Origin of the sequence: Paraburkholderia sp. BR13444, assembly GCF_040948755.1 — a bacterium.
In the GTDB taxonomy this organism is placed as follows: Bacteria; Pseudomonadota; Gammaproteobacteria; order Burkholderiales; family Burkholderiaceae; genus Paraburkholderia; species Paraburkholderia youngii.
The window spans coordinates 340011-395449 of the sequence record NZ_JBFPKM010000007.1; the positions used below are offsets into that span (position 1 = coordinate 340011).

Annotated in this window: 58 protein-coding genes and 1 tRNA gene (1 of these 59 only partly in view); 26 read left to right on the forward strand and 33 right to left on the reverse strand. The window is 64.6% G+C overall.

The features are described from left to right. Positions 1 to 92: 92 nt before the first annotated feature. Together AB3X95_RS21925 and AB3X95_RS21930 are read right to left on the reverse strand one after the other, a co-directional pair. Positions 93 to 170, reverse strand: a tRNA-Gln gene (locus AB3X95_RS21925). A gap of 73 nt (positions 171 to 243) precedes the next feature. After that, complete coding sequence (locus tag AB3X95_RS21930; RefSeq protein ID WP_176367236.1) at positions 244 to 1185, reverse strand: DUF5996 family protein; 942 nt, start codon at positions 1183 to 1185, stop codon at positions 244 to 246. A gap of 272 nt (positions 1186 to 1457) precedes the next feature. Between AB3X95_RS21930 and AB3X95_RS21935 the strand changes: the two genes are divergently transcribed. The 3 genes from AB3X95_RS21935 (at position 1458) to AB3X95_RS21945 (ending at position 4553) form a co-directional block, all read left to right on the forward strand. Next, positions 1458 to 2300 carry a PadR family transcriptional regulator gene (locus tag AB3X95_RS21935; RefSeq protein WP_368622529.1) on the forward strand — a complete coding sequence of 281 codons (843 nt, stop codon included), beginning with the start codon at positions 1458 to 1460 and terminating at the stop codon, positions 2298 to 2300. Positions 2301 to 2363: 63 nt separating this feature from the next. After that, positions 2364 to 3200, forward strand: coding sequence for a siderophore-interacting protein (locus AB3X95_RS21940; RefSeq protein WP_176123849.1), 837 nt, complete (start codon positions 2364 to 2366; stop codon positions 3198 to 3200). A 66-nt stretch (positions 3201 to 3266) separates the two neighbouring features. Beyond that, the gene (locus tag AB3X95_RS21945; RefSeq protein WP_368622530.1) at positions 3267 to 4553 is read left to right on the forward strand and encodes an MFS transporter; all 1287 of its coding nucleotides are present in this window, start codon (positions 3267 to 3269) and stop codon (positions 4551 to 4553) included. Positions 4554 to 4570: 17 nt separating this feature from the next. Here AB3X95_RS21945 and AB3X95_RS21950 read toward each other — a convergent pair whose 3' ends face one another. From AB3X95_RS21950 to AB3X95_RS21990, 9 genes are all read right to left on the reverse strand, one after another. Next, positions 4571 to 5665 carry an AI-2E family transporter gene (locus tag AB3X95_RS21950; RefSeq protein ID WP_176367196.1) on the reverse strand — a complete coding sequence of 365 codons (1095 nt, stop codon included), beginning with the start codon at positions 5663 to 5665 and terminating at the stop codon, positions 4571 to 4573. A 271-nt stretch (positions 5666 to 5936) separates the two neighbouring features. Then, positions 5937 to 6119, reverse strand: a complete 183-nt coding sequence (locus tag AB3X95_RS21955) for a CsbD family protein (RefSeq protein WP_176123904.1) — start codon at positions 6117 to 6119, stop codon at positions 5937 to 5939. A 179-nt stretch (positions 6120 to 6298) separates the two neighbouring features. Beyond that, positions 6299 to 6877: a hypothetical protein gene (locus AB3X95_RS21960; RefSeq protein ID WP_368622531.1), complete on the reverse strand. Its 579-nt coding sequence runs from the start codon at positions 6875 to 6877 to the stop codon at positions 6299 to 6301. Positions 6878 to 7287: 410 nt separating this feature from the next. Beyond that, entirely contained in the window at positions 7288 to 8460 is a 1173-nt protein-coding gene (locus tag AB3X95_RS21965) for an enoyl-CoA hydratase/isomerase family protein (RefSeq protein ID WP_368622532.1), read from the reverse strand. After that, a complete protein-coding gene (locus AB3X95_RS21970) occupies positions 8457 to 9257 on the reverse strand; it encodes an enoyl-CoA hydratase (RefSeq protein ID WP_368622533.1) in 801 nt (266 codons plus the stop codon). The genes AB3X95_RS21965 and AB3X95_RS21970 overlap by 4 nt, the downstream gene beginning before the upstream one ends. After that, positions 9254 to 10171 carry a 3-hydroxyisobutyrate dehydrogenase gene (gene mmsB / locus AB3X95_RS21975; RefSeq protein ID WP_176367193.1) on the reverse strand — a complete coding sequence of 306 codons (918 nt, stop codon included), beginning with the start codon at positions 10169 to 10171 and terminating at the stop codon, positions 9254 to 9256. The genes AB3X95_RS21970 and mmsB overlap by 4 nt, the downstream gene beginning before the upstream one ends. Positions 10172 to 10220: 49 nt before the next feature. Continuing rightward, the gene (locus AB3X95_RS21980) at positions 10221 to 11762 is read right to left on the reverse strand and encodes a CoA-acylating methylmalonate-semialdehyde dehydrogenase (protein WP_368622534.1); all 1542 of its coding nucleotides are present in this window, start codon (positions 11760 to 11762) and stop codon (positions 10221 to 10223) included. Positions 11763 to 11912: 150 nt separating this feature from the next. Continuing rightward, on the reverse strand, positions 11913 to 13604 hold the full coding sequence (locus tag AB3X95_RS21985) for an AMP-binding protein (RefSeq protein ID WP_368622535.1): 1692 nt from the start codon (positions 13602 to 13604) through the stop codon (positions 11913 to 11915). 99 nt (positions 13605 to 13703) lie between these two features. Then, entirely contained in the window at positions 13704 to 14837 is a 1134-nt protein-coding gene (locus AB3X95_RS21990) for an acyl-CoA dehydrogenase family protein (RefSeq protein ID WP_176367190.1), read from the reverse strand. Between the two features lie 220 nt (positions 14838 to 15057). Here AB3X95_RS21990 and AB3X95_RS21995 point away from each other — a divergent pair, with 220 nt between their 5' ends. The 7 genes from AB3X95_RS21995 to AB3X95_RS22025 all read left to right on the forward strand — a co-directional run bounded on the left by AB3X95_RS21995 (position 15058) and on the right by AB3X95_RS22025 (position 21874). Further along, the gene (locus AB3X95_RS21995; protein WP_368622536.1) at positions 15058 to 16104 is read left to right on the forward strand and encodes an AraC family transcriptional regulator ligand-binding domain-containing protein; all 1047 of its coding nucleotides are present in this window, start codon (positions 15058 to 15060) and stop codon (positions 16102 to 16104) included. A gap of 84 nt (positions 16105 to 16188) precedes the next feature. Then, a complete protein-coding gene (locus AB3X95_RS22000; protein ID WP_368622537.1) occupies positions 16189 to 17859 on the forward strand; it encodes a nodulation protein NfeD in 1671 nt (556 codons plus the stop codon). Further along, a complete protein-coding gene (locus AB3X95_RS22005) occupies positions 17856 to 18626 on the forward strand; it encodes a slipin family protein (RefSeq protein WP_176123913.1) in 771 nt (256 codons plus the stop codon). Before AB3X95_RS22000 ends, AB3X95_RS22005 begins: the two co-directional genes overlap by 4 nt. 226 nt (positions 18627 to 18852) lie before the next feature. Next, positions 18853 to 19119, forward strand: coding sequence for a DUF4148 domain-containing protein (locus AB3X95_RS22010; RefSeq protein ID WP_176123914.1), 267 nt, complete (start codon positions 18853 to 18855; stop codon positions 19117 to 19119). 138 nt (positions 19120 to 19257) lie between these two features. Then, on the forward strand, positions 19258 to 19752 hold the full coding sequence (locus AB3X95_RS22015) for a YaiI/YqxD family protein (RefSeq protein WP_368622538.1): 495 nt from the start codon (positions 19258 to 19260) through the stop codon (positions 19750 to 19752). A 163-nt stretch (positions 19753 to 19915) separates the two neighbouring features. After that, positions 19916 to 21217 (forward strand): NCS2 family permease, encoded by a 1302-nt coding sequence (locus AB3X95_RS22020; RefSeq protein WP_176106203.1) that lies wholly within the window; start codon positions 19916 to 19918, stop codon positions 21215 to 21217. Positions 21218 to 21340: 123 nt separating this feature from the next. Next, positions 21341 to 21874 (forward strand): cytochrome b, encoded by a 534-nt coding sequence (locus AB3X95_RS22025; RefSeq protein WP_368622539.1) that lies wholly within the window; start codon positions 21341 to 21343, stop codon positions 21872 to 21874. 25 nt (positions 21875 to 21899) lie between these two features. On the opposite strand, the gene AB3X95_RS22030 is transcribed toward AB3X95_RS22025, so the two are convergent. Further along, a complete protein-coding gene (locus AB3X95_RS22030; RefSeq protein ID WP_013092011.1) occupies positions 21900 to 22190 on the reverse strand; it encodes a DUF1488 domain-containing protein in 291 nt (96 codons plus the stop codon). Between the two features lie 304 nt (positions 22191 to 22494). On the opposite strand from AB3X95_RS22030, the gene AB3X95_RS22035 reads away from it, so the two are divergent. Then, a complete protein-coding gene (locus AB3X95_RS22035) occupies positions 22495 to 22803 on the forward strand; it encodes a 2Fe-2S iron-sulfur cluster-binding protein (protein ID WP_176367187.1) in 309 nt (102 codons plus the stop codon). Positions 22804 to 22863: 60 nt separating this feature from the next. Here AB3X95_RS22035 and AB3X95_RS22040 read toward each other — a convergent pair whose 3' ends face one another. From AB3X95_RS22040 to AB3X95_RS22050, 3 genes are read right to left on the reverse strand one after another with little or no spacing between them, the layout of a single operon-like run. Further along, positions 22864 to 23058: a YqaE/Pmp3 family membrane protein gene (locus AB3X95_RS22040; RefSeq protein WP_013092013.1), complete on the reverse strand. Its 195-nt coding sequence runs from the start codon at positions 23056 to 23058 to the stop codon at positions 22864 to 22866. Positions 23059 to 23094: 36 nt separating this feature from the next. Beyond that, complete coding sequence (locus tag AB3X95_RS22045; protein ID WP_176123917.1) at positions 23095 to 23322, reverse strand: DUF1653 domain-containing protein; 228 nt, start codon at positions 23320 to 23322, stop codon at positions 23095 to 23097. Between the two features lie 58 nt (positions 23323 to 23380). After that, on the reverse strand, positions 23381 to 24025 hold the full coding sequence (locus AB3X95_RS22050) for a transcriptional regulator (protein WP_176123918.1): 645 nt from the start codon (positions 24023 to 24025) through the stop codon (positions 23381 to 23383). Positions 24026 to 24269: 244 nt separating this feature from the next. Between AB3X95_RS22050 and AB3X95_RS22055 the strand changes: the two genes are divergently transcribed. The 3 genes from AB3X95_RS22055 to infA all read left to right on the forward strand — a co-directional run bounded on the left by AB3X95_RS22055 (position 24270) and on the right by infA (position 25688). Then, on the forward strand, positions 24270 to 24488 hold the full coding sequence (locus AB3X95_RS22055) for a hypothetical protein (RefSeq protein ID WP_176106207.1): 219 nt from the start codon (positions 24270 to 24272) through the stop codon (positions 24486 to 24488). A 504-nt stretch (positions 24489 to 24992) separates the two neighbouring features. Next, on the forward strand, positions 24993 to 25274 hold the full coding sequence (locus tag AB3X95_RS22060; protein ID WP_176123919.1) for a hypothetical protein: 282 nt from the start codon (positions 24993 to 24995) through the stop codon (positions 25272 to 25274). Positions 25275 to 25409: 135 nt separating this feature from the next. After that, entirely contained in the window at positions 25410 to 25688 is a 279-nt protein-coding gene (gene infA / locus AB3X95_RS22065; protein ID WP_008924062.1) for a translation initiation factor IF-1, read from the forward strand. Positions 25689 to 25893: 205 nt separating this feature from the next. On the opposite strand, the gene AB3X95_RS22070 is transcribed toward infA, so the two are convergent. Continuing rightward, complete coding sequence (locus AB3X95_RS22070) at positions 25894 to 26637, reverse strand: GntR family transcriptional regulator (protein WP_176123920.1); 744 nt, start codon at positions 26635 to 26637, stop codon at positions 25894 to 25896. Positions 26638 to 26841: 204 nt separating this feature from the next. Between AB3X95_RS22070 and AB3X95_RS22075 the strand changes: the two genes are divergently transcribed. The 3 genes from AB3X95_RS22075 (at position 26842) to AB3X95_RS22085 (ending at position 30102) form a co-directional block, all read left to right on the forward strand. Continuing rightward, positions 26842 to 28083, forward strand: coding sequence for a cyanate transporter (locus AB3X95_RS22075; RefSeq protein ID WP_368622540.1), 1242 nt, complete (start codon positions 26842 to 26844; stop codon positions 28081 to 28083). A gap of 284 nt (positions 28084 to 28367) precedes the next feature. Continuing rightward, entirely contained in the window at positions 28368 to 28943 is a 576-nt protein-coding gene (locus AB3X95_RS22080; RefSeq protein ID WP_176106212.1) for an ANTAR domain-containing response regulator, read from the forward strand. Between the two features lie 7 nt (positions 28944 to 28950). Beyond that, on the forward strand, positions 28951 to 30102 hold the full coding sequence (locus AB3X95_RS22085) for a CmpA/NrtA family ABC transporter substrate-binding protein (RefSeq protein ID WP_368622541.1): 1152 nt from the start codon (positions 28951 to 28953) through the stop codon (positions 30100 to 30102). A gap of 88 nt (positions 30103 to 30190) precedes the next feature. Here AB3X95_RS22085 and rhaS read toward each other — a convergent pair whose 3' ends face one another. From rhaS to rhaM, 6 genes are all read right to left on the reverse strand, one after another. Beyond that, complete coding sequence (gene rhaS / locus AB3X95_RS22090; RefSeq protein WP_176123923.1) at positions 30191 to 31201, reverse strand: rhamnose ABC transporter substrate-binding protein; 1011 nt, start codon at positions 31199 to 31201, stop codon at positions 30191 to 30193. A gap of 81 nt (positions 31202 to 31282) precedes the next feature. After that, the gene (locus AB3X95_RS22095; protein ID WP_176123924.1) at positions 31283 to 32308 is read right to left on the reverse strand and encodes an ABC transporter permease; all 1026 of its coding nucleotides are present in this window, start codon (positions 32306 to 32308) and stop codon (positions 31283 to 31285) included. Further along, positions 32301 to 33356 carry an ABC transporter permease gene (locus AB3X95_RS22100; protein ID WP_176123925.1) on the reverse strand — a complete coding sequence of 352 codons (1056 nt, stop codon included), beginning with the start codon at positions 33354 to 33356 and terminating at the stop codon, positions 32301 to 32303. The genes AB3X95_RS22095 and AB3X95_RS22100 overlap by 8 nt, the downstream gene beginning before the upstream one ends. Further along, positions 33353 to 34882, reverse strand: coding sequence for a sugar ABC transporter ATP-binding protein (locus AB3X95_RS22105; RefSeq protein WP_368596074.1), 1530 nt, complete (start codon positions 34880 to 34882; stop codon positions 33353 to 33355). Before AB3X95_RS22105 ends, AB3X95_RS22100 begins: the two co-directional genes overlap by 4 nt. 49 nt (positions 34883 to 34931) lie before the next feature. Next, positions 34932 to 35825, reverse strand: a complete 894-nt coding sequence (locus AB3X95_RS22110) for an amidohydrolase (protein WP_176367182.1) — start codon at positions 35823 to 35825, stop codon at positions 34932 to 34934. A gap of 8 nt (positions 35826 to 35833) precedes the next feature. Continuing rightward, positions 35834 to 36151: an L-rhamnose mutarotase gene (gene rhaM / locus AB3X95_RS22115; RefSeq protein WP_176106219.1), complete on the reverse strand. Its 318-nt coding sequence runs from the start codon at positions 36149 to 36151 to the stop codon at positions 35834 to 35836. Positions 36152 to 36272: 121 nt separating this feature from the next. On the opposite strand from rhaM, the gene AB3X95_RS22120 reads away from it, so the two are divergent. Then, complete coding sequence (locus AB3X95_RS22120) at positions 36273 to 37268, forward strand: LysR family transcriptional regulator (RefSeq protein ID WP_176367181.1); 996 nt, start codon at positions 36273 to 36275, stop codon at positions 37266 to 37268. A gap of 19 nt (positions 37269 to 37287) precedes the next feature. Here AB3X95_RS22120 and AB3X95_RS22125 read toward each other — a convergent pair whose 3' ends face one another. The 5 genes from AB3X95_RS22125 to AB3X95_RS22145 form a co-directional block, all read right to left on the reverse strand. Further along, on the reverse strand, positions 37288 to 38070 hold the full coding sequence (locus tag AB3X95_RS22125; RefSeq protein WP_368622542.1) for an SDR family NAD(P)-dependent oxidoreductase: 783 nt from the start codon (positions 38068 to 38070) through the stop codon (positions 37288 to 37290). Positions 38071 to 38127: 57 nt separating this feature from the next. After that, positions 38128 to 39306, reverse strand: coding sequence for an L-rhamnonate dehydratase (gene rhmD / locus AB3X95_RS22130; RefSeq protein WP_176123930.1), 1179 nt, complete (start codon positions 39304 to 39306; stop codon positions 38128 to 38130). Between the two features lie 78 nt (positions 39307 to 39384). After that, entirely contained in the window at positions 39385 to 40137 is a 753-nt protein-coding gene (locus tag AB3X95_RS22135; protein ID WP_176367179.1) for an SDR family NAD(P)-dependent oxidoreductase, read from the reverse strand. 162 nt (positions 40138 to 40299) lie between these two features. After that, positions 40300 to 40533 (reverse strand): hypothetical protein, encoded by a 234-nt coding sequence (locus AB3X95_RS22140; RefSeq protein WP_176123932.1) that lies wholly within the window; start codon positions 40531 to 40533, stop codon positions 40300 to 40302. Between the two features lie 146 nt (positions 40534 to 40679). Further along, positions 40680 to 41294 carry a copper-binding protein gene (locus tag AB3X95_RS22145; RefSeq protein WP_368622543.1) on the reverse strand — a complete coding sequence of 205 codons (615 nt, stop codon included), beginning with the start codon at positions 41292 to 41294 and terminating at the stop codon, positions 40680 to 40682. 784 nt (positions 41295 to 42078) lie between these two features. On the opposite strand from AB3X95_RS22145, the gene AB3X95_RS22150 reads away from it, so the two are divergent. Further along, positions 42079 to 42357, forward strand: coding sequence for a hypothetical protein (locus AB3X95_RS22150; protein WP_176123934.1), 279 nt, complete (start codon positions 42079 to 42081; stop codon positions 42355 to 42357). 101 nt (positions 42358 to 42458) lie between these two features. On the opposite strand, the gene AB3X95_RS22155 is transcribed toward AB3X95_RS22150, so the two are convergent. Next, a complete protein-coding gene (locus AB3X95_RS22155) occupies positions 42459 to 42767 on the reverse strand; it encodes a hypothetical protein (protein WP_184225011.1) in 309 nt (102 codons plus the stop codon). A 786-nt stretch (positions 42768 to 43553) separates the two neighbouring features. Here AB3X95_RS22155 and AB3X95_RS22160 point away from each other — a divergent pair. Next, positions 43554 to 43892, forward strand: a complete 339-nt coding sequence (locus AB3X95_RS22160; protein WP_176106227.1) for an H-NS family nucleoid-associated regulatory protein — start codon at positions 43554 to 43556, stop codon at positions 43890 to 43892. Here AB3X95_RS22160 and AB3X95_RS22165 read toward each other — a convergent pair. Both AB3X95_RS22165 and AB3X95_RS22170 read right to left on the reverse strand, forming a co-directional pair. After that, positions 43889 to 44527, reverse strand: coding sequence for an arsenate reductase ArsC (locus tag AB3X95_RS22165; RefSeq protein WP_176123936.1), 639 nt, complete (start codon positions 44525 to 44527; stop codon positions 43889 to 43891). The two genes, AB3X95_RS22160 and AB3X95_RS22165, sit on opposite strands and share 4 nt — an antisense overlap. A gap of 363 nt (positions 44528 to 44890) precedes the next feature. Further along, the gene (locus AB3X95_RS22170; RefSeq protein ID WP_368622544.1) at positions 44891 to 45604 is read right to left on the reverse strand and encodes a J domain-containing protein; all 714 of its coding nucleotides are present in this window, start codon (positions 45602 to 45604) and stop codon (positions 44891 to 44893) included. Between the two features lie 497 nt (positions 45605 to 46101). On the opposite strand from AB3X95_RS22170, the gene AB3X95_RS22175 reads away from it, so the two are divergent. The 6 genes from AB3X95_RS22175 to AB3X95_RS22200 all read left to right on the forward strand — a co-directional run bounded on the left by AB3X95_RS22175 (position 46102) and on the right by AB3X95_RS22200 (position 52301). Next, entirely contained in the window at positions 46102 to 46806 is a 705-nt protein-coding gene (locus tag AB3X95_RS22175) for an NADPH-dependent FMN reductase (RefSeq protein ID WP_368622545.1), read from the forward strand. 324 nt (positions 46807 to 47130) lie between these two features. Continuing rightward, positions 47131 to 47346, forward strand: a complete 216-nt coding sequence (locus AB3X95_RS22180; protein ID WP_176106231.1) for a transcriptional regulator — start codon at positions 47131 to 47133, stop codon at positions 47344 to 47346. 192 nt (positions 47347 to 47538) lie between these two features. Next, positions 47539 to 48993: an indoleacetamide hydrolase gene (gene iaaH / locus AB3X95_RS22185; protein ID WP_176381775.1), complete on the forward strand. Its 1455-nt coding sequence runs from the start codon at positions 47539 to 47541 to the stop codon at positions 48991 to 48993. A gap of 103 nt (positions 48994 to 49096) precedes the next feature. After that, positions 49097 to 49885 carry a CDP-diacylglycerol diphosphatase gene (locus AB3X95_RS22190; RefSeq protein WP_368622546.1) on the forward strand — a complete coding sequence of 263 codons (789 nt, stop codon included), beginning with the start codon at positions 49097 to 49099 and terminating at the stop codon, positions 49883 to 49885. 159 nt (positions 49886 to 50044) lie between these two features. After that, positions 50045 to 51133 carry a fatty acid desaturase gene (locus AB3X95_RS22195; RefSeq protein WP_368622547.1) on the forward strand — a complete coding sequence of 363 codons (1089 nt, stop codon included), beginning with the start codon at positions 50045 to 50047 and terminating at the stop codon, positions 51131 to 51133. Further along, the gene (locus tag AB3X95_RS22200) at positions 51078 to 52301 is read left to right on the forward strand and encodes a tyrosine-type recombinase/integrase (RefSeq protein WP_368622548.1); all 1224 of its coding nucleotides are present in this window, start codon (positions 51078 to 51080) and stop codon (positions 52299 to 52301) included. Before AB3X95_RS22195 ends, AB3X95_RS22200 begins: the two co-directional genes overlap by 56 nt. 852 nt (positions 52302 to 53153) lie before the next feature. Here AB3X95_RS22200 and AB3X95_RS22205 read toward each other — a convergent pair. From AB3X95_RS22205 to AB3X95_RS22215, 3 genes are all read right to left on the reverse strand, one after another. Then, positions 53154 to 54146, reverse strand: coding sequence for a 2-hydroxyacid dehydrogenase (locus AB3X95_RS22205; protein ID WP_368622549.1), 993 nt, complete (start codon positions 54144 to 54146; stop codon positions 53154 to 53156). A gap of 68 nt (positions 54147 to 54214) precedes the next feature. After that, positions 54215 to 55234, reverse strand: coding sequence for a bile acid:sodium symporter family protein (locus AB3X95_RS22210; RefSeq protein WP_368622550.1), 1020 nt, complete (start codon positions 55232 to 55234; stop codon positions 54215 to 54217). A 158-nt stretch (positions 55235 to 55392) separates the two neighbouring features. Continuing rightward, positions 55393 to 55439: the 3' end of a hypothetical protein gene (locus tag AB3X95_RS22215; RefSeq protein ID WP_368622551.1), read on the reverse strand. Its footprint extends 649 nt past the window's final position; the window shows 47 of its 696 coding nt (coding positions 650–696); its start codon lies beyond the right edge, outside the window — the gene reads right to left on this strand; it ends in the stop codon at positions 55393 to 55395.

Genomic DNA, 55439 nt, shown 5'->3' on the forward strand with positions numbered 1-55439 from the left:
TGGGATGGAGTCGTCGCACAGAGAGCGAAGTGCGCGATGTCAGCTAGAAAGAAACTGACACCTGGATAGATCCAGGGTTTGAGGGAGAGTGATGGCAGGGGAAGAAGGATTCGAACCTTCGAATGCCGGAATCAAAATCCGGTGCCTTAGGCCAGCTTGGCGACTCCCCTACGTAGGAGCGAGATCCTACCAGAGGATTCGCAAAGAGCAAAGGGTCTCGCAGATCTGGTGAGTTGGGTTCGCTCAATGGTGATCCACCGGTCGCGGCCTGAGCGGTTCGCCTCCACGACATTCGAGCGCCGCCCGGTCCCAGCCGCCGAGATCCGCGGCGGCTTGATAGGTGCTCTCGAGAAAAGCCAGCAGCGCTCGCTCGGGATCGTTCGACGTGCGGACGGTTTCGTACGGAAGGATGAATTCGCCGAGCTTGTCGTCGAAATAGGCGCCGGCCGGCAAGGGTGTTGCCTTGGCAAAGCCGTCAGGCGACGGGTAAGCGTAAGAGTAAAACGCCGGGAAAGGTGTCGCCGGTCCCCCCGGCCAAAATCCGGCCGACGATACTTCGTGGCTGTAGGCTTCGCGCGTCACTTCATCGGGTAGCGCCGGAACGCCGCCGGGGTGGAGCGGCGCGCGGCGTCCAGAAAAACGCGTCACGGCGAGATCGAAGCTGCCCCAGAAAAGATGGACCGGGCTAACCTTGCCGATATAGCCGGTACGAAACCGCTCCAGCACACAGCAGACCGTGACGAGCGCTTGAAAGAATCGGCTCACGGCATCCGCGTCGTAGGGGCGCGCTGCATGGTCGTCCTGGAACGGCACGGGGTTCGGGATCTCGTTGGGTCGGCCGTGAAACACGGGTTTGCCACCGAGTTGCGCAACCAGATCCAAAAAGTTGGCGTGGAATTGTGCAACCGACATCGGAACGAGCGCGAAGTGCGCCTTGCGTCCATCGGCCGCGCTGCCGACCACGCGATGCTCGAGAAAGTCGAACTCGATCTCCACGCCGCTCGCATCGGGGATAAGCGACGTCGTCAGGCCACGCGCGCTGACGTACAACGTAGCGTGCCACGAATGGTTCAGCCATGGAGTTCGGGCGAGCTTGTACTTGCCGGCGATTTGCGTGTAGAGGTGCAACGCGGCGCATGTGCCGCGCCAGGCGTCGTACGGAATATCAGTCCAGGTCGCGCTCATAGAGGCTCCATCACATATTCGTTCGTGTCATCGCCAAATGACGCGCGCCCCAGTCCTTCAGGGTGCGCTGGTCGCTGAATGACCTTACGCCGGACGCAAAGTCTTGTCACCTATCGCGCAATCCGATGGTTACCGGTTGCGCAGGCCTGCTCCCGCACTACTCGGTCCAGCCGAGCGCGTTCTGTGAGCGCACTGATAAAAAAGAGTTTGACAGACTATCTTAAGATATATATCTTACGATGCATCTTACGACATTCATGGGAGACTCCCAGATGCGTCATCCTCATCGTTTTTCCGGCCCGCTCGGCGCGCAGAACCGTTGTCACGCGGGCTTCGGCCATCCGTCGCTGCATGCGGGCGGCTCAGCAGGCCGCGACGCTGCTGACACCGCCACTTCCCCCGACCCTCGTCAACGCTTCCTGTTCCACGTTTTGCTTCACGGCTTCGGCCGTCATCACGCGCACCGCTTCGGCGGCCGTGGCTCGCGCTTCGGCGGTCATGGCGGCCCCGGCGGCCCCGGCGGCATGGGCGGATATGGCGGTTTCGGCGGCGACGGCGATGGCTTCCCGCGTGGCCGCAAATTCAGCTCCGACGATCTGCAACTGCTGCTGCTATCGCTGATCGACACGCAGCCGAGTCACGGCTACGAATTGATCAAGGCGCTCGAAACACGCTCGAACGGTTTCTATAGCCCGAGCCCCGGCATGGTCTACCCGGCACTGACCTATCTCGAAGAGCTCGGCTACGTCACCGTGCAGCTCGAAGGCAACCGCAAGCGCTATGAGCTGGCGGATGCGGGCCGCGAATATCTGGCCGCGAACCGCGAGCGCGTCGAACTAATGTTCGCGCGGCTCTCGCATATCGCCCGCAAGATGGATTCGGTGCGCCGCGCGTTGGCCGGCGAAGAGCCGGCCGACGTCAGCGAAGGCGGCTGGGTGCCGGAGCTGAACGAAGCGCGCCGCACGCTGAAGAACGCGCTGCTGCGCCGCGACAACGCGCCGGCCGACGAGCAGCGCCGCATCGCCGCGATCCTGATGCGCGCGGCCAACGAAATCGAAGGCGGCAGCAACGGCGACAAAGCTAAGACCGGCAACGACAGCGAGCCGACCGTCTGACAACGCGCACTCGTCCACGAGACAACCCGCGCGTCCTCCCAAACCGAACAGGAGCACCACCTCATGCAAGAACAACTCACTCGCCCTGACCTCGCCGTGCATCGCGTGCGGCATCCGCTGAAGTTTCGTCTGCTGCAAGTCAAGCAGGTGCGCGCGCTGACACCCCACCTGATTCGCGTGACCTTCACCGGCGACGATCTGCACGACTTCGTGTCAGCGTCGTTCGACGACCACATCAAGGTGTTCTTCCCCGAACCGGGCGCCGACAAACCGACGCTGCCGCAAGCCGGCCCCGACGGCCCGGTGTTCCCCGAAGGCAAGCGGCCGACTGCGCGCGATTTCACGCCACGCCGTTTCGATCGCGACGCCCGCGAGCTCGACATCGAGTTCGCGATGCACGACGCGGGGCCCGCGGCGACATGGGCCGCGCAGGCGCAGGTGGGCCAGTATCTGGGCGTCGGCGGCCCGCGCGGCTCAATGGTGATTCCGACCGGCTTCGACTGGCATCTGCTGATCGGCGACGACACCGCGCTGCCCGCGATCGCACGACGTCTCGAAGAGTTGCCGGCGGGCACGCGCGTCGCCGCGGTAATCGAGGTCGCCGATCCGTCGGCGCGCATCGAGTTCACGACGCAGGCCGAGCTGCACCTCGTCTGGTGCTATCGCAGCGAAGCCGACACGCAGACTGGCGCGCGCGGCGAAGCGCTGTTGCACGCGGTGCGCGACACCTGGCTGCCGGAGAACGGCGAAGGCTACGTGTGGGCCGCCGGCGAGGCGGCGACGATCCGCGCGGTGCGCCAGCATCTGTGCGGCGAGCGCGGCGTCGACAAAGCGCGGATTCGCGCGGCCAGCTACTGGAAACAGGGCGCCGTCGCGGTCCACGAAACGATCGACGACTGAGCTCCTGCTCACGTGGCGCGCGGCATCAGCGGCGTACTTCGAACAACAACAAAGGGAAATCAATCGATGTACTCAATCACTGCACGGCACGAACGCCATCTGCTGTGGGTGCTCGCGCTCACGCAGTTCACCGTCATCATGGACTTCATGGTGATGATGCCGCTCGGCCCGCAGATCATGAGCGCGTTCCAGATCGCGCCGGCCGCGTTCGCGACGGCGGTGTCCGCGTATTCGTGGTGCTCGGGGCTGTCGGGCCTGTTCGCGGCGACCTATATTGACCGCTTCGATCGGCGCCGTCTGCTGCTCGCCATCTACGCGCTGTTCGTGCTGTCGAACCTTGCCTGCGCGCTCGCGTCGAGCTTCGCGCTGCTGCTCGCCGCGCGCGCATTCGCCGGCATCTCGGGCGGCGTGCTCGGCTCCGTGATCATGGCGATCGTCGGCGACGTGATCCCGCTGCAACGGCGCGGCGCCGCGACCGGCACCATCATGACCGCGTTCTCGCTCGCGGCGATCGCCGGCGTGCCGGCCGGCGTGATGCTCGGCGCGCAGTTCGGCTGGGCGGCGCCGTTCTTCCTGCTGGTCGCGTTGTCACTGCTGGTGTGGTTCGCGGCCTCGCGACAGGTGCCGTCGCTGGCCGCGCATCTGAGCCGCAGGCAGCCGCCGCTCGCGGAAGTGCTGCCCGAGCTGTGGAGACTGCTGAGCAACCCGCGGCATCTGAATGCGTTCGCGCTGACGTTCGTGATGATGATCGCGCACATGCTGGTGATTCCGTTCATCTCGCCGATGCTGGTCGCCAATCACGGCGTCGCGCCGCGTCAGCTGTCGTGGCTGTATATGGGCGGCGGTGCGGCGACCTTCTTCACGTCGCGCCTCGTCGGCAGGCTCGCCGACCGCTTCGGCTCGCAGCGCGTGTTCCGCTGCGCGGCGCTGCTGTCGTTCGTGCCGGTGCTGTTCGTCACGCATCTGCCGGACCTGCCGTTCTACGCGCTCGTGCTGTTCTTCCCGTGCTTCCTCGTCTTGATGAACGGCCGCATGGTGCCGATGCAGGCGCTGCTGACCACGGTCCCCGAGCCCAGCCGGCGCGGTGCGTTCCTGAGCGCGAACAGCGCGCTGCAGGCGCTTGGCACGGGCACCGGCGCGTGGCTCGGCGGGCTGATGCTGAGCACGTCGGCCGATGGCCGCATCGCCGGGTATGGAACCGTCGGCTGGACCGCGGTGGCGGTCGCGTGCGCGGCGGTGCTGTGGGTCTCGCGTGTGAAGGCTGCGCCGCGCGAAGCGGCGCCGGCCAGCGACGCTGGCGCGACGATGCCTCGCACTGCTGGCATCGAAGCCCACATCGCCGGAGAAGGATAACGATGCAAGGTCGCGCGCTACGCCTCGTCGTCGGTGCTGCCGGTCAGCGCGCGCCGCGCGGCTTCGCCCTGTTCGTGCGACGCTGCGTAAAACACCCGCGCCCGGCCAATCACGATTTTTAGCGTCGCGATCACGGGCACCGCGAGAAAGATCCCCGCGACGCCGCCGAGCTGGTCGCCCGCGAGCAGTCCGACGATCACCAGAAACGGACTGACCTCGACGCCTTCGCTCATCAGATACGGATTGAGCACGTAGTCCTGAAACAGCCGGTACAGCCCGATGAAAATCACCAGCCACAACAGGTGCGGATAGCCGCTGAACACCGCGACCACCAGCGTGATCGCGACCGCGGCCAGCGGCCCCGCGAACGGCACGAATTCGAGCAGCCCCGCGCTGACCGCGAGCAGAAATGCGTACGGCACGCCAAGCAGCGAGAACGCGACGCCGTAGCAAAACAGCGTGGCGAGCGACAGGAACAGCAGCGCGCGCACGTACTTCGACAGCAGCACGTTCACATCGTCGACGATCTCGTTCCACAGCACGCGATGCCGCCGGTTCAGCAACGCGAGAAACGCGTCGCGCATCCGTTCGCCGTCCTTGATCAGCAGGAAGCTCAGGATCGGTATCAGCACCAGATAGATCAGGTTGCTCGCCGCATGCACGACGCCGAGCCCGAGGCTGCGCGCGAACGGCACCGCCTTGTCGGAGCCGGTCTCGATCTGGCTGCGCAGGAAATCGACGATCCGCTCGCGCAGCGGTTCGAGAAAATGCGGCAACGGCAAACGGTTCGGCACGTCGGTGCGTAGCAGCCCGGGCAATTGCGAAAAGAGGCGCGTCGCCTGAGCCTGCAATTCCACTCCGAACACCGAGCCGACCACCGCGAGCAGCGCAACGACGACGACGAACACGACCGCGATCGACATGACGCGCGGCACGCGGCGCGGCCTCACGCGTTCGACCAGCGCGACCATCGGGTAGATCAGATAGCTGAAGAACACCGCGAACACGATGACGAGCACCGTCGTCGACGCGACATAGATGACGAAAAACAGCAGCGCGAGCAGAGACGCGGTCCAGACTTTCCTGGCCGCGCCGACGTCGAATCCCAGCATGACGCGTCCTCGAATGGGCGATGCGGTACCGACGCAAAGAGTGCGCCGGCTGACTCTGGACCGTAACAGAAATTTACACGATGCGTGTGTCGAACACCGCGCCGCGAGGGCGCGACGCGACGAGCACCGACGGCGTGCGAGGCGCTACGCATGTGGTGCGTCAGTGCACGGCTCGCGTGCCTGACTTTGCTGCGCCCGAAACCGGGCTGTCCGGATAGATAACGCTGGGATGCACGAAACCGCGGCGAAACCGCGACGAAACCGCGGCGCGCTAGCTCTTCACGCGCTCACGTTCCTCTTCGGCTTCTTCGGCGATTCTCGCCTGGATCCTGCCGGCGATTTTCTCGGCCGCTCCTTCGGCCTGCTTCGCGCGATTGCCGGTGACCTTGCCAATCGCTTCCTTGACCGAGCCCTTGAGCTCCTTCGCTGTGCCTTCTACACGATTCTTGTCCATGGTGCCTTCCTGCTAGGTTTGACTGTGGAGTTGCCTGCTGGCGTTGCAACGAAACAGCCAACGTACGGCGCGACGCGCCTTCATGATGGCGCGGATCGCTTCTGACGAAACGATCCGCGTCGGAGCAACCTGAAAATTCCTAGCATGCGCCGTTCCCGATACTACTGCGCCGCGCTTCGTCACTTGACCGTGACGGCGCCCTTCGCGGCGTCGCTGGCGTCATCCTTGCCGTGAGCCGGTTCAGGATGATCACCTTTCGAGCCGTGAAAGATATGCTGGAAAAGTTCCTTGTTCTTTGCGCCATTTAAAAGGTTCCGCAGCGCGGCATCGTCATCCGCGGGCTTGAACGAAAGCACTCGCTTACGGTAGCACTCCCTGCGTTCGTCGAGCATGTAGCTCGCCGGCAGCGGCAGTTCCCGGCTGCCCCCGTCGAGATCGATGCCCTCGAACGTCAGCAGCCCCGCATCGTGATTGATGAAGCATGCAGGAGGCTTGGTCCGGTCGATCACATAGACGCACTGCTTCTGCAGATTGCCGGCGTCCGGCAGCTTGCCGCGAAAGATCTTGTCCCGCAGGAAAGTGCACATTTCTTCCCAGCACTGCTCGGCGGATTTTCCCTTCGCGCAAGACCGCAAGATTTCGGCCTTCAGAAGGTCCTCTGGCACGGCATAGTAAATCGGATAACCGGCCCTCAGGTAAAGTTGTAGTTGCAACACTTCGTAACAGCGCCCCAACGCATGGATCGACGGTACGAGCAAAGACCTTTCATCCGACTCCGTCGCCCGCGGAGCTGTTGCGATACTCGTCCCACGTCTCTTGGGTCCACCATTGCTGGTCGATATCGAAGAAACGATAGATCGAGAAAATCGGAGACGGTGACGTGTGAACGCACCGTAGGTCGGAAGAGCGCCCGTGATGAGGGCTGTGAGCAGGCTGTGCCAGTCGGGACGGGGCTCAACTCTCTATCTAAGATTGCGCCCGGGTGGATGTCAATTAACGCGCGTGGTCTGTGTACGCCACACCACAATCAGTATCGGGCGACTGCTGGGTGGGACGTTGGGACACGTGATGACAGGCAGAGCCAATGGCGCTCGCGCTCCAGGCTCGCGCGCGGACGCCGGGCCCCGCTGACCGCGCACACCTTGCGGCATGCGCGATGCCGCACAAGTCAGTCGCCATGCCCCGCGCCCAGCGCCGCCAGCGGATGCGCGCCGCCTTGCCACGGCGAGCTCAGGAAATGCCGCACGCGCTCGGGTTGCACATCGGCGAGCGTCGCCGGCGACCAGCGCGGCCGGCGGTCCTTGTCGATCAATTGCGCACGCACACCCTCGCGGAAATCGCCTTCGTCGATCGAGCGCTTCACGATGCCGAGTTCCATCCGGAAGCAGTCGGCGAGCGTCATCTGCCGGCCCCGCAGCAGCGCTTCGCGCGTCACGTGCAGCATCGTCGGCGAATGGGCGCTCAGTGCGTCGTAGGTCGCTTGCAGCCATTGCCGCACCTCGCGCGGCGGTTCGCGTTCGAGATCCTGACGCAGCGTCGCGACGATGCGCTCGACACCCGAGCGCCGGTCGAAGTGGCGCAGTATCAGTTGCGTCAGCGCGCCGAGCGGCGCGTGCGGCACGATGTTGCACGGCGGCTCGAACACGGCGCGCAGCGCGTCGATGCGCCCGGTGTCCAATGTGTCGTGCGGCATGCGCTGCAAACGTTCCTCGAAGCTCGCGAGCCAGTCGGCCGGCACGCACAGGTCGGCCAGTTGCAGGCGCATCGCATCGGCGCCCGCCAGCGTCGCGCCGGTCAGCCCGACATACAGCGCAAGCTCGGCCGGCATCACGTTCAGAAAGCGGCTCGCGCCGACATCGGGCACGAAGCCGATGCGCGTCTCCGGCATCGCGATGCGGCTGCGCTCGGTCACGATGCGCAGCCGCGCCGCCTGGCCGAGGCCCATGCCGCCGCCCATCGCGATACCGTCGAGCAGCGCGACCACTGGCTTCGGAAACGTGTGCAACGCGTAGTCGAGCCGGTATTCGTCGACGAAGAACGCGAGCCAGCGCGGGTCGCCCTGCGTTGCGAGCCGATGCACCTCGCGCACGTCGCCGCCCGCGCAAAAGCCTTTGTCGCCGGCGCCTTTCAGCACCAGCGCGACGATTCCGGGATCAGTGCGGCATTGCTCGACCAGCACGGCGAGCTCGCGCACCATTGCGTGCGACAGCGCGTTGAGCGCAGCAGGGCGGTTCAGCGTGATGATCGCCACACGGTTGACGACGCGAAACAGCACGTCCGCTTCGGCTTGCGCATTCGGCGCATTGCGCGCTTCGACCGCAACGCTTTGCAAAGTGCTCATCGCTGCGTCTCCCTTGGTGCATGGCTCGTCTGCCAGCGCGGCGCGCGTTTTTCGAGGAACGCGTTGACGCCCTCGCGCTGATCGGCGCCACCGAACAGATCGACGAAACGCTCGCGTTCGAGCGCGAGCGCCGCCGCGCGCGGCACGCCATGCCGCGCCTGATGGATCAGTTCCTTGCTGAAGCTGACCGCCTGCGGACTCGAACCGGTGACCCGCTGCGCCATCTTCAGCGCGGCTTCACGCGCGGCGCCGCGCTCCACCACTTCTTCGACGAGGCCGATGCGCAGCGCGCTCGCCGCATCGACGCGCTCGCCGGTCAGGATCATCCGCTTGGCCCAGCCTTCGCCGACCAGCCACGGCAGCGTCTGCGTGCCGCAGCCGCAAGGCAGCAGGCCGACCGCGGTCTCTGGCAGCGCCAGCACCGCATGCTGCTCGGCGATGCGGATATCGCATGCGAGCGCGCATTCGAGACCGCCGCCCATCGCATAGCCGTTGAGCGCCGCGATCGCGACCGGCCGCGCGTTTTGCAGCGTTTCGAACGCCGCGCCGAAACGCGCCGCCGCGGCGCGCGCGACTTCGCGAGCGCCGTCGGCGAAGGTGTTCAGATCGGCGCCCGCGCTGAAGAACTTCGGGCCGTCGCCGGTGATCACCAGCGCGCGCACGCGCGCATCGGCGTTCAACTGCTCGACGATGCGCTGCAATTGCAGCAGACCGTCGGGCGTGAAAGCGTTCGCGGGCGGCCGTTTCAACGTGATCAACGCAACGGCGCCGTCGTGCGCGTAATCGAGCTCGATCATTGGGTGCCTCCCTGGCCGTCACCGCCGCGCTCTCGCGAGCGATACAGCTTGATTACCGCCGAAAAGTCCAGACGTCCCGCGCCGTTCGTGCTCATCGTTTGATATAGCTGCTGCGCGAGCGCGCCGAGATAGACCGGCTGACGCACACCGCGCGCGGCATCGGTGGCGAGGCCGAGGTCTTTCAGCATCAGGTCGGTGCCGAAGCCGCCGGTATAGCCGCGCGACGAAGGCGCGGTCTCGATCACGCCCGGCATCGGGTTATACGTGTCCGAACTCCAGCAACGCCCGGTCGACGTATTGATGATGCTGCCGAGCACCTTCGTGTCGATGCCGAGCGCCTCGCCGAGCGACATCGCCTCCGCGACGCCCGCCATCGAGATGCCGAGCACGAGGTTGTTGCAGATCTTCGCGACCTGGCCGGTGCCGGTATCGCCGCAATGGACGATGTTTTTTCCCATCGCCAGCAGAACGGGCTTGACCTGCTCGTACGCGCTCGCGCTGCCGCCGACCATGAAGGTCAGCGTGCCCGCCGTCGCGCCGCCCGTGCCGCCCGACACCGGCGCATCGACGAAGCTGTTGCCATGCGCCGCGGCAAGTTCGGCAAACGCCTTCACGCTGGCGGGATCGATCGTGCTCGAATCGATGATCGGCACGCCCGGCGCAATGCCGGCGAGGATGCCGTCGTCCGCGACGAGCACGCTGCGCACGTGAGCCGCGGCGGGCAGCATCGTGATCACGCATTCGACGTCGCTCGCGGCGGCCTTCGGCGAGCCGGCCGCTTGCGCGCCCGCATCGACGAGCGTGCGCACGGCCTGTGCGCTGAGATCGAACACGTTGAGCGCGTGGCCCGCCTTCAGCAGGTTCAGCGCCATCGGCGCGCCCATGTTGCCGAGTCCGATAAAGCCTATTTTCATGGTGTCGTCTCCGTATGTGCGTTCAATGCGTTCAATGCGTTCAATGCGTTCAACGCAGGCGGATCGTCGTGTTGACGCCGTCGCTGACGGTGTCGTCGTCGAACCAGCGCGCGGTGACCGTCTTCGTCTGCGTGTAGAACTGCACGACCTGCTTGCCGTACGGACCGAGATCGCCGAGTTTCGAGCCGCGCGAGCCGGTGAAGCTGAAAAACGGCACCGGCACCGGAATCGGAATGTTGATGCCGACCTGGCCGATATCGATCTCGCTCTGGAACTTGCGCGCCGCCGCGCCGCTTTGCGTAAACAGGCCCACGCCGTTGCCGAACGGGTTCGCGTTGACGAGCGCGATCGCGTCGTCGAGCGTCGCAACGTTGACCACCGCGAGCACCGGTCCGAAGATTTCGGTGCGGTAGATTTCCATCTCGGTCGTGACGTCGTTGAATACCGTCGGGCCGATGAAGTTACCCTGCTCATAGCCCTGCACGTTCACATCCCGGCCGTCGAGCGCGAGTGTCGCGCCCTCCTTCACGCCCGCGTCGATCAGACCGAGAATGCGTTGCTTCGCCGCGCGCGACACGACCGGCCCGACATCAGTGCCCGGCTCGTGCCCCGCGTTGACCTTCAGCGTCTTCGCCTTCGCGACGAGCTCGGGCAGCCACTCGCGCGCGGCGCCGACCAGCACCGCCACCGAAGTCGCCATGCAACGCTGACCGGCCGCGCCGAACGCGGCGCCCGCGAGCGCGTTCAGCGTCTGTTCGCGGTTCGCGTCGGGAAGCACGACCGCGTGGTTCTTCGCGCCCATCATCGCTTGCACGCGTTTGCCGTGTTCGCTGCCAAGGCGATACACGTGCGTGCCGACCGCCGTCGAGCCGACGAACGAAATCGCCTTTACCAGTTCATGCGTGCAGAGCGCATCGACCACGTCCTTGCCGCCGTGCACGACGTTCAGCACGCCCTTCGGCACGCCGGCTTCGAGCGCGAGTTCGACGAGCTGCATCGTCGATAGCGGGTCCTGCTCGGATGGCTTCAGCACGAAGGTATTGCCGCACACGAGGGCCATCGGGAACATCCACAGCGGGATCATCGCGGGGAAATTGAACGGCGTGATGCCGACACAGACGCCGAGCGGCTGACGCAGCGTGTAGGTGTCCACGCCACCAGCGACGTTCTCGGCGAATTCACCCTGCTGCAACGTGCCGATAGAACACGCGTGCTCGACGACTTCCAGACCGCGGAAGATGTCGCCCTCCGCATCGGGAATCGTCTTGCCCTGCTCCGCTGACAGCGTCCTCGCGATGCGCGGCATATGCTCGCGAATCAGCGCCTGGTACTTCAGCATGATGCGCATGCGCGCGCCAATCGGCGCGTCCTTCCACGTTTTGAACGCGGCGTGCGCGCTGCGCACCGCCGCGTCGACTTCGGCGACGGTCGCGAACGGCACGCGCGCGAGGACCGCCTGGGTGGCCGGGTTCACGATGTCGCGCCACTCGGTCGTCTTCGATTCGACGAACTCGCCGTCGATCAGCAGTTTGACGGTGGCCACGGCGCCGGCGACGTCGCGGCTGGTCTCGTTCGAAGCAAGGGTGCTCATGCTGAAACTCCTGTGCGATGGCCGCGCGGCGGCCGGACAGCGATAGAAAGGAAAAAACGGGGCCCCGACGCGTTGAATCCGAAGCTCGAATTCGACGCGTGCGATTCAAACCGGGGCGGCAAAACCAGCAATGGCGAGGAATGAAGACAGTCAACGCAAGTCGGGGAAATCCTCTTCCCAGTACTCGTCGGGCAGACGTGCAGGCTCGGCCGCGCGCTCCATTTCGCGGCGCCGTAACTCGACGCGGCGGATCTTGCCGGAGATCGTCTTCGGCAGTTCGCTGAATTGCAGACGACGAATCCGCTTGTATGGCGCGAGTTTTTCGCGCGAGAACGCGAACACCGCGCGCGCGAGTTCGGGACCGGCCTCATAGCCCTGACGCACGGTGACGAACGCCTTCGGCACCGACAGGCGCAACGCGTCCGCGCTCGGCACGACGGCCGCCTCGCCGATCGCTTCGTGTTCGATCAGCACGCTTTCGAGTTCGAACGGACTCAGCCGATAGTCGGACGACTTGAACACATCGTCCGAGCGGCCGACGTACACGTAGTAGCCGTCGTCGCGACGCAGCGCGACATCCGACGTGCGATAGAAGCCGTTGCGCATCGCCTGCGCGGTCGCGTTCGCATTGTTCGCGTAGCCGGTCATCAGGCCGAGCGGCCGTTCGGCGAGCGGCAGCGCGATTTCGCCTTCGGTCACGGGTTGGTCGTCGGCATCGAGCAGTTCGACGCGGTAGCCCGGCAGCGGACGCCCCATCGAGCCGGCCACGACCGGCTGGCCCGGCGAATTGCCGATCTGGCAGGTCGTCTCGGTCTGGCCGTAGCCATCGCGGATCGTGATGTCCCACGCGTGCTTGACGCGCTCGATGACCTCCGGATTCAGCGGCTCGCCCGCGCCGACGATCTCGCGCAGCTTCACCGGATAGTCGCCGAGCGGCTCCTGCACGAGCATGCGCCAGACGGTCGGCGGCGCGCACAGCGTGGTCACATTGAAGCGCACCAGCGCGGCGAGTGTGTCTTTCGGCACGAAGCGCGGGACGTTGAACACGAACACGCAGGCCTGCGCGTTCCACGGCGCGAAGAAGCAGCTCCACGCGTGCTTGGCCCAGCCCGGCGAGCTGATGTTCCAATGGATGTCGCCGGGTTGCAGGCCGATCCAGTACATCGTCGACAGATGCCCGACCGGATAGCTCTGGTGCGTATGCTCGACGAGCTTCGGCTTCGACGTGGTGCCGGACGTGAAGTACAGCAGCATCGGATCGCTCGCGTGGGTGACGCCGTCCGGCGTGAATTCCGGCGCCGCCTCGTACGCGGCGGCGACATCGATCCAGCCGTCCCGCGGCGCGCCGACCGAGAAGCGCGTGAGCGGCACGTCTAGCGCATCGAATTTGCCCAGCTCCGCGCTGTCGACCACGGCGAACTTCGCGCCGCCGATCTGCACGCGGTCGCGCACGTCGTCGGCGGATAGCTGCGTGGTGGCGGGCAGCACGATCGCGCCGAGCTTCATCGCGGCGAGCATCACGTCCCATAGCTCGACGCGGTTCGGCAGCATCAGCAGCACACGGTCGCCTCGACCGACGCCCGCGCCGCGCAGAAAGTTCGCCATCCGCGACGAGCGCTCCGACATCTGCGCGTACGACAGGCGCAGGCCGCCGCTGGAAGGATCGTCGACGATCCACAGCGCGGGGTTGTCGTTGTCGCGCGCAATCGCGTCGAAGTAGTCGAGCGCCCAATTGAACTCGCCGAGCGCCGGCCACGTGAATTCGCGGTACGCGCGCTCGTAGTCGGTGCGATGGCGCACTAGCAGATCGCGCGCTTCGAGAAAGGCTTTCGCTGCTGTCATCGTCGTCTCCAGGTTGGCGCGGGGCGCGCTCGGTTTTTTTCACCGTGGTGGGCTAAGCGAGCATCCACGGCCAGGCTATTGTGCGCTCAAACGCCGCCCTCAAACATGGCGCGCGATCACCATCCGCTGCACCTCGCTCGTCCCTTCGTAAATCTGCGTGATGCGCGCATCGCGATAGTGGCGCTCCACCGCATAGTCCTCCAGATAGCCGTAGCCGCCATGAATCTGGATCGCGTTCGAGCAGATCTCCTCGGCCAGCTCCGACGCGAACAGCTTCGCCTGCGACGCCTCCGACAGACACGGCCGCCCCGCCGAGCGCAGCCGCGCCGCGTGATGCACGAGCAGGCGCGCGGCGTTCAGGCGCGTCGCCATGTCGGCGAGCATGTTGGCGATGGTCTGATGGTCCTTCAGCGGCTTGCCGAACTGTTCGCGCTCGCTCGCGTAGCGGCGCGCGGCATCGAACGCGGCGCGCGCGATGCCGACCGCCTGCGCGGCGATGCCGATGCGCCCCCCTTCGAGATTCGACAGCGCGATGCGCAGACCCTCGCCCGGTTCGCCGAGCAGGTTGGCCTCGGGCACCGCGCAGTGATCGAGCGAGATCGGACAGGTGTCGGACGCGCGAATGCCGAGCTTGTGCTCCGGCCGGCCGACGTCGAAGCCCGGCGTCGTGGTCGGCACGATGAAGGCCGACAGGCCGCGCTTGCCGCGCTCGGGATCGGTGACCGCGAACACGATTGCGAGCCCGGCGCGCGCGCCGTTGGTCACGAACTGCTTGCTGCCGTTCAGAATCCACTGCCCGTCGTGCAGCTGCGCGCGGGTGCGCAGATTGTTCGCTTCGGAGCCCGCCTGCGGCTCGGTCAGGCAGAACGCGCCGATCGTGCGGCCAGTGGCGAGGTCCCGCAAATAGCGGTCCTTCTGCGCGGCGCTGCCGAAGTTCAGGATCGGCGCGCAGCCGACCGAGTTGTGCACGCTCATCAGCGTCGCGCAGGCCGCGCAGCCGGCTGCGATCTCTTCGAGCGCGAGCGCGTAGGCAACGTAGTCGGTGTAGGAGCCGCCCCACTCGGCCGGCACCATCATGCCCAGAAAACCGAGTTCGCCCATCTGCGCGACGACCTCGGCCGGCAGTTGCGCGTCGCGATCCCATTGCGCCGCATGCGGCGCGAGACAGTCGGTCGCGAAGTCGCGCGCGGCGTCGCGGATCATCCGTTGTTCGTCGGTGTAGAAGCTGTCCATGACTGCGTCCTCGTGGGTGCTGACGGCCGTGCTGGCGATCTCGGTGATGCGGCAAGTGTAGGCAAGCGGCTCGCGCCACTCGATGCTCGCTCCGCTCACATTTGCTGAGCGCTTTTGCCATACTGCTACCATGCGCGTGCATGGGGCCTCGTCATTTCAGGGGTTCACGAACCACGTGCCCACCGATGCTGAGCGCTTTTGCCAGATAAACCGAATTCCGATGAAAAGCGACAAAGGCACGATCTCCGTCAGTCTCGTCGAGGAAACGCTCGCGCTCGCAACGGCGCGCGGGCTCGATGCGCGAGCGTTCGCCGAGGCGGCCGGCATCGCCGCGCCGATGCTCGCGTCGCCGAAAAGCCGCGTGTCATCGGCGCAATACGGCGCGCTGTGGGCCGGCATCGCGCGCGCGCTCGACGACGAGTTCTTCGGCCAGGACTCGCATCCGATGAAAAGCGGCAGCTTCATCGCGATGACGCAGATGGCGCTCGGCGCGCGCAACGGCGCGCAGGCGCTCGCGCGCGCGGTCGGCTTCATGCGGCTGGTGCTCGACGACCTCGGCGCGACGATCGACACCGAGGCCGAGCGCGTGCGCCTGAAGTTCGTCGAACGCGCGGGCGCGCGCAAGCCGGCAATGTTCGCTTACGCGACGTATTTCATCCTCGTGTACGGACTCGTCTGCTGGCTCGTCGGCCGGCGCATTCCGTTGCTCGAAGCGCGCTTTCGCTGCGCCGCGCCGCCGGCCGCGCACGAATACCGGCTGATGTTCTGCGAAGACATGCATTTCGACGAGCCCGAGTCGTACGTCGATCTCGACCCCGCATTTCTTGAACTGCCGGTGATCCAGACTTCGCGCTCGGCGCGCCCGTTTCTGCGCGACGCGCCGGGCAGCTTCATCGTCAAGTACCGCAATCCCGGTTCGCTCGCCGCGCGCGTGCGCAAGACGCTGCGCGCGCTGCCGATGTCCGGCTGGCCCGCGGCCGATCAGATGGCCGCGCGCCTGCACGTCGCCGAGGCGACGATGCGGCGGCATCTGAAGCAGGAGGGCCACACGTATCAGTCGATCAAGGACGCGCTGCGGCGCGACATCGCGATTGCCGAACTGCAGCGCACACAGCGCACGATCGCCGATATTGCGAACGCCGTCGGCTTCGCCGAGCCGAGCGCGTTTCATCGCGCGTTCCGCAAATGGACCGGCATGCGCCCGACCGACTATCGGCCGGCCCGGGCCACGGGGCTCGATCTCACGCTTCGCGCCGAATCGGACTAATCTTTAAGCGGCAACCGGCCAGCCTTGATCGAGGTATGGGCCCGCGCCGCCGGTTCCCACCGGCTGGCGCGACGGCCGTCAGCGATGAACACGACTCCGCGTCTCCCGCTCCGGCAGTCCGGTCCGCGCATGCAGCTTATCCACGGCGGCATCGCGGGCCGTTTGATGCGCGGCATCGCCGTGCTCGGCGTGCTGTGCGCGCTCGGCTTCGCGACGTGCGGAGCGCTGGCGCCGCTGCAAGCGGCCAATGCGGCGACACCGGCCAACGTCGGCGCCGTGACCTCGAACAGCGTCGAGGTGATTCCGGTGAACGGCGCGATCGGGCCGGCCACCGCCGATTTCATCGTGCGGGGTTTACAGCGCGCGGAGAGCCAGCACGCGCAGCTCGCGGTGCTGCAACTCGATACGCCCGGCGGACTCGACACGTCGATGCGGCAGATCATCAAGGCGATCCTCGCCTCCCCGGTACCGGTCGCGACCTTCATCGCGCCGAGTGGCGCGCGCGCCGCCAGCGCCGGCACCTACATCGTCTACGCGAGCCATATCGCGGCGATGGCGCCGGGCACCAACCTCGGCGCCGCGACGCCGATCCAGATGGGCATCGGCGGCAACGAGCCACCCGGTGGCGGCGGCCCGCCGGGAATGCCGGGCACACCTGGAACACCGGGAACGCAGGGCACTCCAGGCACGCCGGGACTGCCGGATATGCGCACGCTGCCCGGCGGCGCTTCCGGGTCCGCGTCCGCGCCTGCGGCACCCGGCGCATCATCCGAAGCCGCCAGCGCGCTGCCGCTCGACACCCAATCGACCGAACTGCGCAAGCAGGTCCACGATGCCGCCGCCTACATCCGCGGCCTCGCGCAGATGCGCGGGCGCAACGCCGACTGGGCCGAGCGCGCGGTCCGCGAAGCGGTCAGCCTGTCCGATGAAGAAGCGCTCGCGCAGCACGTCGTCGATATCGTCGCGCGCGACGTGCCCGACCTGCTGCGCCAGCTGAACGGCCGCACAGTCGTCACGAGCGCCGGCAGCGTCACGCTGCAGACCGCGCATGCGCCGCTGATCACTCTCGAACCCGACTGGCGCAGCCGCTTCCTCGCCGTGATCACCGATCCGAGCGTCGCGCTGATTCTGCTGATGCTCGGCATGTACGGCCTGTTCTTCGAATTCGCCAATCCGGGCTTCGTGCTGCCCGGCGTGGTCGGCGCGATCAGCCTGTTGCTCGGCCTGTTCGCGATGCAGATGCTGCCCGTCAGCTATGTCGGCCTCGGGCTGATCTTTCTCGGCATCGCCTTTCTGATCGGCGAAGCGTTCCTGCCGACCTTCGGCTCGCTCGGTTTCGGCGGCGTGGTCGCGTTCGTGGTCGGCGCAATGATGCTGATGGATACCGATGTGCCCGGCTACGGCATCCCGCTGCCGCTGATCGCCGCGGTCGTCGTGTTCAGCGTCGCGTTCGTGCTCGGCGTGTCGCGGCTCGCGCTGCGCGCGCGGCGCCGGCCGGTCGTGACGGGCTCGGAGGCGCTGATCGGCTGCGTCGGCGTGGTGCTGGACGGCGGTTTGCTGCCCGAACCCGAACACTCGGCCAGCGGCCCGCTAGGCGGCTGGGCGCGCGTACACGGCGAGCGCTGGCGCGTGTCGAGCACGACGCCGGCCGCGCCGGGGCAGAGCGTGCGCGTCACGGCGCGCAACGGCCTCACGCTGACCGTGGTGCCCGTCAAACCGGCCGCCCCAATACAAGGACAAGGAGAACCCTCATGATCGGCTTCACATTCGGTTTCGGCAGCATCCTGATCCTGCTCGTGGCCGTGCTGATCGCGTCGTCGGTGCGGATTTTTCGCGAGTACGAGCGCGGCGTCGTGTTCATGCTCGGCCGCTTCTGGAAGGTCAAGGGGCCCGGACTGGTGCTGATCATTCCGATCGTGCAGCAGGCGGTGCGGATGGATCTGCGCACCGTCGTGTTCGACGTGCCGACGCAGGACGTGATCACGCGCGACAACGTGTCGGTAAAGGTGAACGCGGTCGTGTATTTTCGCGTCGTCGATCCGGAGAAGGCGGTGATCCAGGTCGCGCGCTACTTCGAGGCGACCAGCCAGCTGGCGCAAACGACCCTGCGCGCGGTGCTCGGCAAGCACGACCTCGACCAGCTGCTGTCCGAGCGCGAGCAGCTGAACACCGACATCCAGAAGGTGCTCGACGCGCAAACCGATGCGTGGGGCATCAAGGTGTCGATCGTCGAGATCAAGCACGTCGATATCAACGAAACGATGATCCGCGCGATCGCGCGTCAGGCTGAGGCCGAGCGCGAACGGCGCGCCAAGGTGATTCACGCGGAAGGCGAGTTGCAGGCGTCGAGGCAACTGCTCGAAGCAGCGCAGACGCTGGCGCGCCAGCCGCAGGCGATGCAGCTGCGCTATCTGCAGACGCTGACGACGATCGCCGCCGACAAGAACTCGACGATCGTGTTTCCGCTGCCGGTCGACCTGGTGAGCGCGGTGATGGAACGGTTCAACAAGCCTTCGACGTGATAGGACGAGATTTTGTCAGGACGCCCATTTGGCATTGACTAGCGCCGAAATTTTGAAGTTTTAGCCAAACCCGCCCGCTTCCGCGTTGCTTGCGCTCCGTGGGGAACTCGGCTCGCGGCGGGTTCGATCCGCCGGCAGAAATGGTGCGCTGCTTTTTTCCGCCTCACCCGGCGCGCACCGAAAAACGACCAGGCCCGGCTGTTTTTCCGCTCCGCAGGAGCCCGTCATGAATCTGTTCTCCCGCATTGGACTCGGCGCGCTGGTTGCCGCCGTGAGTATCAGCACCGCCTACGCACAAGCGGTGATGCAGCCCAACGACCCGTCGGCGCCGAAAACGCGCGCCCAGGTCCGCGCCGAACTCATCGAATGGCTTGCCGCCGGCTACGATCCGAACGACTGGGTCAACTATCCGGAGAACGCGCAGGAAGCCGGCCGGATCGTCGCGCAACGCCGCGCAGAGCGGCAAGGCCTCGAACCGACGACAGTGCAGTAAAAGCAGTCGCTGCCGCACCCGCAGCCTGAATGCCGCCCGCCGCGGGCGGCAGGGAAACCCTTTGCGTCGCGGCAAGGTATCATCCCGTCCCTCCAACCCCACGCAGCAAACCAGCCGCACCTAGCCGGAATCCGCACCATGCCAATCTGGGTCGATGCCGACGCCTGCCCGGCCGTCGTCAAGGACATGCTTTATCGCGCGGCGCGCCGCACCGGCATGCCGCTGACGCTGGTCGCCAACGCGTTCCTGCGCGTGCCGCCGTCGCCGCTGATCCGCGCGATCCAGGTGCCGGCCGGCTTCGACGCCGCCGATCAGCTGATTGTCGAGCGCGTCGCCGCGGGCGACCTCGTGATCACCGGCGACATCCCGCTCGCCGCCGCCGTGCTGGCAAAAAATGCCCACGCGCTCGATCCGCGCGGCAACTGGTTCACGCCCGGCACGATCGAAGAACGGCTGCGCATGCGCTCGATGCTCGACCAGTTGCGCGCGAGCGGCGTCGACACGGGCGGTCCGTCCGCCTTCAGCGCGCGGGATGGCAAGACGTTTGCTGGCGAACTCGATCGCTGGCTCGCGCGTCATGCGCCGCGCGGTGATGTGCCGGCGCCACAGTCGCCCGGCAAACCGCCCGCCTGACGGGCCCGAGAAGGCTGCCGGCGCAGCCGCAAGCGACGAGGCGCCGCCGTTGGTGTTTACAATTCCGCCGTAACATCGCCGCGCGCCCCGTTTTGCCGGGCTACGCGGCGACTGCCTCAATCACAAAAACACTTTCCGAACGACGAAAGAGAAAACCCGCCACATGGACTCGATCAAACGCTACTTCGGCTTCGACGCCGTCGACACCAACCTGCGCACCGAAGTGCTGGCCGGCGTGACCACCTTCCTGACGATGGCCTACATCATCTTCGTGAACCCGGCGATTCTCGGCGACGCCGGCATGCCGAAGAGCGCGGTGTTCGTCGCGACCTGCATCGTGTCCGCGCTCGCGTCGCTGATCATGGGCCTGTACGCGAACTACCCGATCGCGCTCGCGCCCGGCATGGGCCTGAACGCGTACTTCGCGTACACGGTCGTCAAGGGCCTGGGCTACACGTGGGAGGCCGCGCTTGGCGCGGTGTTCATCTCCGGCTGCCTGTTCCTGATCGTTACGCTGTTCCGCGTGCGCGAGGTGATCGTCAAGGGCATCCCGCATTCGATCCGGATCGCGATCACCGGCGGTATCGGCCTCTTTCTCGCGATCATTTCGCTGAAGTCGGCCGGCGTCGTGGTCGGCAATCCGGCCACGCTCGTCACGCTCGGCAATCTGCACGACGCACACGTCGTACTCGCGGCGATCGGCTTCTTCGGCATCGTCACGCTCGATCATCTGCGCGTGCGCGGGGCGATCCTGATCGGTATCGTCGGCGTGACGATCCTGAGCTTTTTCTTTGGCGGCAACCAGTTTCACGGCGTCTTGTCGATGCCGCCGTCGATCGCGCCGACGCTGTTCCAGCTCGATATCCGCACCGCGCTGTCGAGCGGCATTCTGAACGTGGTACTGGTGTTCTTCCTCGTCGAGCTGTTCGATGCGACCGGCACGCTGATGGGCGTCGCGAACCGCGCGGGGCTGCTCGTCGAAGGCAAGATGCATCGGCTGAATCGCGCGCTGCTCGCCGACAGCACCGCGATTCTCGCCGGCTCGATGCTCGGCACGTCGTCGACGACCGCGTATATCGAAAGCGCGTCGGGCGTGCAGGCCGGCGGCCGTACCGGCGCGACCGCGATCACGGTCGCCTTGTTGTTCGTCGCGGCGCTGTTTTTCGCGCCGCTCGCCGAAGTGGTGCCGCCGTATGCGACCGCGCCCGCGCTGCTGTACGTGTCGTGCCTGATGCTGCGCGAACTGGTCGACCTGCCGTGGGACGACGCGACCGAAGTCGTGCCGGCCGCGCTGACCGCGCTGCTGATGCCGTTCACCTACTCGATCGCGAACGGCGTCGCGTTCGGCTTCATCTCGTACGCGGCGCTCAAGCTGCTGACGGGCCAGGCGCGCCAGGTGAAGCTGGTCGTGTGGATCATCGCGGCGATTTTCCTGTTCCGGTATTTCTATCTCGGCAGCGAGTGAGGATGTCGCGCGGTTCGGTTGCGTGGTCGAAAGTGTCGTCGGGTTGGGCGAACGTTTATCATCCGATGTTTCGAACGACGATCGATCGGGTCGCGATAGATCGGGTCGCCCCCAGGAGCCGCCATGTCCTCATATAACCGCACGACGGACCGCTACACGAGGCCCGCGATTTTCTTCCACTGGATGATTTTTCTGCTGGTCGCGCTGGCCTATCTGGCCATCGAGATCCGCGGACCGCGCGGCTCCGACGGCCGCGAGTTCTGGACCGGCGTGCATTTCTGGGCGGGCACGCTGGTGCTCGTGCTGGCCGTGCTGCGGCTGCTTTGGAGACTGTGGGCCGGCGCGCCCGAGGAACTCGAAAACAACCGGCTGCTCGCTTTTGTCGCGCGCTCCGCGCACCTCGCGCTCTATGTGTTCATCTTCGCGCAGCCGCTGCTCGGTATCCTGATGGTCAACGCGGGCGGGCGGCCGGTGTCGCTCGCGTGGACGGACATCAGCTTCACGCTGGTGCGTGCGGATTCGATCGCGCGGCCGCTGTTGAAGGACGCACACGAGTGGCTTGGCAACGTGTTCTATTGGATGATCGGACTGCATGCGCTCGCGGCCATCGCGCACCATGTGGTGTTCAAGGATCGGGCGCTGCGGCGGATCATTTGAAAGCGATGGGGTTGGCCGCGTGCAGTCAGTTACGCCAGTTCGCCTCATAAAAACGCACGTAGCCGCTTCTGAGCACGAGACACTGCGCGCGCGTTTCCGACAACAGCCGGCGCGTGGCGGCCTCGATGCGCGGCCGGTGCGTGTCGAACGCAACGATCATGTCCTCCTGCCGGGGGGACGCGGCGCCGAAGTGATCCTCGAGCGCTTCCGCGGTGATCATGCACTCCACCCTCTGCCCATCGACCATTGCCGGAAACGCCAAGGTAAGTTCGCGACCTGAATATTCAGGGGCTTCGTTCGGAAATTGGATCTGCATGGGAGTCACCTGGAAGAGTGCGCGTACGATGCGCTCGGGTAATGCACGCGCTGATTGCTCGCTATCGCGCCAGCCGCTCGTTCCTCCTTGTCCAATGCAGTCGACGCGGGCCGTCATCTCAACGCGGCATAGTCAGTTCGCGCCACGCGGAGGTGATTTGATTCACTTTAGACGAGTTCGGGCCAGGTGCAAGATTTCCCCGATTTTTTCTTGACAACACGACTGATTTGCCTATGTTGCAGCGCAATATCAAGCGGCGTCCGATCCCGTGTAAAGTGTCGCGCACAAGGTAACCAAACTGACGATGTCCGCCCCCACCCGCCCGCCTGTAGTTCGCGTCGAACCGCTCGGCCAGAGCTTCGAAGCGCCCGATTCGCTGACGATTCTCGAAGCCGCCGCTTTCGCGAATCTGCGTTTGCCGCGTTCGTGCCGCAACGGCACGTGCCGCACCTGCTTGTGCCGGATGACGTCCGGGCGTGTGCGCTATTCGATTGAATGGCCCGGTGTGAGCCGTGAGGAAGGGGCGGACGGTTATATCCTGCCGTGCGTGGCGATCGCGGAAACCGACGTGGTGATCGAAGTGCCGGATGCGGTCGTGATACCGGTGGGGTGAATGATGGCGCGAGCGTGAGCGCGATGCGCCCACACTCGCCGACGCTTCAGACGCCGCGTGTTACCGCCCATTGCCCATCGCGCGGGCGATTTTCTTGTCCGTGTTGTACTGGCTCAGCGCATACACCGACCAGATGGCCGCCGGCACCCAGCCGATCACCGTGATTTGCAGAATCAGGCAGATGATGCCCGCAAACGGACGGCCGATCGTGAAAAACTGCAACCACGGCAGAATGATGGCAAGCAAAAGACGCATTCGGTTTTCCTTTTCCTGTCGTTAAGGCAGCATGCGTTAGTCCGAGCGGGACGCATTTGCTTCGTTGTTGAACTCATCGAGCGGCGCGAAGCGCGGCACCTTGACGCCGTCCTGCTCGACCAGCTCGAAAAACACCGTCGCTGGACGGGTCCAGATCGTACCATTGGCCGCCTTGTAGACGATCATCGTGACCGTCGGATCCGATTCGAGCGTGGCCTCGCAGACCAGTTCGTAAAGGCCGCCTTTGTAGTGTCGGTAGCGCATCGCGTATGTCCTTATTTTGGGCGTCATCGAAGCATTTTCAAGCACCGCGCGCCTGAGCTCAGCCGCCCTCTTTCATGTGTTTCAGGATCTTGTAGACGGTCGCGCGACCCATCGTCAGCACCGCGGCCACGTAGTTCGCCGAGCTGCGGCCACGAAACGCGCCCTGCGCGTGCAGCGCTTCGACGATTTCACGCTTGTGCTCGCGCGTCAGCGCATTGATGCCGATCTGCCGGTCGCGCAACCACGTGTGCAGATACGTGTTGATGCGGTCCTGCCAGTCGTCGCGGAACAGATCGTCGCCGGGCGCGTCCGTCATCGTGCCGCCCTTGATGAACAGATCGAGCGTCGAGCGCACGTCTTCGAACACCGCGATGTTGAAGTTCACGCATAGGATGCCGGCGGGCTTGCCATCGTCGTCGAGCAGGATGTTGCTCACGCAGCGCATGCGGCGCCCGTCCCAGTTCAGTTTCTCGTAGGGACCGATGGTCTGGCCGCGCGCCGCGAAGTGCGCGTCGTCGAGCACCGACGGCGCGCCCACCTCGAGCCGCGACAGATTGTTCGCCAGATACGCGATGGTCTGATCGCGCAGATCGTGAATCACCACTTCGGCGCATGGATAGAGCAGCGCGGCGATGCCGTCGGCAATCGGCGCGTAGCGCTTTAACAGCAGGTCTTTGACAGGAGACACGTTCGGGTTGCGCAAGGAAAAAACGCGAGGTTCGAAGGAGGCGGCGCGCGATCGCGAATGCCGACGATGCCAGATGCCAGATGCCAGCAGCAGGCTTCGGCGCGCACGCTCGGTCCGCCATTCAGGAAGCCGCCATTGTAGCGGCCTCGCGCTGGCGCCGCGAATCGCCGCCGGACGGCAATTTTGTCCACCTCGCGAGCGCATTTTTTTCGTGCGATAAACGCTGAACCACCGACATCCAACCGAACGGAGCCGACCGATGGCCACACTCGAAGCGCTTCGCGCCGTGCTCGACGACACGCGTACGCCTGAGATCATTCGCAATCACGTCATCGATTCGCTGCAGTACGCACTGCGCAACTATGGTCAGGTCTTCACGGCGAAGGAAGTCGAATGGCTGGCCGGGTGGGACGATGCGCGCTTGCCGCTGGCGGCCGCGCGCGAATTGCAGAAGCGCGTCGCCGAGACGTCGCGCTGACGCCCGCAAAGCCCCGCCAGGCGGGCGTTCCGGCCGTGCACTGAAGTTTGCACTATCCAATCAGCCCTATTTCAGGCATCATATTGCAATAGTTGCACCTCGCACCCATATAGCACTGGCAGCACCAGGCAGTCTCAACCCGGCATCTCCGCACCACCCCCGACAGTTCGACCGCCCCTTATCGGCGATCCCGTCACTCCGGCAATGCGCCGTCCGCATTCGCCGCCGCGAGAAGTACACCGAGCGGTCGTTCCGCATCATGCGTCCGGCGCACGAATTGGCGCGCCGCTTCAGCGTTTTCGGTCGAATCCGCGTTTTCGCGCGACCGCTCGAGCCATTGTCATTGAGCCCGCCGGGTCTAGCAGGCCTGTGCCAACCATTTTCATCGCGGCGCGCCCATCGGGTGCTGCGCCGCCGGTCCGCGTCGCGACGCCTCGAGCAGACGTTGCCGGAAGCAGCGCCCCGCACGCGGCGCGCGGACCACGCAATACAGGACACGTTTTCATGAATTCAGCAGTCAAGACCTACAAGGGTTACGAAATTCACCCGCTCGTTTATCCGCGCCGCCCGCCGGGCGCGCAAGCGACGCGCAATCCTGGCGCCGGTTACGACGCATCGGTGCGCATCTGCCGCGTCGGTGCCAATCCGGCGGCCGACGGCCGGGTGTTCCGTCTGCAGTATCTGTTTCCGTTCGACGGCATGGGCAAGGCACGCATCGCGTGCATGGCGCATGCGGAACGGCTGATCGACGGCCAGGTGAGCGGTCAGTCGGTCACCGATCTTTGAGCGGCGTCATCGGCGCGTCACTCATGTCGCGCAGCGTGCGTTCGGGCGCCGCTGCTTTTTCAACGAATCCACAGTCGCGCCGCTCGCAATGCCTGCGGCCGATTTCCCCTTTGTCCCATCGACCAGGAGTGATGCATGGCGAAAGAAGAACTGATTGAACTTGACGGTATCGTCGACGAAGTGCTTCCGGATAGCCGCTACCGCGTGACGCTCGACAACGGCGTCGTGGTCGGCGCTTATGCGTCCGGACGCATGCGCAAGAACCATATCCGTATTCTCGCGGGCGATCGCGTGACGCTCGAAATGTCGGTCTACGACCTGACCAAGGGGCGGATCAATTTCCGCCACAAGGACGAACGCCCGAGCGGCGGCGGTGCGCCACGACCGGCGTCGCAGGGTGCGCGGCGTAGATAAGCAGTGGTGACGGCGCCGCCCTGCGTACCTGCGATGCCATTGCAGGTGACGCGGGCAGCCCGCCCGAACCTCGAGAGTCAGCGCGAGGCTCTACAGACTCGCGCCCCACCTTCGGCTCCGCGTTCTGCTCGAACGAACGCGCGGCGTCTTGACTGGAATCTGGCGGCGCGCCGCTTCGGCGACCCACGCACGTCGCAGCGTCTCGCTAAACTCCGAACACGGCCCCCAGATCCTCCCCATCCGCGCTTTTGCGCACCTGCTCGACCACCCGCTCCTCCAGCTCCGACAGATGCTCGCGCATTGCCGTCAACGCGGCTTGCAGGTCGCCGGCATCGAGTGCGTCGATGATCCGCGCATGCTCATCGGCGGAACAACTCGAACCCTTCGACGGATCGAACAGCGCCTTGTACAGCTCGGTCTTCGCGACCAGTTGCCCTACCAGCCCAAGCAACTCGGTGCCGCCCGCCAGCTCCGTCAGCAGCACGTGAAACTGGCCGGCGAGGCGCACGGATTCATCGATGGCGCCCGCGCGCAGCGCCTTTTCCTCGCTGCGAACATGCGCGCGCAAGCGCCGTTTATGCGCGGCGCTCAGCGCACCGCAAAGCGATGCGACGATGCCCGCCTCGACGATCTGCCGCGCCCGATACACCTGGCGAATGTCCTCCTCCGACGGCGACGGCACGAACGCGCCGCGATTCGCCTCGAGCACGAGCTTGCCCTCGAAGCCTAGCCGCGCGAGCACCTTGCGCAGCGCGCCGCGCGTGCAGCCGAACGCGGCCGCGAGATCGCGCTCGACCAGTTGCGCACCGGGCCGCAAACGCCCCTGCAGCAGGGCCGAGGTAATCGACGCATAAATGCGCTCTTCGACGCTCGGCGAGGCGTCGCCGCTCGCGGATGAAGCGGATGAAGCGGATTCGGCGGAGGAAGAACGCGGGGAACGCGCAGCCATGATTTCAGTGACCGTGGACGGTGGAAAACAAACAACGGAACAACGCCGCAGCATTCTAGCGATGCCCCGCGCACGACGCCAATCTGCCTGGCTACGCCGCCGCTTATACCGGACATTCGCGCAAATGGTTAACCATATTTGGTTACTATGGTTGACCAAAACGGAGACTGCAACGTTTTCCGCAGTCCGGCTCTCAGGCTCGCCATGAATTTGCCCACCTGCGCTACTCCCCACAGTACCTCCGCAAACCGCGCCCGCGTCGCGCTCACATGGCACGACCTCGCGTGGCTCGGCGCGATCGTCGTGATCGGCATCAATCTGCGGCCATTGCTGACCTCGATCAGCCCGTTGATGACGACGATTCGCGACGCGACCGGCTTGAGCTTCTACGGCGCGTCATTGCTGACCAGCCTGCCGGTCGTCGCGATGGGCGTCGGCGCATTCGGCGCGGCGGCGTTGACGCGCGGCGTCGGCGAAACGCGCGGAGTCGCGCTCGGTCTCGTCGCGATCGCGCTCGCATGCGCGGCGCGCTGGCTGGCGTCGAGCGGCTTCACGCTGCTCTCGACGGCGCTGCTCGCGGGCGCCGGCGTCGCCGCGATTCAGGCGCTGCTGCCCGCCGTCATCAAGCAGCGTTTCCACGCCCGCGTGCCACTCGCGATGGGCGTGTTCTCCGCGTCGATCATGGGCGGCGGCGGCCTCGGCGCGAGTCTGAGTCCGTGGGTCAGCCGCGCGATGCATTCCTGGCATTCGGGGCTCGCGGTGTGGGCGCTGCCAGCCTGCGTCGCGCTCACGGGCTGGTGGCTGTTGACGCGGCGGCACGCCGTGGTCCACATCGCCGTGCGCACCTCTGCCGCGCCCGCGCCGGCGTTCTCGCCGTGGACCACTCAGCGCGCGTGGACGCTCGGCCTGTACTTCGGCATCGTCAACGGCGGTTATACGAGTCTGGTCGCGTGGCTGCCGGCGTTCTATCAGCAGCGCGGCATGAGCGTCTCAGCGAGCGGCTCGCTGCTCGCCGCGATGACGGTCTTCCAGGCCACGTCGGCGTTGCTGTTGCCGCTGGCCGCCGCGTCGTTCCGCGATCGCCGACCGTGGTTGCTGCTCGGGCTATCGGCGCAACTGGCTGGCGTTCTGGGCCTGATCGCACAGCCCGACGCCGCGCCGCTGCTATGGGTCGGCATCGCGGGCGCAGGGCTCGGCGGCGTGTTTTCGCTGACGTTCGTGACCGCGATGGATCATTCGAGCGATCATCGCGTGGCCGGCCCGCTGGTCGCGTTCACGCAGGGCGTCGGCTTTATCGTCGCGGCCGTCACGCCGCTCGTCGCCGGCATCGTGCGCGGCTGGAGCGGCGGGTTCGCCGCCGCGTGGATCATGCTCGGCGGCTGCATCGCCGCGATGATGGCGGTGACCTTGCTGTTTTCTCCACGCAGTTATTCGCGCTGGCTTTGAGGCTTTGAGGCTTTGAACCTTTGAGCCTTCGACCGTTTCGTACGCGATGCGCCGCTTCGGTGCATCGGGCGTCCGCTGTCCCGCATGCCCCGTGCCGGTGCAGCGCGACCGACGTGGCCGCACATCTCGTTCGCGGATGATTCGCAGCCCTCGCCCGCAAGAAAATCCCAATCGGCCCCCGCCATTTACGCGCAACGCTGTTCACACACGTCGCCAATCCCCGTAGCGCGGTGGCTGGCATATCCATTGCTTCACCGGTAGTCAGATGTCCTTTCCCTGACTCCATGCTGCGCGTTCTCCTTGTCACCGACACCGACAAACCCATCGGCGATCTGCGCGACGCGCTCGCCTGTCTCGGCTGCGAAATGCTGGCCGGCACCGCGACGCCGCAGGCGCTGCATCGCGCGGTGCAGGACGAGCGGCCCGATGTGATCATCATCGATACGGAGTCGCCGTCGCGCGATACGCTCGAACAACTCGCCGTGATGCACGCGACCGCGCCGCGCCCCGTGCTGATGTTCAGCCACGACGCGAACCAGCAACTGATCCGCGAAGCGGTCAACGCGGGCGTCACCGCGTATCTGGTCGAAGGCCTCGCGACCGAGCGGCTCGCGCCGATTCTCGAAGTCGCGCTAGCGCGTTTCGCGCAGGAGTCGCAATTGCGCGAGCGGCTGGCGCAGGCCGAAAACGAACTGGCCGAGCGCAAGCTGATCGATCGCGCGAAACGCCTGCTGATGGATCAGCAGAAACTTACCGAACCGGCCGCCTACGCGAGTCTGCGCAAACGCGCGATGAACCAGGGCGTCAAACTCGCCGAGGTCGCGCGCGAGGTCGTCGCGTCGGCCGGCTCGCTCAAATGATGCGCTCATGAATCCAGCCACTTCCGTCACCGCGGCGGCCTCTGCCGAGCCGCCTGAAAAGACCCATCTGCGGCTGGGCTTCGTCGCGTTGTCCGACGCGGCGCCGCTGATCGCCGCGAAGCTGCTCGAGTTCGGCCATGCGCACGGACTCACGCTCGAACTGTGCCGCCAGCCGTCGTGGGCCGCCGTGCGCGACAAGCTGATCTCGGGCGATCTCGACGCCGCACACGCGCTTTACGGGCTCGTGTATGGCGTGCAGCTCGGCCTCGGCGGACCGCGCACCGACATGGCCGTGCTGATGGTGCTGAACCGCAACGGCCAGGCGATCACGCTGTCGAATCGGCTCGCCGAGGCGCTCGCGAAGCACGGGACTTTGCGCGAGGCGCTCGCGACGCTCGGCCGCAAGCCGGTGTTCGCGCACACCTTCCCGACCGGCACGCACGCGATGTGGCTGTACTACTGGCTCGCGGCGCAAGGCGTCGATCCGTTGCGCGACATCGACAGCGTCGCGATTCCGCCGCCGCAAATGGTCGCGGCGCTCGCCGAAGACCGGCTCGACGGTCTGTGCGTCGGCGAGCCGTGGAATGCGATGGCCGAGGCGCACGGCGTCGGCAGAACCATCGCTTATACCAGCGAGGTGTGGCCCGAGCATCCGGAGAAAGTGCTCGCCTGCCGACGCGATTTCATCGACGCGCATCCGCGCACGACGCGCGCGCTCGTGCAGACCGTGCTCGAAGCGTGCCGCTGGCTCGACGGCGCCGGGCATCGCGACGAGATCGCGCGCTGGCTTGCGCGGCCCGATTACATCGGTATCGACGAATCGCTGATCGCGACGCGGCTTGGTCACGAGGTCGACACGGCGCACCCGCGCCGGCTGCCGATGCGTTTCTTCGACGACGGTGCGGTCAACTATCCGCATCCAATCGAAGGCGCATGGTTCCTTACGCAGTTCGAGCGCTGGGGGATCATCGATGCGCGCGACCATTACGAAGCGATCGCCGAGCGCATCAACCAGACGCAGCTGTATCGCGAAGCCGCCGCGCGCGTGAACGTGCGGGTGCCTGGCAAGGATGTGACAAGGGAATTGATCGATGGCGAGGTGTGGGGAAGCGGATCATCGCCCGCCGCGTATGCGCAGCGTTTCGCGATCCGCCGCTGAGCAGACCGCACGCGAAAGCTCGTACTGATGCGCTAACTGCCCACGCGCCGCCAACGGCGGTCAAGTGGACAGTCGGCGTCGCCGAAGCTCAAAAGTTGTACTTGTCGATATTGCTCGCATCGAACGTGGTCGGCGGTCCGAGAATGATTTCGCCTTGTGCGCCGATCGTGCGCTTGCCGAGCTTGCCGGCGTCGAACGATTCGCCCTCCTTACCCGAAATCTTGCCCGACGCGAGCGACGCCGCCGCGTACGCGGCCAGATAGCCGAGCTCGCTCGGGTCCCACAGCTGGAATGCGGTCACGGTGCCGTTCTTCACGAACGCGCGCATCTGGTTCGGCGTGCCGAGGCCCGTCACCGCCACCTTGCCCTTGCTCGACGACGACGAGATATAGCGCGCCGCCGCCGCGATGCCGACCGTCGTCGGCGCGACGATCGCCTTCAGGTTCGGATACGCCTGCAGCAGCCCCTGGGTTTCGACGAAGGACTTCTGATCGTCGTCGTTGCCGTACGCGATCTTGACGAGCTTGATCTTCGAGTACTCCGGTTTCTTCAGTTCCTCCTGCATCCACTTGATCCACGTGTTCTGGTTGGTCGCGTTCGGCGTCGCCGACAGGATCGCGAACTCGCCCTCGCCGCCCATCAGCTTCGCGACCAGTTGCACCTGACCGCGGCCGATGCCCTCCGCGTTCGCCTGATTGACGAACAACTGGCGGCCTTCGGGCGCGGTATCGGAGTCGAACGTAACGACCTTGATGCCCTGCCCCATCGCTTTCTTCAGATACGGCACGACCGCGTTCGCATCGTTCGCGGCAATCACGATCGCGTCCTGGTGCTGCGTGATCAGCGTATTGATGTACGACACCTGCGACGATGCTCCCGCATCCGACGGCCCCACCGCCTTGCCCACGCCGCCGAACTCCTTGATCGCGGAGAGGCCGCCGTCGTCGGCGATCACTTCATACGGGTTGTTGATCTGCTTCGGCACGAACGCGATCTTCAGCCCGCTTTTCAGGTCCGCGGCGAACGCGCCGCCGCAGCTGATCGCGAGCAACGCCGCGCATAGCGCGGCCATGCCGGTGTGACGTAGAGGTTTGAACATGAAGTGTCTCCTGCGTTGTTGTTGGACAGAGAGAGGGGTCCGGGTTATCGGTCCTTGGGAGCTTCGTACGAACGGTGACCACTAGGATGAAGAAGACGCTGCTGCGGACTTCGCGATGAAACGCCGGTCGCGCGCCGCACGCCAGCGCGCGACGAGGTTCGGAATCAGCACCGACGCGAGCAGCAGCACGCCGGTTACGATGGTCAGCGTTTCGCTCGATACGTCGTCGAGCGTCAACGCGTTCTTAAGCACGCCGATGATCAGCAGCGACAACAGCACGCCGACCATCGAGCCGCGTCCGCCGAAGATGCTGACGCCGCCGAACAGCACCGCCGCGATCACCGATAGCTCGAAGCCCTCGCCGTTATCGCCGCGCGCACTGGTGAAGCGCAGCGTATAGACGATGCCCGCGAGCGCGCTGACGAGACCCGACATCACGAACAGACGCAAGCGGATCTTCGCGACCTCGATGCCGGAGAACGCGGCGGCGGTCGGATTCGCGCCGATCGCATAGAGGCTGCGGCCGAACGCGGTGGCTTGCAAAAGCACGGTGAAAAGCACGGCCGCGACGATCACGATCACGAACGGCAACGGAATGAACGTGGGCCCAAGCGTGTTCATGCCGAACGCCGTATACGCGGCCGGAAAATCCGCGACTGCCTGATCGCCGAGCAGCACATACGCGAGACCGCGAAACAGCGCGAGCGTACCGATCGTGACCGCGAGCGACGGCAGGTTCAGCTTGACGATCACGAGGCCGTTCAGCAGACCCGCCAACGCGCCGGCGATCAGAACCAGCACGATCACGACCGGCATCGGCAGACCCATGTGCCACAGCACGCCCATCAACGCGCTCGATGCGCCCAGCACCGACGCGACCGACAGATCGATTTCGGCCGCGACGATGATCAGCGTCATTGGCAGCGCCATTAGCGCGATCTCGGTCAGATCGGCGAACACGTTGCTCAGGTTCGCACCGGTCAAAAACACCGGCGACAGCCAGCGCCCCAACACCAGCGACACGACCAGCACGATCACCAGCAACACTTCCCATTGCAGCGGCGTTTCGCGCTTGCGCGTCAGCAGCGCGGAATCGGGTTTAGTCATGATCGCGTTTCCTCATCATGCGTTTCGCGACGGAGCGGGCCAGCAGCGTATCGGCGGCGATCGCGGCGACGATCAGCGCGCCCTGGATCGCCTGCTCCCAGAACGGCGACACGTGCAGCACGACCAGCGCGATGCTGATCACGCCGAGCACGAGCGCACCGAGCGTCGCGCCGAGGATCGTGCCGACGCCGCCCGTGATCGCGACGCTGCCGACCACCGCCGCCGCGACGACCTGCAATTCGATGCCCTTCGCGGTGCTCGCATCGACGGTGCCGAAGCGCGCGAGCCACAACGCGCCCGCAAAGCCCGCAATCGCGCCGGACAACAAAAAGCCCGACATCACGCGACGCTCGACGTTGACGCCCGCGAGCCGCGCGGCCTCCGGATTCGAGCCGATCGCGTAGTGCTCGCGACCGCCGCGAAACTGCTTCAGATACACCGACAGGCCGGCAAGCACGACGACCGCAATCAGCGCGAGCGTCGGGATGCCGAACAGCGTGCCGGTCGCGAGCCGCGAGTACGCGTCGGGCAGACTGGTCGCGTTGATCTGGCCGCCGTGCACCCACGCGTAATCGGCACCGCGAAAGATGTACAGCGTCGACAGCGTCGCGACGAGCGAAGGCACGCGCCCCACCGCGACCAGCAGCGCATTGATGCCGCCCGCGACGAGCCCGATCGCGAGTCCCGCGGCCAGTGCGACGAACACCGGCATATGCGGGAACGCAACATACAAACTCCCTACCGCATACGCGCTGACACCCACCGTCGAGCCGACCGACAGATCGATATGCCGCATCAGGATCACGACGGTCATGCCCGCCGTCAGCAGACCGATGATCGACACGTTCAGCAGCACGTCGCGCAGATTCTGCATGTTTAGGAACTGCGGCTTCGCAAGCCCGGTCCCCGCGATCAGCAGGATCAGCACGACGAACAACGTGGTTTCGCGGCTCTTCGCGATGCTCGCGACGAGACCGCCCGACGAAGCGGCCGAACGTTTCGGCAGCGCTTGCTGGACCGGCGCGGGATGGGTCGAATGGCGCATCATGCTGCACGTCCCAAGGGTGAGAGTCCCTGACCGAGCGCGGCGCCCATGATCCGCTCCTCGTTCGCGTCGGCGCGCGCGATCTCCGCGCTGATGCGGCCTTCGTGCATCACGAGCACGCGATCGGCCATGCCGAGCACCTCGGGCAACTCGCTCGAAATCATCAGCACGGCCATGCCGTCGCGTACGAGTTCGGCCAGCGCGCTGTAGACCTCGGCTTTTGCGCCGACGTCGATGCCGCGTGTCGGTTCGTCGATGATCAGCACTTTCGGGCCGGTCGCGAGCCATTTGCCGAGCACGACCTTCTGCTGGTTGCCGCCCGACAGCGTGCCGACCGGCGCATTCGGGTCGCCGGCTTTCAGGCGCAGCCGCGTGCCCCACTTGTTCGCGAGCTGCGTTTCGCTGCGCGTCGAAATGAGACCATGCCGCACGAGCCGGCCGAGCACCGTCATCGAAGCATTGCGCGCGATGCTCAGTTCCAGCGCCAAGCCTTGCTGGCGACGATCCTCCGGCACCAGCGCGAGCCCGGCACGCACCGCGGCCGCGGGCTTGCCGGCGTCGAGCCGCTTGCCGGACAGCCACACTTCGCCAGCATCGAGCGGATCGATACCGAAGATCGCGCGCGCGACCTCGCTGCGCCCCGCGCCGACCAGACCCGCGAGCGCGACGATCTCGCCCGCACGCACGTCGAACGAGACGTCCTTGAACACGCCGATGCGCGTCAAGCCGCGCACCGACAGACGCACTTCACCAGGCGTGCAATCGGCCTTCGGATAGAACGTTTCCAGATCGCGGCCGACCATCTTTGCGACGATCGCGTCGGTGCTCAGATCGGCGGTCAGTGCGTCGAACACTTTCGCGCCGTCGCGCATGATCGTTACGCGCTGCGTCAGCGCGAACACTTCGTCGAGCCGGTGCGTGATGAACAGAATCGCGACGTCCCGTTCGCGCAGCTTGCGCACGATCGCGAAGAGCCGCTCGACTTCAGGCAGCGACAGCGCGGCCGTCGGCTCGTCCATGATCAGCACGCTCGCGTTCAGCGACAACGCCTTGGCGATTTCGATCACCTGCTGATCCGCGATCGACAGACCCCGCACCAGTTGATCCGCGCGCAGCTCGACGCCGAGCGACGCGAGCAGTCCGTCCACTTCGCGATGCATCGCGTCGTACTGGATGCGGCCGAAGCGATCGACCGGCTGCCGGCCCATGAAGATGTTCTCCGCGATCGACAGATCGAAGAACAACGTCGGCTCCTGATAGATGACCGCGAGTCCGGCGTCACGGGCTTCGGCGGGCGTCGCGAAGCGGCGCGGCTCGCCGTTCACCAGCAATTCGCCGGCATCGGGCTGATGCACGCCGGCGAGAATTTTCACGACTGTCGATTTGCCCGCGCCGTTCTCGCCGAGCAGCGCATGCACCTCGCCGGGCCACAGCACGAGGTCGCCGTCGGACAGCGCGCGCACCCGGCCGAAGGATTTGCTCGCGTGCCGCAATTCGAGTCGCGGCACCGCGGATGGGGATGGCTGCACTGCGTGTCTCCTTTTTTTTCGGCTGTGTTCTGCTCGACGCGGCGGCGCGTCAAATCCGGTAATACCGTTCCGCGTTACGCCGAAACAGCGCATCTTTCTCAGCCTCGCTCGCATCAGCCACGATCGACGCATACGCGTGCCACAAATCCGTATACGAACCGAACAGCCGGTCGACCGGAAAGTTCGACGCGAACATCGCGCGTTCCACGCCGAACGTATCGATCGTTTCGAGCACATACGGGCGCAGGCTTTCGACGGTCCAGTGATGATCGAACATCGCGAGTCCGCTGATCTTCACCGCGATGTTCGGACAGGCCGCCAGCAAGCGCATGCCATCGCGCCACGCGCGATAACCGGCCACGCTATTGCGATCGACGAACATGCCCGCATGATTGACGATCAACAGCGTGTCCGCATGCGCACGCGCGAGCGCGGCCGCCTCTTCCATCTGCGACGGATAGATTTGCAGGTCGAACGACAGATCGAACCGGCGCAGCAATGCGAAATGCTCGCGCCACTGCGGCTCGCGCATATAGTGACGGCCGACGTAATCGAACAGCTTGTTGTCGTGCACGTTGAGAATCTGCCGGATGCCGCGCGTATTCGCGAACGACGCATGCGCTTCGAGCAACGCCGGTGCGTTCTGCGCGGACAGATCGACAGCGGCGACGATCGCATTCGGCATGCCGCGCGACGCGTCGCGATCCGCGATCGACTGCAACCAGCGCGTTTCTTCGACGGGATCGGCCGGATCGTGATTCGCTTCGACGTGCACGAGCTTCAGCACGTCGATGTCGCCCGCTTCACCGAGCAGATGCTCGAGCAGATAGTCATGCTTAAGCTCCCGCGCATCGCCGACGAACGACACGCCCGGGTTCTCCAGCCACGGATAGCAATGCGCTTTCAGATCCCACAGATGGATATGCGAATCGACAACCTGCATGCGGCACCTCAATGACTGAGATGAAAGACCGGTTCGAGCGTCTGCGACAGCGGCGTGTGATCGGGCGCGGTCTGCATGATGTCGGCCATGTAATCCCACCATTTGCGCATCACGTCGAGTTGCGGCAGCTGATCCATCGTGTGATCGCTGGTGCGCGAAAGCACCGCGAAAAGGTGATGCGTGTCGGGGTCGAAGAAAATGCGGTAGTCGCGCACGCCGGCGTTGTGCAATGCGTCAACGAGCTCGGGCCAGATCTCCGTATGACGCCGTTCGTATTCTTCGCGCATGCCGGGGTTCAGCACCATCCGGAAAGCGATCGTCTCCATTGCGGCCTGTCTCCTGTCGACTTCTTCGAACGACTATAATTCCTGCATCGATAGCCTCTCAATCCGTTGTTGGGATTGGGCGATCCATAAACCGAATCGCACGGGCACCTCTACTGGCACCATGAGCCAACATTCAGCCGCCGTCGCACTGGTCAATCGTCTCAAGTTCAAGCATCTCGCCCTGCTCGTCGCGCTCGACAACACCCGCAACCTGCATCAGGCCGCCGAGGCCGTCAACGTCGCGCAACCGAGCGCGAGCCGCATGCTCGGCGATATCGAGGAAGCGTTCGGCTTTCTGCTGTTCGAGCGCAACGCCCGCGGCATGACGCCAACGCCGCTCGGCGTCGTCACGCTCGCTTACGCGCGCCGCGCGCTTGCCGAACTCACACGCTTCGCCGAAGATCTCGACGTCAAACGCCGCGGCGGTCACGGGCAATTGACCGTCGGCGCGATCATGGGCGCCGCGCCCGATCTGCTGGCGATGTCGGTCGCCGTGCTGAAGACCGAAAGCCCGCTGCTCAACGTGCGCATCCTCGGAGAAACGAGCGACCAGGTCGTGCAATTGCTGCATCGCCGCGAGGTCGATCTCGCGCTGGGGCGCCTGACTAATCCTTTGCAGCACAACGACTTCAGTTTCGAGCCGCTCGCGCGCGAAACGCTGCTGCTCGTCGTGCGCGCCGTGCATCCGCTCGCGCGGAGCACGCGCATCACATTGCGCGAACTGGTTGCGTGGCCGTGGGTGGCGCAGCCGATCACGAGTCCGGCGCGCGTGCTGTTCGAGGAAGAACTCGCGCGCGCGGGGCTCGCCACGCCAGTCAATCTGACCGAATGCGCGTCGATCTTCGCGACGCTGCAATTGCTCGAAAACTACGATGCGGTCGCGATGCTGCCGGAATCGGTCGTGCGCGATCATGTGCGCGGCGGGCTGCTCGTCGCGCTGCCGCTGGAAATTGGCAAGAGCCTCGCGGGTTTCGGCATTCTGACGCGCAAGGAAGAGCCGCTCGCCGAGCCGGCGCTGCGCTTGATCGATCTGCTGCGCGGCTTCTCGCGCAACCTCGCGCGCGACAATCCCGCCATCGCACCCGGCACGCTGACTGCGCCCGCCACGGTCAATTGACGCCCGCATCGCGCGTCGCTTATTGCAGGTTCACGAACAGGCCGCCGTCGACGAGCAGCGCAGCGCCCGTCACATAGCGCGCGCGGTCCGACGCGAGAAACACGACGCAATCGGCGACGTCGTCGGGATGCCCGAGGCGACCGAGCGGAATGCGCTTCTCGAAGTAGGCCTTCTTTGCTTCGTCGGCGAGATCTTCGGCGTTCAGATCGGTCGCGATCGTGCCCGGCATCACCGAGTTGCAGCGGATGCCGTACGGCCCCAACGCAATCGCGCACGACTGCATCAGCGAGTGCACGCCGGCCTTGGTCGGTGTGTAATGCGTCTGCATGCCACCGCCCACCAACGCGCTGATCGAGCTCGTCGCGACGATCGCGCCACCGGTGCCCTGCTTTTTCATCTGCTGCGCGGCCGCTTGCGTGACGAAGAACGCGCCGTTCAGATTGACCGCGACCGTCGATTCGAGCATATCGGCCGGCATGTCGAGAAACGCGTGGAACGGACAGATACCGGCATTGCTCGCGAGCACGTCGACCTTGCCGAACGCGTCGACCGTACGGCGCACCAGCTCCTGACCGGTATCGCGCGCCGCGACGTTGCCTTCCACCGCGATCACGCGCCGCCCCAAAGCCTCGATTTCGCCGACCACTTCCTCGACCGCCGAGCGGCGGCCATACGATGCGTCGTTGTCACCCCAGTAGTTGATCGCCACGTCCGCGCCTTCGCGGGCGCAGGCCACCGCGATTGCGCGTCCGATGCCGCGCGAGCCGCCGGTGACGATCACGACTTTATCCTTGAGCAGCACCTTAGTCTCCTTTGCCAGGGTTCGCCGTTCGGCCTACGTTCAAAGCATTCAACTCGTTCAATGCTGATAAGGCCGCTCCAGCGCGCATTCGGGATTGAGCCGCACGCCAAAGCCCGGCGTATCGGGCACCTTCATGCGCCCGTTCACCGGCACCGGCTCGTCGAGCAGCAGCGGGTTGAACATCGGCACGACTTCGTCGGCCTTCGGCGCCATCATCAGAAACTCGGAGAACGGCGAGTTATGGCGCGTGACGACGAAGTGATAGCTGTACACCGACGAACCGTGCGGCACCACCATCACGTTGTGCGCATCGGCGAGCGCAGAAATCTTGATTAGCTCAGTGATGCCGCCGCACCAGCCGACGTCGGGCTGGATCAGATCGCAGCACTGCATCTCCAGCAGCATCCGGAAACCCCAGCGCGTCGCCTCGTGCTCGCCGGTCGACACCATCATGCCGCGTGGCACGTTGCGGCGCAGTTCGGCGTAACCCCAGTAATCGTCGGGAGGAAGACATTCCTCGAGCCATTTGAGGCCGTATTCGTGCGCGCGTTGCGCGAGCCGCGTCGCGTAGCGCACGTCGAGGCTCATCCAGCAGTCGTACATCAGCCAGAAGTCGTCGCCGACGCGCGAACGCATGTCGGCGAGCTTCTCGAGGTTCTGCCTGAGTCCGTCTTCGCCTTCCGCGGGACCGTGCTGCAACGGCAGCTTGCCGCCGATGAAGCCCATCTCCTTCGCGAGATCGGGCCGCGCGCCGGTCGCATAGAACACCAGCTCGTCGCGCACCGGGCCGCCCAATAGTTGATACACGGGCTCCTTGCGAACCTTCGCGAGCAGATCCCACAGCGCGAGATCGACGCCGGAAATCGTATTGAGCACGACGCCCTTGCGCCCGTAGTACAACGTCGCGAAGTACATCTGATCCCACATCTTCTCGATGTCGGTGACGAGCTGCCCTTCGAGAAAACGCGCGAGATGCTTCTCGACGATGAACGCGCCGATCTCGCCGCCGGTCGTCACCGCGAAGCCCACGGTGCCGTCGCTCGCCTCGATCTCGACGACTAACGTGCCGAGTACGTTGATGCCGAATGACTGGCGGCTCTGACGGTACTCGGGATAACGCGCCATCGGCGTCGCGATGTGATCGTCGATCCAGTGCCCGCCGGCCTGGTCGTGATAGTCCGCGCCGCCGCCGCGAACGATGAAGGCACGCACGTGCCGGATGGTAGGCATGGCCATGAAAGGGCTCCGTGAGAGAGGCGTCGAAGCGGCTCGACAACGCGCGTTCGACGCGTGTGCAATGCTCGAGCAGCGCGATTAATAAGTGGCGCGGCCGCCGGACAGATCGAACACCGAGCCGGTGCTGAACGCGCAGTCTTCGGAAGACAGCCACAGGATGAGCGACGCCGCTTCTTCCGGAAGCAGGAAACGGTTCATCGGAATCTTCGACAGCATGTAGTCGATGTGCTGCTGCGACATCGAATCGAAGATCTCGGTCTTGGCCGCGGCCGGCGTGACCGCATTGACGAGGATGTTTTTGGTCGCGAGTTCCTTGCCGAGCGACTTGGTGAGCCCGATCAAGCCCGCTTTCGACGCGCTGTAGTGCGAAGCATTCGGATTGCCCTCCTTGCCCGCCACCGACGCGATATTGACGATGCGGCCATAGCCCTGCTTCAGCATCTGCGGCACGACCGCGCGGCAGGTCAGGTACGGGCCGATCAGATTCACGTCGATCACGCGGCGCCACAGGTCCGGCTCGAGCTCCCACGTCGTGCCGTTGCCGCCGGTGATGCCCGCGCAGTTGATCAGCACGTCGATCGAGCGGTGCTCGGCGACCGTTTGCGCGGTGGCTTGCTGGACCGCGGCTTCGTCGGTCAACTCGACCGTGACGGCGCTGACCTTGCCGAGTTCGCTCAGCTCGCGCTGGCTGCGCGCGAGCCGTTCGCTATCGACGTCCCACAACGCCACCGACGCGCCCGACTGCAACGCCCGCTGCGCGACCGCGTAGCCGATGCCGCGCGCGCCGCCGGTGATGACGACAGCGCGCCCCTCCAGATCGATCCGATTCATTGCTGTGCTCCTGTGGGCCGCCGTGCGGCGCGCCGTCGAGTTGTTGTATATCGCTGAAGTCAATATACGGGCGGTGCGATGCACCAACAATTCGACTATCGGAGGGGGCGATAGCAAAAGTGAATCGGCAGCGGGATCGAGCGCAAATGGGAAGCGAAGATGCTAGTCATCGGCAGCAACGAAAAGCATCGACACATACAGAATGGTCGACACGACGATGATGCCGACACCGATCAGCACCCTGGTCCGGTCGAAGTTGATGCCGCCGATGATCGCTATGCCGATCCCGAACACCGACGACAACGTGCCGAGCGCCGCGAGGCCCACGTGGATCTTGCTGCGGACGAGCCTTTTGCGCTCCGATTCCGCAGTGGTTTCCGTTTCGCTCTGTTCCATTCCCCGCTCCTTCGCGCGCGACGCGATGACCCTGCTGAAACCTGTGCCGCGATGGCCGGCGGGCGACAACGAAGCCCCGGTTGCGGTTCGACGCCGCGCGCCTCGATACGCTTCAGCGTAGTTTATTTAAGCCTTCCCGAGCGCCGTTATTTGACGTCCGAGCCATTGCGCGACACCGACGTCGCGATAGCCGACACGAACACCGCGCGCACCGAATCGCCGACCTTCAGTTTATCGAGCGGAATGTCCGGCGCCACGTCGAGCGTTTCGGTGCGCGACGGCCCGCGCAGCGTGATCATGCGCTGCTTGCGATCGATCTTGCGCACCGTCGCCACGACTTCGACGCGCCGCGCCGATGCAACCACACCGTTGGCCGCGGGCTGCGTGACTTCGGTATCGATGCGCTGGCGAATTCCGCTCGGCGCGAGTTTGTCGACGCCGACCAGTAGCGCCTTTTTGTACGCAATCGTCACCATGTCGCCGATATGCAGCTTGCTGACGTCGGCGGCTTGCGGATTCACGTCGAAGGTTTCGTCGCCGCCGTGGGGGCCGCGCAGCGTCACGCTGTTCGTCGCGGGATCGATCGCGACGACGCGCGCCTGAACGTGCAGCAGCGCGGCGGCGCCGATTGCCCGCTGTTCCGGCGCGGACGCCGCGTCGTCCTGCGCGAACGCCGAACCCGCCGCCGCAACCAAAACCGCTAACGCAACTGTGATCGCCTTCGCCCGCATGAGCCCGGAGCCCGTTGTATTGGAAGCCATGAAATGCTCCTTTTGATTGCGTCGTTGTTACGGCAAATGGTTTGTCGCAGATCGCGTACTATGCGCAGCAGCGGCAACTGCGGTCGCTTCGAATAAAAAGGAAAACGGACTATTAATCGCTTTTATCAGACGGGGTATGCACTTTTGAAACCAATAACGGTTCCGTTTCTGATGCGCCGATTTGTCTCGCAGAGCTTGATCGTGAAAAGCGCGTGGTAGCGTGTGAGCGCGCGCAAGGAGCGGCGCGGCTTTGCGCATGCGTTCGTGGAGCGTCAGCAGAGGGGTTGAGAGCTAGCCATAACATGTGCCTCGCAAGGAGATGGACTACCGGGTGACCCAAGTTAAGCGGGTCCGGAAATTGCCCTACGTTATGACTATTTCAAACTGTCTCGGAGATGCTAGCAAACGGGTAAAGGAATGGCAAGACAAGGATCGCGCATCGCAATTCCGGATTAATCGGGCTTGCTGCGTCAAATCTTTTATGACGAGTGGCGATTCATTTGCCATAAAAATATGATGGTCGTTGTTTCGACTGTGGACGAATTGGCAATCGGCGAACGACTCAGCATAAACCCCTAATGGATGACACTGACGGTATTGCGCATCACTTCGCGACGAATACAAAAAATTGTCGTCAATCATTGGAATACTGCGCACACGGACGTTTGATCGAGCGAATTTTGCCGTCGAGGTCACAGTCATGTGGCATCGCAGGCACAGCGTTTGCTAAAGCTGGCGTCGGCGTTTAACGCACAAACATTGGAATATCGAAAGGACACCACACATGGTCACGACTCGCCCCTGCACCGCCGCCTGCGTCATCGATGGCCGTCTCGTCACGCTCACTTTTTATCCGGACAGCGGCGTATTGCGTATTGCCGATCCGACCGGCGTCTGTCTACGGGAAACGCGCTGGCATGGGTCATGGCGCGCTCTGCTGGAAGTGTTCCGCGGTTACTACGATCCGGCGGAAAACCGCGACACGGCACGCGGCGTCGACGATATCGTCGCGCGCCTCGGCGAGCGCAGCGCTGACGTTCCGCGGGAATTGGCTTTCTCGTGAAATGGCATGCGCTTGCGGTGAAGCGCATGCACTGCGGCGGCGCGCGGCGCCCCACTGCGGGCGCGTTCATCCGGCGCGCCCCGCCGCCGCTCGCAGACCGGTCATTGACCGAAATAGGTTTTGCACTCAGTGCTGAACGAGCAGGACTGGCTGCGCCGGCCACCCGCCTGCGACTCGCCCGCCGCAACACCGCCATACGACGCGTTGCGCACGCCCTGCTCGCGCGGGTCCCAGCTCCGACCGTAGGACATGTCGGTTGTCGCCTGCGCCGATTCGTTCGCATTGAACTGCATCATCGCGCGACCTGACATTCCAGGGTCCGCCTGGCCGCTCAGTTCCTCCGCGGTGGCTGTTCTCGGTACCAGAAACAGGACGGCGGTCGCGGCAATCATCAATATACGTGCTCTCATTTCCGGACTCCTCGATCCGGCGCAGCAGGGTTCGTCCTCCACAAGAATTGATCCGCGAACAGCCAGCCTGCCCAATGGGGCCGAGGAACGGGTCGATGCCAATGCGCTACTGCTGCGACGGGTCACCGAACTAAACAAATGAAGAATTACCGCGCTGGCAACCGATGCTCGACGCGTTCCCGGAGCGTCGGCGGAATCGGTACGCATAAGGCGGTTGTAAGTCTGCGTTGCGCAGCTTTTCGTCTTTCTTTTATAGGTCGCGCCCCCCGGAATTCAATCCAGGAGCTTCCAGCAGAGCGACCGATTGTCCGCACCGTTCGATAAACCGCATTCACTGACAAATTCAATGTGAACTAAGCGTGCTTTGCTCGCGCATTGCGTTATGATGTTGCTACAAAGCACAAAAGCGAACCCGCACATCGACGAAAGTCCGGTGAAAGACGGACAGCGTGGAATGACTCCATCCATTCGCAATCACTACATCGAGACTCAGAGTTTTTCATAGCGAACGTCAGGCTTACCGGACTCGTTCGCCGCACTGCGACATGCTGAAATATTTGCTGATCGAGACTCTCAGTTCGAGGGTCGGTTGTTCCAGCGGCCGTCTTTGTCCGAGGCCGTATTGCAATTCGGGAGCAACGTTTTTTAACCCGGCACATGGCATTTCCGTCAATTGACAACCCCACCGCGAGGCGGCCCCATTCGGTCGGGCTCGACGCTTCGCAGCTTTTTCCCCGCAATCTGTCTTCGACAGTACGCTGCACGTTTTAGAAGGACAAATATCCTATGGACGAAAGGAAGCGAGATAGCATGATTGCGTATCTCCGCCATCGCATGGAAGAGTTTGGTATCAGGCCAGAAGACCTCGCCGCGGCGCTGGCAACCGAGTCATTGGCCAAAAAAGCTGAGCGCTATCGCAATGCGACCGGAGACAGCTGGGATGGCAATGGCGAAATGCCGCAATGGTTGAAGCAAGCCATTAGTGCCGGCCAGAGCATTGAGCATTTCGAATTGGCCGCAAAGCCGGCGCCCGCACCCCAACCGAAAACCCAACCGAAAAAGCAGGTGGACTGGTCGAATGACCCGTTCGCCGGCACGCGGCTCGCGCGCCCGAATAACCGCTAGGTGCAGGCCGCCGCGCTCGAAGGCGCAGACACCATGGCTGCGGATTCGAACCGAACCGCCGTGCCACGCACCGGTTTTGCGCCACCGCCTGGCATATTCACGGTATTCGCGGCATTCACCGCATTCCCCGCATTGATGGCATTCGCCGGATCGGCGATATTCGCGTGATTCGCGTGATTCGACGCAGACTGCGCATATTGCGGCAACTCGATAAACGCGCTGACCTGCCGCACGATCTGCCAGAAGGTCTTGTCGAAGAGACGGGCCTGCTCGTCAGCGGACCCGTGGCCGCCCGCGAGCGGATCGGCAATGGTCCAGTAGACGAACGCCGGCGCGCCGGGAAATACCGGCGCATGCAGTCCGCCGACGAATTCGTCGAGCGCGATCACGATATCCATGCGCGGCGCCCATTCACCGGTGAATTCCAGCCAGCTTTTGGGGCTCAGCACCGCGCGCCCCGAAATGCCGGGCTGCAATTGCGCGACCGCGAGTGGATGAAGGCGCGCGGCCGGTTCAGGGCCCGCGCTGAACGCCTCGAACCGGTGCCCCGCCAGTTCGCGAAGTAAAGCTTCTGCAATGATGCTGCGGATCGAATTATCGCGGCAGAGAAACAACACCTTATATTTTCTGGACACGCTTACCCCGTACCGATGTTTTCTTATTTAGCCTCTGGGCGGAATTGTGCCGCTCCAGTCTTGCGCCCCCATGACACTACGGCGTCTTTTTTATGTGCGCCACGGGATTCGCGCCAGCTATCTCGAGTCCGGGGCACAGAGCACAACTTTGCGAACGATGGGCAGTGTACAGTGTCCTGCCCCCAGTTTCAGCACCCTTTTCAATATTTGCCAGATCGAGCGATGCTGCCGCCGTACCGGCGATTCGGCGCGCTCAGCTTGTCCGGCCGCAGTCGCCAGCGCGCGGACCGGGGCGTAGGGGTATACGCGGCAGGCGTCGCCTCGAATGAGATTGCCGCGGGCGACCCGGGTCGTCGCGACACGTCAGAATTTCAGGCTGTTGAGGAACTGGAACCACAGATTGCCAAGCGCGCCGGCCGGATGGATGTCGCTCGCGGTCTCGTCGCGCTTCGCGTGATTCGCGCGTTTGACATGCGGCGTGTCGTGAGAAGCGGTTTCTGAAGCCGTGCCGGTATCGTGCGCGGTTTTCGCCAGTTCGGGCTCGGCCGCCTCGGCTTGCGCCGCTTCCGCGCCCTTCGCCGCCTTCCCTGCGCGTTGGGCATTTTGCGAGGCATCCGCCTCGTCACGGCGCGCGGCCTGCAACGCCGCGACGCTGTCGGCGATCTGCGCGGCGCGCTGGGGTTCGCATTGCCGTCCGAGCAGCACGCCGAACAGCACGTCGCGATTGTGGCCCTGGTCGGCAAAGCGGATCGCGATCGACACCATCTCCGCGTACGCGGCTTCGTCGGCTGCGCGCGCCGCCGCCTCACGCTTCGCCTGCGCGCGTTGCCGACGCGTGTGCTGCGCCTCCCACTCGCGCATCTGCTCAGCGTAGACAGTGTCGTAGACCTTGCGCTGCTCGGCATCGGACAGGATCGCGTACGCGTCCTTGATTTCCTGGAACGCCGCGCGCGCCACGTCCTCGGCACCGTGATTACGATCCGGATGCCACTTCATCGCGGCCTTCCGGTAAGCCCGCTTGATTTCGTCGTCGGTGGCGTGCGCGGGCACGCCGAGCGTGTCATACAGGGTTGCCATGCTGGGCTCGATCTCGCGGAAAATCACTGCGGGCATCGTAGCATGCAAAAAGCGGCGTCATCGTGAAGCGGCTACCACGCACGCGCATGCAATCGGCATTGCCGCAATGGTACATCGTCCGCCAGCGACCCACGAAAAAAAGGCCCCACCACTTGCGTAGCGAGGCCGAGTCCCATATCTAAGGAGACTTATGGAGGAGACGAGTCCATCTTAGGGTCTTGCCCGCACGCGCCCAACCAACGATTCGCCATATGCTTATCGGCCGCGTGCTCACGTGCATTGCAGAGCGACCCGGCGAGCTGTGGCCGCATGGTTATATCGTTAGAACAAAAAGTCGCTTAGCCGCGCAGCGCTCGCTCATTAAGATGACACTTCAAAGTCCGGTTCGCTCCGGCCGGTCCGTTCACGGCCGTGCACGTGCGTTGCTGACGCTGCATGAGTCCCGCATCGACCGCGCCGTCAACCGCAGCGTGAATCGCAATCGAAGGAGCATTTCGTTGAGCAGATCCGATCATTCCCGCCCGCCGCTCATCGTCGGTATTGGCGGTACGACGCGCGCGGCCTCGTCGACCGAGCGCGCGCTGGCCTTCGCGTTGCGCGGCGCCGAAGCCGCCGGCGCGCAAACCCGCCTGTTCGGCGGCAGTTTCCTGCATAGCCTGCCGCACTACGCGCCGGAACAGCCGGCCCGCACCGACGAACAGCTCGAGCTGATCGACGCTGTGCGTCGCGCGGACGCGGTGATCATTGCGACACCCGGCTATCACGGCGGCGTATCCGGGCTCGTGAAAAACGCGCTCGACACGCTCGAGGAATTGCGCGCCGACGAGCGCCCGTATCTGGATGGCCGCGCGGTGGGCTGCATCGTCACCGCCTACGGCTGGCAGGCGGCGGGCTCCGTGCTGACGTCGCTGCGCTCGATCGTGCATGCGCTGCGTGGCTGGCCTACGCCGTTCGGTGCCGGCATCAATACGCTGGAGACGCGCTTCGATAGCGTCGACAGCTGCTCCGATCCGAAAGTGATCGAGCAACTCGCGACCGTCGGCCAGCAAGCCGCACAGTTCGCGCTCGCGTTCAATGCACAGCGTGCGCACGGCGCACCCACCGCGTCCAGCCATTCGGCCGCGAGCCGGGCATCCGCACAAGGCACCACCACCCCGATCCCCGCGGACAGCCGTTCCGCGCGCGTCCTGCACGCGGTCTGAAATACTCTCCCGGGCACCGTGACGCCGCCGCCATCGCGCACGGCGCCACGCTTTGCGCCGAGCGACCGTGCGGCACATAACAGACATCGCGACCCCGCGCGAATAGAGTCACCGAACACAGCGACTTTGATCCGATCCGGGCTTCTGATTTCCACTCCCGCCCCGCGCTGATTTGCTTCCGACGAAAGATTGGTTCACCCGCTGCGCAGCGCGCCCTACGCTTGACCCTGCCCGCCGCTTCACACACCTTCGGCAACGACAGGGCCGCGCCGCACGCATTGGTATTCCGCACGACACGCGCGGACACACAGACAAGTCAAGATCATGAACTCACACATCCGCTACAAGGGCTACGAGGTCGAAGCGGCAACGCAACTGCTCCCCAACGGATTATTCGCCGCCAATCTGACGATCGAGCAGCGCGACGAGAATACGCGCAAAGCTTATTCGTTCGACGCGCTCGACTACTTCTTCGACGAAGAGCATGCGCTCGCCTATGCGTCCGACTGGGGGCGCATGTGGATCGACAATCACCGGTAAAGCGCATCGATATCGATGGCAGCGAGCGCGACTCGCGTTGTGCATCGCCCGGCATCGGCTTTCAGGCGGATGTGCCAGAATAGCTGAACCCTTGCGTTCGCTGTCTGCCCGCGTGACCTGTCCGCTTCTTCGACGGATGCAGTCGAACCTCGCGCCGCCCGCGACGCATCCATCGATACGGAGACGCCCGTAATGACATGGACCGTCGATGCACAACTCGCGCTCAGCGCGGCACAAGCGGTCGAGGCGCTGCAATCCGGCCGGCTCAAAGCCGCCGACTACGTCGCCACCCTGCTCGCGCGCGCCGCCGCGCTCACTCAGCTGAACGCGCTCACCACGCTCGACTTCCACGGCGCGCTCGCCGCCGCGCAGCGCATCGACGCATTGACGCCGGCGGAGCGGGCGCGATTGCCGCTTTGCGGCCTCGCCATAGTCGTCAAGGACAACATCAACACCGCGGGCCTGCCGACGACGGCCGGCACGCCGGCGCTCGCCGGCTTCGTGCCGAACACCAACGCGCCATCGGTGCAACGCCTCGTCGACGCGGGTGCGATCGTGCTCGGCAAGGCCAATATGCACGAGCTCGCGTTCGGCATCACGAGCACCAACCTGTCTGCGCACGCGGGGCCGGTGCGCAACCCGTACGATCCGTCGCTGATGCCGGGCGGCTCGTCTGGCGGCACCGCGGTGGCGATCGCCGCGCGCATCGCGCCCGCCGGACTCGGCACCGACACGGGCGGCTCGACCCGCATCCCGGCCGCGCTGACCGGCACCGCGGGCTTTCGTCCTTCGGTCGGCAACGGCGGCGCAGAGCGGCGCTATCACGACCCGAATGCGGTCGTGCCGATCAGCCATACGCGCGACACCGTAGGCCCGATGGCACGCAGCGTCGCTGATCTGGCGCTGCTCGACGGCGTGATCACCGGCGACGGCGGGTTGCCTGCGATTGCGCTCGAAGGCTTGCGCATCGGCTTGCCCGCGCCGCTGTGGGACGCTCTTGAACGACAGGTCGAAGACGTCGCGCGCGCAGCGCTGCAAAAGCTCGAAGCCGCGGGTGTCACATTCGTGCCGGTCGCGATGACCGAGTTGGAGCATCTGAACGGCATGGTCGGCGGTCCGCTCGCTATTCACGAAGCGCGCGACGACGTGCTCGCGTGGCTCGTCGCGAATCAGGCGCCGGTACAGACCGTCGCCGATCTGGCCGTGCGCATCGCGAGCCCGGACGTGCGCGCGATCTACGACGACGTGCTCGCCGACGTGCTCGGCTCGCACTATTCGGCGGCCCTCAATTACTGGCGGCCGCGGCTGCAGAACTACGTCGCGGCGACGTTCGCGAATGCCGGTCTCGATGCGTTGCTGTTTCCGACGACGCGGCTCGTCGCGGTGCCGATCGACGATCTGAACGGTTCGTCGACGGTCACGATCGACGGCGGTCCGCCGATCGATACGATGGAGGCGTTCCTGCGTAATACCGACCCGGCCAGCACATCCGGCATTCCGGGTCTGTCGCTGCCGGCGGGCATCAGCGCGAGCGGGCTGCCGGTTGGCCTCGAACTCGATGGACCGCTCGGCTCGGACAGGCGGCTGCTGGCCATCGGTGTCGCGATCGAACAGGTACTGGGAGCGTTGCCGGCGCCGGTGCTGTGAAGCCCGTGTTTTCACGTCGGCGCCATGTGGTTTGTGCTTTAATGCCTGCGCATTGCAGCCCGCATTCCAACGCTTTCCCCGCCCGAACCCCACCTAAGCGACGATGACGAACCTCGCCACCGCCCTATCATCTCGCGGCCTCGCGCGCCGCATTGTTCATTCGACCGCCGTGCTCGCGGTCGCTCTGGCCGCCAGCGCCTGCGCGCGCCTCACGACGGTCGATTCCGACGCGCTGTGGAAGATCGTCGACATCCGCTGCGTGCCGTCGCAGCAGGCCACCGGCACGCCGGGGCAATGCTCGCTCGTCGATCTCGACAAACGCTATGTCGTCCTGAAGGACATTCTGGGCCGCTCGCAGTTTCTGCTGATGCCGACCGATCGCATCACCGGCATCGAAAGTCCGCTGATCCTCGCGCCCGATGCGAAGGACTACTGGAGCGATGCGTGGGATTCGCGCCATTTCGTGCAGCAAGCGGTCAAACGCGAATTGCCCGACGATCAGCTGGGCCTCGAAATCAACTCCGAATACCGTCGCTCGCAAAACCAGCTGCATATCCACATCGATTGCATGCGGCGCGAAGTCAGCGCCGCGCTCGCCGGTCACGCTCACGACGCGCCCGGCGAATGGCGCTGGGCGACGCTCGATGGCGAGCGCTACAGGATCATGCGCGTGAGCTCGCTGGGCGGCGCAAACGCCCCGTTCAGGATCGTCGCGCGCGACAATCCCGATCCGGCGACGATGGCCACGCAAACCATCCTCGTGACCGGCGCGGGACCGTCCGCGGCTCGGGATGGCTGGCTGATCGTCAACAGCGGTATCGACATCGATGGCGGCAGTGGCACGGCCGAAGGGCTGCTCGATCACGCGTGCCGCGTCGCTGACGATCATTGAACGCTTACCGGATACACGCTATCCACGCCCGCTTTTCCACGATTGAGCAGATGCATTGCTCAATAAAATGGTTCGGGCGCACAGCGTCGCCCCGTACGATCGGTCTGGACCTGCGAATTTCAACCGCGGGTTCGAACACGCATTCGGACCGATTCAACGATGGCGATCTATCTCGACGACACCCAGCGCAACGATATCGACCGTCTGGCCGCAAGCCGGACCTGGCGCACGCAATGGCCGACATGGGCGCTGATCGTCGCGATCTACGGTGGCTGGTTCGGCGTCGCCGCACACGCGCGTCTGCTGGGTCTGCCACTGACGGCCGCGCTGCTGGCCATTTTCGGCGCGTGGTTCATGTCGTTGCAGCACGAGCTGCTGCACGGTCATCCGACGCGCTCGCGATTCGTCAACGCGCTGCTCGGTTTTGCGCCGCTCGCGGTGTGGTTCCCATATCACGTATATCGCGAGTCGCATCTGCGCCATCACGACGATGCGCGCTTGACCGAGCCCGGCAGCGATCCGGAAAGCTATTTCGTTAGCGCAGCGGAGTGGCAACGTGCGGGCATCGCGATGCGTGCGTTGCTGGTTTTCCGCAATACGTTGACGGGTCGCTTGCTGGTCGGGCCGGCGTTTGCGATTGCCGCGACCGGTGCGCAGGCACTCGACAAGATTCGCGACGGCGATTGGCGCGACCTGCCCGCATGGCTCGCGCATCTCGCCGCGCTGGTTGCACTCACTGTGTGGTTGCAGCAGATGTGCGGGATACCGGCGTGGGTGTTTATCGTCGGTGCTGGGTACGGCTCGCTCGCGCTTGCATCGGTGCGTTCGTTTCATGAGCATCGGATTGCGCAGGAGCCCGCGCATCGCACGGTCATCAACGAAGCGGGATGGCTGTGGCGGTTGCTGTTTCTGAACAACAACTATCATCTGGTTCATCATGACTTGCCGCAGGTGCCCTGGTTTGCGCTTCGGGCGGTCTATCAAACGTCCCGCCAGCAGTACATAGAACGCTCTGGAGCCTTTGTGGTTAAGGGTTACAGCGAATGGGTCAGACGCTACGGATTCGCTGCGGTGGCGCATCCGACGGCGATCGGCACGTCCGACTCAGGCCGACGAAATCCGCCTGCTTCCGCCGGTTTTGCGGGTAAATTGCGGGTAAAATTTATGGTAGTTGTCCGCCAAGGAGAACTCCATGAAGCTCACCTTCCCTCTCCTGCAGAACGCCAAACCGCAGAGCAAGCCCTATAAACTTCGTGATCGAGACTCCATGTATTTGCGGGTCTCGGGCTCGAAAGTCTGGAAATTTGACTACCGGTTGGATGGCAAGGACTGCAGTTACACTCTCGGCCGATTCCCCGATCTTTCGATAACGGACGCTCGTCAACGTCGCAGCGCTGCAGCCAAGCTGGTCGCATCTGGCATCCATCCGAAGGCATACGAGAAGCAACTTCAACAGCAGACTGTTGCCCATCAGAAGAACACGCTCTGGCCCGTGTGCGAGGAATGGCTGGAGGACAATCGGGGAAAATGGACCGCCTATTATCACGCTCAAGCCACGCGTTTCCTTGCACGCTACGTGAAAGGTTCACCGCTCGGCACTATGCCGGTCCGCGACATCAAGGTGTCGCACGTGTACGATCTGCTGCAGTCGATTGCAAAACGCAAAGCTCTTGCAGTTGATGAACGCAAGAAAGAAGGCGCGCCACATATCGCCATACGTGTTCGCCAACACCTCGACGCTATATTCAGACGCGCGATCATCAGCGGGCGCGTGGACGCGAACCCCGTTGCGGCACTTAAGGCATCCGATGTGGTGATGCTCCCGCCTACGCGCCACAACCGGGCGCTCGACGCTCATGAACTCAGGCACCTACTGGCTACTTTTTCGGTCACCGGAACTCAGCGCACACACCTAGCGATGCACTTACTGCTACTAACCTCGCTGCGCAGCGCCGAGCTGCGAGGTGCAAGGTGGCGGGAGATAGACTTGCAATCTGCGATATGGGCTATCCCCGAAGAGCGCATGAAGATGGAGCGTCCGCATGTGGTGCCGCTCAGCAGGCAGGCAATTGAGATTTTGGAAAAGATCCGGGAAATTACTCGACCTAAGAGCGCTGACGACTACCTCTTTCCAAACGTCAGAGACGAATCGCGGCCGATGGCAGCTACCACCATTAATGCAGCCCTGGTCCGAGGTGGATTCAATCACGAACGCCTTTTCAGGGCACACGGCGCACGCGGTACGTTCAGCACATGGGCACATGAACAGGGGTTCACGCCGCTCGCGATCGAACGTCAGTTGGCCCACGTCGAAAGAAATCGGGTGAGCCGCGCGTATAACAAGGCCGAGTTTCTTTCGGAGAGACAGAAGATGATGCAGGATTGGGGAGACTATGTGCAGAGTCTGAGCGATTAGTCTTCGGTCTGCGTCCCTCGCCGCACGCACAGTACAAGCAGTCTCGCGGTACCGAGGAAGCAGCGCGATGCGTTTCTGAGTCGAGCTGGCCGATAACCCACTCTATTATCTTTTGCACCTGAATGTCGTTGAATATAAAGGCTTTTTCTGAGGCCCGTCAAGCCGATACCGTCATGTATACCGTCACCGCACGGGTACTGAAAAAATTACCCTCGCCCCGCGCCTGCCGGAGTGTTTCCCACCGGTCCGGCACGTTCAATAGCATGCGTACACGCATCACCAACGCAACTGTTTTGCCGCAGTGTAGCGCCGCGCCCTCCTGCCCTCACCCGAGCGTGCGTCCGACCGGGTCCCGTCGCTCGCCTTTAACTTCCCCCCAACGTTGATCGACCTGCCCTCGTCTGACTCATGACGACCCCATAGCTGACGCTCGCAGTTTCGTCGTCTCGACGTCCGCTAGAGAGCAAGCCGCCCGCCGCACCGACGTCAACGCGGGGGGCTCGGGGGCATGAGCCGGCTGTAATGCCACACTGCCGTTCCGTCTACCTTAAAAACGCAATCCACTTTCACCCGGCGCTCTAGGGTCTCTAGCAGCGCGTGTACTCGCGTTGATAGCTGGGGCTGTTGGGACGTCTACGACTTCACAATAACCCCGCGTAGTCAGGTCAGCCGCAGCCGGTCCTATGGCAGCGGCTTAAGCCGCGGACTTGAGGCGAACCGGCAGCGGCCGCCGCCTGCTCGACTAGCGCTGCCTTCCGCTGTGCGATCCCGTCCATCTTGAAAGTAAACGGCTGGCCGGCGAGCCAGCCGCACAGGGACGGAATCGAATGAGGCATGGTCGGCATTCATCGGTCAGGCTTTCGAGAGATCGAACGCGGCAATGGGCGCTTGGCCATCGAGCACGCGCAGTAGGTTGTCGGTCGCGAGTTCGGCCATCGCACGCCGCGTTTCGTGCGTTGCCGAGCCGATGTGCGGAAGCGGCGTGACTAACGGATGGGTGCGTAGTGGCGAATCCTGCGACAGCGGCTCGACCGCGAACACGTCGAGTCCGGCGGCGCGAAGTTGGCCGCTGTCGAGGGCCGCGAGCAGGGCCTCCTCGCGCACGATCGCACCGCGCGAGCCATTCACGAAGATCGCGCCGGGCTTCATTGCGGCGAACGCTTGCGCGTCCATCAGGCCGCGCGTTTCATTCGAGAGCGGCAGCGTCAGCGCGACGATGTCCGCGCGCGCCAGCACGTCCTGAAAAGATGCGCGCACCGCGTGCCCGTCGAGCATCGCAGGAACCGGCACATCGAAGGGATCGTGAAAGAGCACCGACATGCCGAAGCCGAGCGCCGCCCGCCGGGCCACCGCCTGCCCGATGCGCCCGAAGCCGAGCACGCCGAGTGTCTTGCCGTGCACGTCCCAGCCGAACAGATCTTCGCCGATGTTGCGCGTCCAGCGGCCTTCGCGCACGTGGTTCGACAGCTCGACGAGCCGGCGCGATGTCGCGATGATCAGCGCGAACACCGTGTCGGCGGTCGTCTCGGTCAGCACGCCGGGCGTGTGGCAGAGGGTGATCTCGCGTTGCTTCAGATGCGCGAGATCGTAGTTGTCGACGCCGACCGAAATACTCGAAATCACCTTCAGTCGCGGGGCGCGCGCCAGTTCGTCCGCGCCGACCCTGAAACTCGAACCGATCAGACCATCGGCGCTGCCGAGCGCTTCGCGAAAACGCGCTAGTTCATCGGCGCGTCGCGGGTCGCCGACGGTCACGTCGTGCTTCATGGCGATGCGATCGAGCAGATCGTCCCGCAGCTTTCTGAAGACGACGACGTTCCGGCGTGCGGCGCTGAGCGTACGCATGTTTTCTCCTGTAATTCGTTGGATGGAAGATGACGAAGCAGCGTGCGCCGCTTGCGGGCAGGCGCGAATCAGCGGCGAGCAGGCGCTCCGACGCCTTTGCCCTCGCGCGCCACCTCGGGCGCGGTCTTGCGTGCGCCCCAGCGTTGCGCGAGCACCGCGCACACCATCAGCTGAATCTGGTGGAAGAGCATGAGCGGAAGCACGACCGCGCCGACCGCGTGCGACGCGAAGATCACTTTCGCCATCGGAATGCCGGACGCGAGACTTTTCTTTGAGCCACAAAAGATGATCGTGATCTGGTCGGCGCGCGAAAAGCCGAGGCGCTTGGCCGTGAACGAGGTAATGAACAGCGCCGCCGCGAGCAACACAATATTGACGGCGAGCAGCCCCGCCAGCGTTGCGAGGGACATCGAGTGCCAGATGCCTTCGTTCACCGCCTCGCTGAACGCGACGTAGACGACGAGCAGGATCGAACCCTGATCGACGAACTTGAGCATCGCGCGATGCTTGTCGATCCACTTGCCGATGGCCGGTCGCAACAATTGCCCGGCGATGAACGGCACGAGCAGTTGCAGCGTGATCTTGCCGACGGTGTGCCACGGCGAGTCGGCCGTCGCGCCGTGGTTGCTCACAACGATCCCGACGAGCGCCGGCGTAATGAAAATACCGAGCAGGCTCGACGCGGATGCGCTGCATACAGCGGCCGGCACGTTGCCCTTCGCCATCGAGGTGAACGCAATCGAGGATTGCACCGTCGACGGCAGCGTGCACAGGAACAGGATGCCGGTGTAGAGCGCCGGCGTGACGAGCGGCGTCAGCGCGGGCTTGAGCGCGAGCCCGAGCAGCGGAAAGAGCGCGAACGTGCTGAGCAGCACGACGAGATGCAGCCGCCAGTGCGTCGCACCAGCGATGATCGCCTCACGTGAAAGCTTCGCGCCGTGCAGAAAGAACAGCAGCCCGATGGCGATGTTCGTGATCCAGTTGAATGCGACCGCTGCGCCCCCGCGGCAGGGCAGAAAGCTCGCGACGACGACGGTGCCGACGAGCGCCAGCGTGAAGTTGTCGGGAAGAAGTTTGGGTCGTGCCATCAAAGAGTCTCGTACTTGGACACGCCGGGCGCAGCGCGCGGCGTTTTGTGCGTCAAGTCGGGGCAGATCATGACTTTCGCACGCAAATTGGCAAATTCATTTACTGGATCGATTAATGACCCATGCCGTTCCATCTACCTAGAAGGGCAAGCGACTTTTCACCCGGCGCTCCACGGTGTCTTGCAGCGCGTGTACTCGAGTTGAT

Coding starts and splice junctions, on each gene's coding strand:
- AB3X95_RS22145 (WP_368622543.1), bottom strand. CDS start 41,294: ATGGCTTCCAATACAACGGGCTCCGGGCTCATGCGGGCGAAGGCGATC.
- AB3X95_RS22155 (WP_184225011.1), bottom strand. CDS start 42,767: ATGAGAGCACGTATATTGATGATTGCCGCGACCGCCGTCCTGTTTCTG.
- infA (WP_008924062.1), top strand. CDS start 25,410: ATGGCGAAAGAAGAACTGATTGAACTTGACGGTATCGTCGACGAAGTG.
- AB3X95_RS21995 (WP_368622536.1), top strand. CDS start 15,058: ATGAAAAGCGACAAAGGCACGATCTCCGTCAGTCTCGTCGAGGAAACG.
- iaaH (WP_176381775.1), top strand. CDS start 47,539: ATGACATGGACCGTCGATGCACAACTCGCGCTCAGCGCGGCACAAGCG.
- AB3X95_RS22000 (WP_368622537.1), top strand. CDS start 16,189: ATGAACACGACTCCGCGTCTCCCGCTCCGGCAGTCCGGTCCGCGCATG.
- AB3X95_RS22200 (WP_368622548.1), top strand. CDS start 51,078: ATGAAGCTCACCTTCCCTCTCCTGCAGAACGCCAAACCGCAGAGCAAG.
- AB3X95_RS22080 (WP_176106212.1), top strand. CDS start 28,368: ATGCTGCGCGTTCTCCTTGTCACCGACACCGACAAACCCATCGGCGAT.
- AB3X95_RS21965 (WP_368622532.1), bottom strand. CDS start 8,460: ATGAGCACTTTGCAAAGCGTTGCGGTCGAAGCGCGCAATGCGCCGAAT.
- AB3X95_RS21990 (WP_176367190.1), bottom strand. CDS start 14,837: ATGGACAGCTTCTACACCGACGAACAACGGATGATCCGCGACGCCGCG.
- AB3X95_RS22005 (WP_176123913.1), top strand. CDS start 17,856: ATGATCGGCTTCACATTCGGTTTCGGCAGCATCCTGATCCTGCTCGTG.
- AB3X95_RS22045 (WP_176123917.1), bottom strand. CDS start 23,322: ATGCGCTACCGACACTACAAAGGCGGCCTTTACGAACTGGTCTGCGAG.
- AB3X95_RS22025 (WP_368622539.1), top strand. CDS start 21,341: ATGTCCTCATATAACCGCACGACGGACCGCTACACGAGGCCCGCGATT.
- AB3X95_RS22035 (WP_176367187.1), top strand. CDS start 22,495: ATGTCCGCCCCCACCCGCCCGCCTGTAGTTCGCGTCGAACCGCTCGGC.
- AB3X95_RS22135 (WP_176367179.1), bottom strand. CDS start 40,137: ATGAATCGGATCGATCTGGAGGGGCGCGCTGTCGTCATCACCGGCGGC.
- rhaM (WP_176106219.1), bottom strand. CDS start 36,151: ATGGAGACGATCGCTTTCCGGATGGTGCTGAACCCCGGCATGCGCGAA.
- AB3X95_RS21945 (WP_368622530.1), top strand. CDS start 3,267: ATGTACTCAATCACTGCACGGCACGAACGCCATCTGCTGTGGGTGCTC.
- AB3X95_RS22010 (WP_176123914.1), top strand. CDS start 18,853: ATGAATCTGTTCTCCCGCATTGGACTCGGCGCGCTGGTTGCCGCCGTG.
- AB3X95_RS22085 (WP_368622541.1), top strand. CDS start 28,951: ATGAATCCAGCCACTTCCGTCACCGCGGCGGCCTCTGCCGAGCCGCCT.
- AB3X95_RS22160 (WP_176106227.1), top strand. CDS start 43,554: ATGGACGAAAGGAAGCGAGATAGCATGATTGCGTATCTCCGCCATCGC.
- rhaS (WP_176123923.1), bottom strand. CDS start 31,201: ATGTTCAAACCTCTACGTCACACCGGCATGGCCGCGCTATGCGCGGCG.
- AB3X95_RS21950 (WP_176367196.1), bottom strand. CDS start 5,665: ATGCTGGGATTCGACGTCGGCGCGGCCAGGAAAGTCTGGACCGCGTCT.
- AB3X95_RS21980 (WP_368622534.1), bottom strand. CDS start 11,762: ATGAGCACCCTTGCTTCGAACGAGACCAGCCGCGACGTCGCCGGCGCC.
- AB3X95_RS21940 (WP_176123849.1), top strand. CDS start 2,364: ATGCAAGAACAACTCACTCGCCCTGACCTCGCCGTGCATCGCGTGCGG.
- mmsB (WP_176367193.1), bottom strand. CDS start 10,171: ATGAAAATAGGCTTTATCGGACTCGGCAACATGGGCGCGCCGATGGCG.
- AB3X95_RS22120 (WP_176367181.1), top strand. CDS start 36,273: ATGAGCCAACATTCAGCCGCCGTCGCACTGGTCAATCGTCTCAAGTTC.
- AB3X95_RS22180 (WP_176106231.1), top strand. CDS start 47,131: ATGAACTCACACATCCGCTACAAGGGCTACGAGGTCGAAGCGGCAACG.
- AB3X95_RS22140 (WP_176123932.1), bottom strand. CDS start 40,533: ATGGAACAGAGCGAAACGGAAACCACTGCGGAATCGGAGCGCAAAAGG.
- AB3X95_RS21955 (WP_176123904.1), bottom strand. CDS start 6,119: ATGGACAAGAATCGTGTAGAAGGCACAGCGAAGGAGCTCAAGGGCTCG.
- AB3X95_RS22030 (WP_013092011.1), bottom strand. CDS start 22,190: ATGCAGATCCAATTTCCGAACGAAGCCCCTGAATATTCAGGTCGCGAA.
- AB3X95_RS22075 (WP_368622540.1), top strand. CDS start 26,842: ATGAATTTGCCCACCTGCGCTACTCCCCACAGTACCTCCGCAAACCGC.
- AB3X95_RS22190 (WP_368622546.1), top strand. CDS start 49,097: ATGACGAACCTCGCCACCGCCCTATCATCTCGCGGCCTCGCGCGCCGC.
- AB3X95_RS22205 (WP_368622549.1), bottom strand. CDS start 54,146: ATGCGTACGCTCAGCGCCGCACGCCGGAACGTCGTCGTCTTCAGAAAG.
- AB3X95_RS22150 (WP_176123934.1), top strand. CDS start 42,079: ATGGTCACGACTCGCCCCTGCACCGCCGCCTGCGTCATCGATGGCCGT.
- AB3X95_RS21970 (WP_368622533.1), bottom strand. CDS start 9,257: ATGATCGAGCTCGATTACGCGCACGACGGCGCCGTTGCGTTGATCACG.
- AB3X95_RS22020 (WP_176106203.1), top strand. CDS start 19,916: ATGGACTCGATCAAACGCTACTTCGGCTTCGACGCCGTCGACACCAAC.
- AB3X95_RS22100 (WP_176123925.1), bottom strand. CDS start 33,356: ATGATGCGCCATTCGACCCATCCCGCGCCGGTCCAGCAAGCGCTGCCG.
- rhmD (WP_176123930.1), bottom strand. CDS start 39,306: ATGGCCATGCCTACCATCCGGCACGTGCGTGCCTTCATCGTTCGCGGC.
- AB3X95_RS22095 (WP_176123924.1), bottom strand. CDS start 32,308: ATGACTAAACCCGATTCCGCGCTGCTGACGCGCAAGCGCGAAACGCCG.
- AB3X95_RS22060 (WP_176123919.1), top strand. CDS start 24,993: ATGAATTCAGCAGTCAAGACCTACAAGGGTTACGAAATTCACCCGCTC.
- AB3X95_RS21930 (WP_176367236.1), bottom strand. CDS start 1,185: ATGAGCGCGACCTGGACTGATATTCCGTACGACGCCTGGCGCGGCACA.
- AB3X95_RS22195 (WP_368622547.1), top strand. CDS start 50,045: ATGGCGATCTATCTCGACGACACCCAGCGCAACGATATCGACCGTCTG.
- AB3X95_RS22170 (WP_368622544.1), bottom strand. CDS start 45,604: ATGGCAACCCTGTATGACACGCTCGGCGTGCCCGCGCACGCCACCGAC.
- AB3X95_RS22040 (WP_013092013.1), bottom strand. CDS start 23,058: ATGCGTCTTTTGCTTGCCATCATTCTGCCGTGGTTGCAGTTTTTCACG.
- AB3X95_RS21935 (WP_368622529.1), top strand. CDS start 1,458: ATGCGTCATCCTCATCGTTTTTCCGGCCCGCTCGGCGCGCAGAACCGT.
- AB3X95_RS22110 (WP_176367182.1), bottom strand. CDS start 35,825: ATGCAGGTTGTCGATTCGCATATCCATCTGTGGGATCTGAAAGCGCAT.
- AB3X95_RS22055 (WP_176106207.1), top strand. CDS start 24,270: ATGGCCACACTCGAAGCGCTTCGCGCCGTGCTCGACGACACGCGTACG.
- AB3X95_RS21985 (WP_368622535.1), bottom strand. CDS start 13,604: ATGACAGCAGCGAAAGCCTTTCTCGAAGCGCGCGATCTGCTAGTGCGC.
- AB3X95_RS22015 (WP_368622538.1), top strand. CDS start 19,258: ATGCCAATCTGGGTCGATGCCGACGCCTGCCCGGCCGTCGTCAAGGAC.
- AB3X95_RS22070 (WP_176123920.1), bottom strand. CDS start 26,637: ATGGCTGCGCGTTCCCCGCGTTCTTCCTCCGCCGAATCCGCTTCATCC.
- AB3X95_RS22210 (WP_368622550.1), bottom strand. CDS start 55,234: ATGGCACGACCCAAACTTCTTCCCGACAACTTCACGCTGGCGCTCGTC.